The 56,333-nt window shown below is 70.6% G+C and carries 56 protein-coding genes (2 of these 56 only partly in view); 39 read left to right on the top strand and 17 right to left on the bottom strand.

Annotated elements, in window-relative coordinates:
- The 3 genes from ABD732_RS01075 to ABD732_RS01065 form a co-directional block, all read left to right on the top strand.
- A protein-coding gene (locus ABD732_RS01075) for a hypothetical protein (protein ID WP_344779699.1) crosses the window boundary here: on the top strand, positions 1–538 show its 3' portion. 8 nt of this gene lie to the left of the window's left edge; 538 of the gene's 546 nt are visible here — the last part of the coding sequence; its start codon lies off the left edge, out of view; it ends in the stop codon at positions 536–538.
- A gap of 159 nt (positions 539–697) precedes the next feature.
- Positions 698–1,183, top strand: coding sequence for a ribonuclease E activity regulator RraA (gene rraA / locus ABD732_RS01070; RefSeq protein WP_344779697.1), 486 nt, complete (start codon positions 698–700; stop codon positions 1,181–1,183).
- A 13-nt stretch (positions 1,184–1,196) separates the two neighbouring features.
- Positions 1,197–2,750, top strand: a complete 1,554-nt coding sequence (locus ABD732_RS01065) for a succinic semialdehyde dehydrogenase (RefSeq protein WP_344779695.1) — start codon at positions 1,197–1,199, stop codon at positions 2,748–2,750.
- Between the two features lie 45 nt (positions 2,751–2,795).
- On the opposite strand, the gene ABD732_RS01060 is transcribed toward ABD732_RS01065, so the two are convergent.
- Positions 2,796–3,377, bottom strand: coding sequence for a hypothetical protein (locus tag ABD732_RS01060; RefSeq protein WP_344779693.1), 582 nt, complete (start codon positions 3,375–3,377; stop codon positions 2,796–2,798).
- Between the two features lie 13 nt (positions 3,378–3,390).
- Positions 3,391–4,104 (bottom strand): DUF6474 family protein, encoded by a 714-nt coding sequence (locus ABD732_RS01055; RefSeq protein WP_344779691.1) that lies wholly within the window; start codon positions 4,102–4,104, stop codon positions 3,391–3,393.
- A gap of 126 nt (positions 4,105–4,230) precedes the next feature.
- Between ABD732_RS01055 and ABD732_RS01050 the strand changes: the two genes are divergently transcribed.
- Positions 4,231–5,874, top strand: coding sequence for a TM0106 family RecB-like putative nuclease (locus tag ABD732_RS01050; protein WP_344779689.1), 1,644 nt, complete (start codon positions 4,231–4,233; stop codon positions 5,872–5,874).
- Between the two features lie 19 nt (positions 5,875–5,893).
- On the opposite strand, the gene ABD732_RS01045 is transcribed toward ABD732_RS01050, so the two are convergent.
- On the bottom strand, positions 5,894–6,616 hold the full coding sequence (locus ABD732_RS01045; protein ID WP_344779687.1) for a TMEM165/GDT1 family protein: 723 nt from the start codon (positions 6,614–6,616) through the stop codon (positions 5,894–5,896).
- Between the two features lie 160 nt (positions 6,617–6,776).
- On the opposite strand from ABD732_RS01045, the gene ABD732_RS01040 reads away from it, so the two are divergent.
- From ABD732_RS01040 to ABD732_RS01020, 5 genes are all read left to right on the top strand, one after another.
- On the top strand, positions 6,777–8,822 hold the full coding sequence (locus ABD732_RS01040; protein ID WP_344779685.1) for an ABC transporter ATP-binding protein: 2,046 nt from the start codon (positions 6,777–6,779) through the stop codon (positions 8,820–8,822).
- A complete protein-coding gene (locus ABD732_RS01035; protein ID WP_344779683.1) occupies positions 8,819–9,571 on the top strand; it encodes a CbiQ family ECF transporter T component in 753 nt (250 codons plus the stop codon). Before ABD732_RS01040 ends, ABD732_RS01035 begins: the two co-directional genes overlap by 4 nt.
- A gap of 72 nt (positions 9,572–9,643) precedes the next feature.
- Complete coding sequence (locus ABD732_RS01030; RefSeq protein WP_344779681.1) at positions 9,644–10,576, top strand: metal ABC transporter substrate-binding protein; 933 nt, start codon at positions 9,644–9,646, stop codon at positions 10,574–10,576.
- Complete coding sequence (locus ABD732_RS01025) at positions 10,573–11,334, top strand: metal ABC transporter ATP-binding protein (RefSeq protein WP_344779679.1); 762 nt, start codon at positions 10,573–10,575, stop codon at positions 11,332–11,334. The genes ABD732_RS01030 and ABD732_RS01025 overlap by 4 nt, the downstream gene beginning before the upstream one ends.
- Positions 11,335–11,380: 46 nt before the next feature.
- Entirely contained in the window at positions 11,381–12,259 is an 879-nt protein-coding gene (locus tag ABD732_RS01020; protein ID WP_344780334.1) for a metal ABC transporter permease, read from the top strand.
- On the opposite strand, the gene ABD732_RS01015 is transcribed toward ABD732_RS01020, so the two are convergent.
- Both ABD732_RS01015 and ABD732_RS01010 read right to left on the bottom strand, forming a co-directional pair.
- A complete protein-coding gene (locus ABD732_RS01015) occupies positions 12,229–12,858 on the bottom strand; it encodes a superoxide dismutase (RefSeq protein WP_344779677.1) in 630 nt (209 codons plus the stop codon). The genes ABD732_RS01020 and ABD732_RS01015 overlap by 31 nt on opposite strands.
- 115 nt (positions 12,859–12,973) lie before the next feature.
- Entirely contained in the window at positions 12,974–13,126 is a 153-nt protein-coding gene (locus ABD732_RS01010) for a hypothetical protein (protein WP_344779675.1), read from the bottom strand.
- A 159-nt stretch (positions 13,127–13,285) separates the two neighbouring features.
- Between ABD732_RS01010 and msrA the strand changes: the two genes are divergently transcribed.
- The 6 genes from msrA to ABD732_RS00980 all read left to right on the top strand — a co-directional run bounded on the left by msrA (position 13,286) and on the right by ABD732_RS00980 (position 18,741).
- Positions 13,286–14,005: a peptide-methionine (S)-S-oxide reductase MsrA gene (msrA, locus tag ABD732_RS01005; RefSeq protein ID WP_344779673.1), complete on the top strand. Its 720-nt coding sequence runs from the start codon at positions 13,286–13,288 to the stop codon at positions 14,003–14,005.
- 8 nt (positions 14,006–14,013) lie between these two features.
- Positions 14,014–15,096: a winged helix DNA-binding domain-containing protein gene (locus ABD732_RS01000; protein WP_344779671.1), complete on the top strand. Its 1,083-nt coding sequence runs from the start codon at positions 14,014–14,016 to the stop codon at positions 15,094–15,096.
- A 483-nt stretch (positions 15,097–15,579) separates the two neighbouring features.
- Positions 15,580–15,912: a rhodanese-like domain-containing protein gene (locus tag ABD732_RS00995; RefSeq protein WP_344780332.1), complete on the top strand. Its 333-nt coding sequence runs from the start codon at positions 15,580–15,582 to the stop codon at positions 15,910–15,912.
- Entirely contained in the window at positions 15,912–16,967 is a 1,056-nt protein-coding gene (locus tag ABD732_RS00990) for a DUF4328 domain-containing protein (protein ID WP_344779669.1), read from the top strand. The genes ABD732_RS00995 and ABD732_RS00990 overlap by 1 nt, the downstream gene beginning before the upstream one ends.
- A complete protein-coding gene (locus ABD732_RS00985; RefSeq protein WP_344779666.1) occupies positions 16,964–17,749 on the top strand; it encodes a glycerophosphodiester phosphodiesterase family protein in 786 nt (261 codons plus the stop codon). The genes ABD732_RS00990 and ABD732_RS00985 overlap by 4 nt, the downstream gene beginning before the upstream one ends.
- 26 nt (positions 17,750–17,775) lie before the next feature.
- Complete coding sequence (locus tag ABD732_RS00980) at positions 17,776–18,741, top strand: DUF5926 family protein (RefSeq protein ID WP_344779664.1); 966 nt, start codon at positions 17,776–17,778, stop codon at positions 18,739–18,741.
- A gap of 33 nt (positions 18,742–18,774) precedes the next feature.
- Here the strand turns inward: ABD732_RS00980 and ABD732_RS00975 are convergent, their stop codons facing one another.
- Both ABD732_RS00975 and serS read right to left on the bottom strand, forming a co-directional pair.
- Positions 18,775–19,707: an LCP family protein gene (locus ABD732_RS00975; protein ID WP_344779662.1), complete on the bottom strand. Its 933-nt coding sequence runs from the start codon at positions 19,705–19,707 to the stop codon at positions 18,775–18,777.
- Between the two features lie 640 nt (positions 19,708–20,347).
- Positions 20,348–21,604 carry a serine--tRNA ligase gene (serS, locus tag ABD732_RS00970; RefSeq protein WP_344779660.1) on the bottom strand — a complete coding sequence of 419 codons (1,257 nt, stop codon included), beginning with the start codon at positions 21,602–21,604 and terminating at the stop codon, positions 20,348–20,350.
- 56 nt (positions 21,605–21,660) lie between these two features.
- Here serS and ABD732_RS00965 point away from each other — a divergent pair, with 56 nt between their 5' ends.
- Together ABD732_RS00965 and ABD732_RS00960 are read left to right on the top strand one after the other, a co-directional pair.
- Positions 21,661–22,770: a septum formation family protein gene (locus ABD732_RS00965; protein WP_344779658.1), complete on the top strand. Its 1,110-nt coding sequence runs from the start codon at positions 21,661–21,663 to the stop codon at positions 22,768–22,770.
- A 2-nt stretch (positions 22,771–22,772) separates the two neighbouring features.
- Positions 22,773–23,123: a metallopeptidase family protein gene (locus ABD732_RS00960; protein ID WP_344779656.1), complete on the top strand. Its 351-nt coding sequence runs from the start codon at positions 22,773–22,775 to the stop codon at positions 23,121–23,123.
- A gap of 79 nt (positions 23,124–23,202) precedes the next feature.
- On the opposite strand, the gene ABD732_RS00955 is transcribed toward ABD732_RS00960, so the two are convergent.
- Complete coding sequence (locus tag ABD732_RS00955; RefSeq protein ID WP_344779654.1) at positions 23,203–23,847, bottom strand: histidine phosphatase family protein; 645 nt, start codon at positions 23,845–23,847, stop codon at positions 23,203–23,205.
- A gap of 1 nt (position 23,848) precedes the next feature.
- Positions 23,849–24,781 (bottom strand): prephenate dehydratase, encoded by a 933-nt coding sequence (gene pheA / locus ABD732_RS00950; protein WP_344779652.1) that lies wholly within the window; start codon positions 24,779–24,781, stop codon positions 23,849–23,851.
- A gap of 113 nt (positions 24,782–24,894) precedes the next feature.
- Between pheA and ABD732_RS00945 the strand changes: the two genes are divergently transcribed.
- From ABD732_RS00945 to ABD732_RS00930, 4 genes are all read left to right on the top strand, one after another.
- Positions 24,895–25,638 (top strand): DUF2470 domain-containing protein, encoded by a 744-nt coding sequence (locus ABD732_RS00945; RefSeq protein ID WP_344779650.1) that lies wholly within the window; start codon positions 24,895–24,897, stop codon positions 25,636–25,638.
- Positions 25,639–25,640: 2 nt separating this feature from the next.
- Positions 25,641–26,318, top strand: coding sequence for a class I SAM-dependent methyltransferase (locus tag ABD732_RS00940; protein WP_344779647.1), 678 nt, complete (start codon positions 25,641–25,643; stop codon positions 26,316–26,318).
- Between the two features lie 46 nt (positions 26,319–26,364).
- Positions 26,365–27,168 carry a CPBP family intramembrane glutamic endopeptidase gene (locus ABD732_RS00935; RefSeq protein WP_344779645.1) on the top strand — a complete coding sequence of 268 codons (804 nt, stop codon included), beginning with the start codon at positions 26,365–26,367 and terminating at the stop codon, positions 27,166–27,168.
- 117 nt (positions 27,169–27,285) lie between these two features.
- Entirely contained in the window at positions 27,286–28,134 is an 849-nt protein-coding gene (locus tag ABD732_RS00930; protein WP_344779643.1) for a formate/nitrite transporter family protein, read from the top strand.
- On the opposite strand, the gene ABD732_RS00925 is transcribed toward ABD732_RS00930, so the two are convergent.
- The 4 genes from ABD732_RS00925 to ABD732_RS00910 are packed head-to-tail and all read right to left on the bottom strand — an operon-like array spanning position 28,128 to position 32,174.
- Complete coding sequence (locus tag ABD732_RS00925; protein WP_344779641.1) at positions 28,128–29,114, bottom strand: ABC transporter substrate-binding protein; 987 nt, start codon at positions 29,112–29,114, stop codon at positions 28,128–28,130. The genes ABD732_RS00930 and ABD732_RS00925 overlap by 7 nt on opposite strands.
- 29 nt (positions 29,115–29,143) lie before the next feature.
- Entirely contained in the window at positions 29,144–30,031 is an 888-nt protein-coding gene (locus tag ABD732_RS00920) for an ABC transporter ATP-binding protein (RefSeq protein ID WP_344779639.1), read from the bottom strand.
- The gene (locus ABD732_RS00915; RefSeq protein WP_344779637.1) at positions 30,028–31,125 is read right to left on the bottom strand and encodes a FecCD family ABC transporter permease; all 1,098 of its coding nucleotides are present in this window, start codon (positions 31,123–31,125) and stop codon (positions 30,028–30,030) included. Before ABD732_RS00915 ends, ABD732_RS00920 begins: the two co-directional genes overlap by 4 nt.
- The gene (locus ABD732_RS00910; protein ID WP_344779635.1) at positions 31,122–32,174 is read right to left on the bottom strand and encodes a FecCD family ABC transporter permease; all 1,053 of its coding nucleotides are present in this window, start codon (positions 32,172–32,174) and stop codon (positions 31,122–31,124) included. Before ABD732_RS00910 ends, ABD732_RS00915 begins: the two co-directional genes overlap by 4 nt.
- A gap of 148 nt (positions 32,175–32,322) precedes the next feature.
- On the opposite strand from ABD732_RS00910, the gene ABD732_RS00905 reads away from it, so the two are divergent.
- Positions 32,323–33,147 carry an MBL fold metallo-hydrolase gene (locus ABD732_RS00905; RefSeq protein ID WP_344779633.1) on the top strand — a complete coding sequence of 275 codons (825 nt, stop codon included), beginning with the start codon at positions 32,323–32,325 and terminating at the stop codon, positions 33,145–33,147.
- A gap of 48 nt (positions 33,148–33,195) precedes the next feature.
- Here the strand turns inward: ABD732_RS00905 and ABD732_RS00900 are convergent, their stop codons facing one another.
- From ABD732_RS00900 to ABD732_RS00890, 3 genes are all read right to left on the bottom strand, one after another.
- The gene (locus ABD732_RS00900) at positions 33,196–34,359 is read right to left on the bottom strand and encodes a glycoside hydrolase family 1 protein (protein WP_344779631.1); all 1,164 of its coding nucleotides are present in this window, start codon (positions 34,357–34,359) and stop codon (positions 33,196–33,198) included.
- Positions 34,360–34,453: 94 nt separating this feature from the next.
- A complete protein-coding gene (locus ABD732_RS00895; RefSeq protein ID WP_344779629.1) occupies positions 34,454–35,668 on the bottom strand; it encodes a CaiB/BaiF CoA transferase family protein in 1,215 nt (404 codons plus the stop codon).
- Positions 35,665–37,269, bottom strand: coding sequence for a Rieske 2Fe-2S domain-containing protein (locus ABD732_RS00890; RefSeq protein ID WP_344780330.1), 1,605 nt, complete (start codon positions 37,267–37,269; stop codon positions 35,665–35,667). The genes ABD732_RS00895 and ABD732_RS00890 overlap by 4 nt, the downstream gene beginning before the upstream one ends.
- 190 nt (positions 37,270–37,459) lie before the next feature.
- Between ABD732_RS00890 and ABD732_RS00885 the strand changes: the two genes are divergently transcribed.
- From ABD732_RS00885 to ABD732_RS00875, 3 genes are all read left to right on the top strand, one after another.
- Positions 37,460–38,410: an SDR family NAD(P)-dependent oxidoreductase gene (locus ABD732_RS00885; RefSeq protein ID WP_344779627.1), complete on the top strand. Its 951-nt coding sequence runs from the start codon at positions 37,460–37,462 to the stop codon at positions 38,408–38,410.
- A gap of 144 nt (positions 38,411–38,554) precedes the next feature.
- Complete coding sequence (locus ABD732_RS00880; protein WP_344779625.1) at positions 38,555–39,250, top strand: fasciclin domain-containing protein; 696 nt, start codon at positions 38,555–38,557, stop codon at positions 39,248–39,250.
- Between the two features lie 108 nt (positions 39,251–39,358).
- Positions 39,359–39,973 carry a lipocalin family protein gene (locus tag ABD732_RS00875; protein WP_344779623.1) on the top strand — a complete coding sequence of 205 codons (615 nt, stop codon included), beginning with the start codon at positions 39,359–39,361 and terminating at the stop codon, positions 39,971–39,973.
- 8 nt (positions 39,974–39,981) lie between these two features.
- On the opposite strand, the gene ABD732_RS00870 is transcribed toward ABD732_RS00875, so the two are convergent.
- On the bottom strand, positions 39,982–41,328 hold the full coding sequence (locus ABD732_RS00870; RefSeq protein ID WP_344779621.1) for a TIGR01777 family oxidoreductase: 1,347 nt from the start codon (positions 41,326–41,328) through the stop codon (positions 39,982–39,984).
- A 126-nt stretch (positions 41,329–41,454) separates the two neighbouring features.
- Here ABD732_RS00870 and ABD732_RS00865 point away from each other — a divergent pair, with 126 nt between their 5' ends.
- The 14 genes from ABD732_RS00865 to ABD732_RS00800 all read left to right on the top strand — a co-directional run.
- Complete coding sequence (locus tag ABD732_RS00865; protein ID WP_344780328.1) at positions 41,455–42,789, top strand: NAD(P)/FAD-dependent oxidoreductase; 1,335 nt, start codon at positions 41,455–41,457, stop codon at positions 42,787–42,789.
- The gene (locus ABD732_RS00860; protein ID WP_344779619.1) at positions 42,786–43,505 is read left to right on the top strand and encodes a DUF1365 domain-containing protein; all 720 of its coding nucleotides are present in this window, start codon (positions 42,786–42,788) and stop codon (positions 43,503–43,505) included. Before ABD732_RS00865 ends, ABD732_RS00860 begins: the two co-directional genes overlap by 4 nt.
- Positions 43,502–44,809, top strand: a complete 1,308-nt coding sequence (locus ABD732_RS00855) for a class I SAM-dependent methyltransferase (protein ID WP_344779617.1) — start codon at positions 43,502–43,504, stop codon at positions 44,807–44,809. The genes ABD732_RS00860 and ABD732_RS00855 overlap by 4 nt, the downstream gene beginning before the upstream one ends.
- A gap of 2 nt (positions 44,810–44,811) precedes the next feature.
- Complete coding sequence (gene sigK, locus ABD732_RS00850; RefSeq protein ID WP_344779615.1) at positions 44,812–45,456, top strand: ECF RNA polymerase sigma factor SigK; 645 nt, start codon at positions 44,812–44,814, stop codon at positions 45,454–45,456.
- Positions 45,446–46,168, top strand: coding sequence for an anti-sigma factor (locus ABD732_RS00845; protein ID WP_344779613.1), 723 nt, complete (start codon positions 45,446–45,448; stop codon positions 46,166–46,168). The genes sigK and ABD732_RS00845 overlap by 11 nt, the downstream gene beginning before the upstream one ends.
- Before the next feature lie 21 nt (positions 46,169–46,189).
- Positions 46,190–46,981 (top strand): lysophospholipid acyltransferase family protein, encoded by a 792-nt coding sequence (locus ABD732_RS00840; RefSeq protein ID WP_344779611.1) that lies wholly within the window; start codon positions 46,190–46,192, stop codon positions 46,979–46,981.
- Position 46,982: 1 nt separating this feature from the next.
- Positions 46,983–47,768: a lysophospholipid acyltransferase family protein gene (locus ABD732_RS00835; protein WP_344779609.1), complete on the top strand. Its 786-nt coding sequence runs from the start codon at positions 46,983–46,985 to the stop codon at positions 47,766–47,768.
- Positions 47,765–48,616 carry an HAD family hydrolase gene (locus ABD732_RS00830; RefSeq protein ID WP_344779607.1) on the top strand — a complete coding sequence of 284 codons (852 nt, stop codon included), beginning with the start codon at positions 47,765–47,767 and terminating at the stop codon, positions 48,614–48,616. Before ABD732_RS00835 ends, ABD732_RS00830 begins: the two co-directional genes overlap by 4 nt.
- A 284-nt stretch (positions 48,617–48,900) precedes the next feature.
- The gene (locus ABD732_RS00825) at positions 48,901–50,607 is read left to right on the top strand and encodes a SpoIID/LytB domain-containing protein (RefSeq protein ID WP_344779605.1); all 1,707 of its coding nucleotides are present in this window, start codon (positions 48,901–48,903) and stop codon (positions 50,605–50,607) included.
- Positions 50,608–50,734: 127 nt separating this feature from the next.
- The gene (gene glf / locus ABD732_RS00820; protein ID WP_344779603.1) at positions 50,735–51,940 is read left to right on the top strand and encodes a UDP-galactopyranose mutase; all 1,206 of its coding nucleotides are present in this window, start codon (positions 50,735–50,737) and stop codon (positions 51,938–51,940) included.
- 14 nt (positions 51,941–51,954) lie between these two features.
- Complete coding sequence (locus ABD732_RS00815) at positions 51,955–53,868, top strand: glycosyltransferase (RefSeq protein ID WP_344779601.1); 1,914 nt, start codon at positions 51,955–51,957, stop codon at positions 53,866–53,868.
- Positions 53,849–54,472: a phosphatase PAP2 family protein gene (locus ABD732_RS00810; protein ID WP_344779599.1), complete on the top strand. Its 624-nt coding sequence runs from the start codon at positions 53,849–53,851 to the stop codon at positions 54,470–54,472. Before ABD732_RS00815 ends, ABD732_RS00810 begins: the two co-directional genes overlap by 20 nt.
- A gap of 10 nt (positions 54,473–54,482) precedes the next feature.
- Entirely contained in the window at positions 54,483–55,391 is a 909-nt protein-coding gene (locus ABD732_RS00805) for a decaprenyl-phosphate phosphoribosyltransferase (protein ID WP_344779597.1), read from the top strand.
- Positions 55,384–56,333 carry the 5' end (the start) of an arabinofuranosyltransferase AftB family protein gene (locus ABD732_RS00800; protein WP_344779595.1) on the top strand. Its footprint extends 1,075 nt past the window's final position, so the window shows 950 of its 2,025 coding nt (coding positions 1–950); it begins with the start codon at positions 55,384–55,386; its stop codon lies beyond the right edge, outside the window. The genes ABD732_RS00805 and ABD732_RS00800 overlap by 8 nt, the downstream gene beginning before the upstream one ends.

Genomic DNA, 56,333 nt, shown 5'->3' with positions numbered 1-56,333 from the left:
CAACGGCTTGGTCATGCTCGTCGATCTTCTGGACGAGGCGGCGACCGATCGCTTCCGGACTCGGTTCACCAGCGCGCAGCGCGAGCACTTCGCGGATGAACTCACCGCCGCGTTGTCCCGGGTCGTCGATCGGCCCGGCGGTGTTCGGCTCGAGATCAACGCCCAGGACATGGTCGCGTCGGGTGCCGAGGAACGGATCTTCCGAGGCGCTTCGCGGGGGCGCGCGGTGGTCTGCGAAGACGCCGACCAGTACGGGATCCTGTTCCAGGTGTGGAAGCTGGACCCGGTCGCGGACAGCACCTGTGTGTACTGCGCCTACGTGCCCTATCCCGGCAATCAACCGGAGTCCCGATCGGCGTCCCGAGTGCTGGACGGGCCCGCCGCGGCGGCTGCGGCCGCGGAGCTGTACGGCGTCGATCCGGAGGCGATGACGGCGGTCGATGACGACCGGACCGCGGTCAGTGCGACGATCGGCGTCGTCGGGACGCCGTTCACGCCCTGGCTCGAGGCTCTCGGCGTGACGTGGCCGGATCCGTGAGTCGGACGTGAACAGGACGCGTCTGACTCGCCCCGAGGCCGCGACCCCGTCGTCTGCCGCCGTCAAGGCAGTCGGACGCACCGGTCAGCCGAGGGCGTCCGGTGAGCCTCGTTACGCGGCGTCACAGTAATAATCGAGGCGGGACTAGACTCGGCACCTATGACCGCGCTCGAATTCACACCGACTGCTGACCTCGTCGACCAGATCGGCCCCGACGTCCGCAGCTGCGACACCCAGTTCATTCAGTTCGGCGGCCACCGTGAGTTCGCCGGTGTGGTGACCACGGTGCGCTGCTTCCAGGACAACGCCCTGCTGAAGTCGATCCTGTCCGAGCCCAACCCGGGCGGCGTTCTGGTGATCGACGGTGCGGGCTCGCTGCACACCGCGCTGGTCGGCGACCTCATCGCCGAACTCGGTCGCGGCAACGGTTGGGCCGGGATCGTCGCCAACGGCGCCATCCGCGACGCCAAGCCCATCGGCGGCATGGCGATCGGCGTCAAAGCGCTCGGCACCAATCCGCGCAAGTCCAGCAAGACCGGCGACGGTGAGCGGGACGTGACCGTCGAACTGGGCGGCATCGCCTTCCATCCCGGTGACCACCTGTTTTCCGACGACGACGGCATCGTCGTCGTGACCCCCGCCTGAATCGAGGACGACCATGGCTAAGCCCACCCCCGCCTACTTCAAACGACTCGCCGCGCTGGCCGCGCTGGACGATTCGGCCGACCGCCCGACCAAGCCGGTGCTCGAGGCTTTCAGCGCCGCCGAGATGGCCACCATTCCGGTCGCCACGGCGCAGGATCTGGAGCTGGCCGTCCAGCGCGCTCGCGCCGCCCAGCCCGACTGGGCCGCCCGCACACCCAGCGACCGCGCCGCGGTGATCAATCGTTTCGCCGAACTGGTGCACAGCCACGCCGACGAGCTGATGGACATCGCGCAGGCCGAGACGGGCAAGGCCCGGATCTACGCCCAGGAGGAAGTCCTCGACGTCGCCCTGACCGCCCGCTACTACGCGACGCACGGACCGAAGATGCTGGCCGACCGCAAGGTGGCCGGCATGATCCCCGGCGCCACCGACGTGCGGGTGCGTTACCAGCCCAAGGGCGTGGTGGGCGTCATCAGTCCGTGGAACTATCCGCTGACGCTGGCCGTGTCCGACGCGGTGGCCGCGCTGGTGGCCGGCAACGCCGTGGTGATCAAGCCCGACAGCAACACCCCGTACTGCGCCCTGGCGCTGGCCGACCTGCTGTATCAGGCGGGGCTGCCGCGCGAGCTGTACGCCGTGGTGCCGGGCCCCGGCTCGGTGGTGGGCCAGGCCATCGTCGAGCACACCGATTACCTGATGTTCACCGGGTCCTCCGCGACCGGTTCGACCCTGGCGCAGCAGGCCGGTAAGCGGCTGATCGGATTCTCCGCCGAACTGGGTGGCAAGAACCCGCTGATCATCACCGCCGACGCGGACGTCGATCGCGCCGTGGAAGGCGCCGCCCGTGCCTGTTTCTCCAACTCCGGGCAGCTCTGCATCTCGATCGAACGCATCTACGTGGATTCGGCGATCGCCGACGAGTTCAGCCGCAGGTTCGCCGAATACGTCGACGACATGAAACTGTCGGCCACCTACGACCTGTCGGCGGACATGGGATCGCTGGCCTCGGCCGACCAGGTGACGACGATGGAGGAGCACGTCGAGGACGCGGTCGCCAAGGGGGCGACGGTTCTGGCCGGCGGCCGCAAGCGCGCCGACCTGGGTCCGTTCTTCTACGCCCCGACGGTGATCACCGGCGTCACCGAAGACATGCTGTGCTGCCGAAACGAGACCTTCGGTCCGCTGGTGACGATCTACCCGGTCGATTCCACCGCCGAGGCGATCGAGCGTGCCAACGACACCGAGTACGGGCTCAACGCCAGCGTCTTCGCCGGCAGCAGCGCCGAAGCCCAGAAGATCGCCGAGCAGCTCCGCGCGGGCACCGTCAACATCAACGAGGGCTACGCCGCCGCGTGGGGATCGACCGCCGCGCCGATGGGCGGCATGGGCCTGTCCGGAGTCGGGCGCCGCCACGGCGAGGAGGGGCTGCTCAAGTACACCGAGCCGCAGACCATCGCGGCGCAGCGCTTCATCGGCCTCGACGGAATGGCGGGCGTTCCGCGCGATGTGTTCCTCAAGCTCACACCGCTGGCGATCCGCACCCTGAAGTACCTGCCCGGACGCTGACCGGACGCGGCGTGCCCGGGGGCTCACGGCCTCCGGGCGCGCCGGTCAGGCGCGGCGGCGCCGGCGACGCAGGAACAGCACCAGAAGAGCGACCGCCGCGGCCGCCGCAGCGACCATGCCGGGGGTGACCCGGTCGCCGGGCAGCGGTGTCGGCGTGGTGCGGGCCAGCTGGGCGAACCTCTCGCGGGCGGCATCGGCCTGCGCGACCCGATCCTGGTGCGGGGCCGGTGCGGAATCGGCCGGTGCAGGAGTGGGAGTGGCCGGTGCCGGGGCAGCCGGCTTCGCGGCGGCCGGAGCAGTCTTCTCCGCGGGGACTGTCTTCGCTGCCGGAACGGCCGGTTCGGCCGCCGGGGCCTTCTCAACGGGAGCCGTCTTCGCGTCGGGCGCAGCCTTTTCGACGGGAGCCGTCTTCTTGGCGGCCGGTGCCGCCTTCTTCGCCGCCGCCTTCTTCGCGGGTGCCTTCTTCGCCGCCGTCTTCTTGGCGGGTGCCTTCTTCGCCGCCGCCTTCTTGGCCGGAGTCTTCTTCGCGGGGGTCTTGTCCGCGGGTCCGGTCTTCTCGGCGGCAGCCGCCTGGCTCGGCTGTGCGGGCTGGTCGCCCGGCGGCGGAGTGGGGTCGGTGTCGGCCATCGGGGGCATCTCCTTAGGGATGAACGTTCAGGCGGGCGAGCAGGTCGTTGTCGATGGCGGTCAGCTCGTTGCCGATGGTGCGCTGGGCGGCACGGCGCTGTGCCGGGGGCATGGCGTCGGCGGCGTCGGTGGCCACCATCAGATTGCCCAGCCGCGCCTGCATCGCGTCCACGAACTCCTTGCCCTCGGCAGACTGCTCCTGCTCGCTCACCTTGTGAGCGGAAGTCTGAGCGGACGCGATCCGGGCGCGCAGCGCGGCGCTCGGGCCCCCGAACTGGGTGAGCATCGCGGCCGGCACCCCGGCGCGGCGGGCCTGCACAGCGGTGACCTGCGAGCGTGCGGCGACGGCGCCGCGGTAGGCGATCGGTACGACGATCGGGGCCACCAGGCGCGCGACCGTCAGGTAGCGGCGCACCTTGGCGGGACCGAACACCGCCTTGTTCTCGGCGGCCTTCGCCTGCGCCTCAATGGTTTTCACCTCGGCGGCCGCGGCCTTCTGCTGGCTCTTGCCGGTGGTCTTGGCGGTCTTGCGCTCGGCCTTGTGTGCCTTCTTCAGGTACTTGTGCTCGTCGCGCAGTTCCTTCTTGTGCCGCTTCCGCTCCTCGTGCGAGCTGACCTTGGCTTCCAGTCTGACGCGGGTCTTGAATGCCTTCTTCTCCGCCTTGCGGATCTTGGCTTCGGCTTTGCGCTCGAGGCGCCGGGCCGTGCGAGACGACAAGAATCCCATGCTGTCCTTTCCGCCGGACGACCGGCTTGGCCGTGACTGTAACCAGTTTTGCATAGTGTCAGTGGGGGATGAGACCGTGGCGCAGCGTCGCCGCACGGTGACACCGGGACTTCAGGGAGGCGGCAGGTGAGTTCAGCGGTACTGGGCGCACGCGACCTGACCGGTTGCGAGCACCGCCTGGCGCTGAACACGGCGGCCCGCGAGAGCGGCGGCGAGGTGCAGCGGCCGGAGTCTCCCGACGCCGCGCGCCGGATCGAGGCGGCCCAGGCCCACCGCCGGCAGGTGCTCGACACCCTGCGCGCACTCCAGGCGCCGCAGCCGAGGACGACGACGGTCTGGGTGGATCCGGACCTGCCCCACGCCGAGCGCGCCGCGCAGACCCTGCAGGCCTGTGTGGACGGGGCCGACTGGATCTTCTCGGCGGCGCTGCCGACCGACCGCGGCCATGGCCGACGCGGCCATGCCGAAGCGCTGATCCGGCACGGCGAGGGCTATCTGCCCCTCATCATCGTCAACCACCGTGTCACCAACGCGGCCAAGGGCGACCGCGACCCGGAGGAGCCGGTGACGCTGCGGACCAGTCCGCTGGAGTCCTGGCGCCCGGCACCGGATCCGACACGGACCGCGCGCAGCAACCGGCGCGACACGCTGCGGCTGGCCCAGCTCGCGGAGATGCTGTCCGACTTGGGTCATGCGCCGTCGTCCGATCGTGCCGGGTGGGTCGGCGGGGTGATCGGTGTGGATGCCGACGTCATCCTGGTGGTGCCGCTGGGATCGGTGATGACCGACTACGACGAGATCTTCGCCCGGCGCCGCGCCGTCGCCGACGGGCGGATTCCCACCCGGCCGCGGCGGATCAACGAATGCCGCAGCTGCGACTGGTGGCCGCAGTGCGAGGCGCAGCTGGAGGAGATCGACGATGTGAGCCTGGTGGTCGGCGGTGCGGGCACGCTCGCGCTGGCCGAAGCCGGGATCACCACCGCGGCGCAGCTGGCGTCCTACCGCGGTGATCCGCCCGAGAACTGGCCCGGCAACGTCGCCTTCCTGGATGCGGTGGTCGCGGCGAACTGCCGGCGTGCCGGGGTGCCGCTGGTGCGCCGCCTGGCCCGTCCCACCGTTCAGCGCGCCGACGTCGAGGTGGACGTGGACATGGAGAGCTACGGCGAGCGCGGCGCCTACCTCTGGGGCACTCTGCTGACCGACAACCGGGCCCCGCACGAGCCGGTGCTCTACCGGCCCTTCGGCACCTGGGATCCGCTGCCGTCCACCGAGGAGGGGCTGGCCTTCGGGCGCTTCTGGTCGTGGCTGATGGAGCGCCGCGCGATGGCGCACGAGGCCGGCCGCAGCTTCGCCGCCTACTGCTACTCCGAACAGGCCGAGAACCGGTGGCTGCGCGCCAGCGCCGACCGGTTCGCCGGGATGCCCGGCGTCCCGCTGCGCGACGACATCGAAGCGTTCATCGCCTCCGACGAATGGGTCGACATCTACCAGGCGGTGAACACCAACTTCATCTGCCCGAACGGCAAGGGGCTCAAGCGGATCGCACCGGTCGCCGGCTTCGGCTGGCAGGACGCCGAGGCCGGCGGGGAGGCCTCGATGGAGTGGTACGCCGCCGCGGTGGGACTGGACGGCGGGCCGCTGGATGCCGGTCAGCGGGATCGGTTGCTGCGGTACAACGAAGACGACGTGCAGGCCACCAAGGTGCTTCGCGAATGGCTGAGCTCGGAGCAGATCCTCCGCCTCCCGACGGTCGACGACCTGCTCCGCTGACCGGGCTCCGCCCGGCCGGTCATTCGGCGACGACGACGGGTTCCTCGGATGCCCGAGCGTGCTCGAGCGCCTCGCGGGCCCGGCGGCCCCAGGTCCGGACGATCACGACGGTGCCGATCGCGAGCAGCACGGCCACTGCGGTGAGAGTGCCGAGGAGCAGCGGGAGGCTCGCACCCAGCAGACCGTCCACCAGGAGCCAGACGGCGAAGCCGAAGAACAGGGCCGCGGCGAACAGGGCCACGGTGCGCTCGGGCAGGTGCTTGCCCAGCAGCCGGCCCACGGCGATCGCCACGGCGTCGGCGGCGACCATGCCGAGCGTGGAACCGATCCAGACGCCCACCCAGTCGTTGTCGGCGGCCAGGGTGATGGTGGCGAACATCGTCTTGTCGCCCAGTTCGGCGAGCATGAACGCGCTCATCACGGCCAGGAAGACCGAGCCGCCGACCCGGGCGGCGCGGGCGGTCTCGTCGTCGGACAGCTCATCGCCGCGCAGGGTCCACAGGGCGAAGGCCAGCATGGCCAGGCCGGCCGCCACCGACATCAGATGCGTGGGGATCGACATGCCCAGGAAGTGCCCGAAGAACACCGAGACCGCGTGCACCGCCGTGGTGGCCACCAGGATGGCGCCGAGGACCACCCACCAGCGGTAACGCAGCGCGTAGGTGAGTGCCATCAGCTGCGACTTGTCGCCGAGTTCGGCGACGAAGATGACGCCGAAGCCGAGAAGGAATGCCGCAACCATGCCGCTAGGTTAGGTGGGCCTATTAGGGTCCGCAACAGCTGGATGACCCGCATTTTCGCAGGTAGGAGCCCCACAAGAAGATGTTCGGCGACCCGTCCTCACGGTGCCCGGTGCCCCGGTGCTTTGCGGTCCGGCCGAGGGCACCAGGCACAATGGCTACGTGACGCCCCAAGCCCTCGATACGCGTGCGCGCCCGATCACCGGTCCGCTGCGCCCGCTGGAGATCGCGATCGTCGCCATCCTGTCCGGTCTGACGGTGGTCGCCGTGGTGGTGGCGGCCGTCATCCCGATGGCCACGGCCGCGGGTCTGCTCGCGCCGGTGCCGATCGCGCTGGTGGCGGCCCGGACCAGGATGCGCGCGGTGGTCGCCGCGTCGGTGACCTCCACCGCGGTGACCTTCGCCGTCGCCGGGCTCGGCGCGGCGCTGTCGGTGCTGGCCGCCGCCGTGGTCGGTGGCGCGGTCGGCGAGGTGAAGCGCCGCGGCGGGGGCCTGGCCACGCTGGTCGCGGCCGCGGTGATCATCGCCCCGCTCGTCGCCTCGGTGTCGGTGCTGGCCCTGTGGATCCTGGTGCCGTTGCGGAACCTGGCCCTGGAAGTGCTCAAGAACCTGATCGACGGCATCGGCAAGGCCGTGGTCTGGGTGGGCGACCGCTTCGGCGGCGACCTGCAGGGCACCGGCGACTGGTTCAGCGGGCTCGGCACCAACATCGTCGACCACTGGTGGATCTGGATGTGGGCGTCGGGCACCTTCGGCACCTTCGTCTCGCTGCTGGTGGCCTGGTGGATCCTGACCGGGGTGGTCGACCGGCTCGCACACATCCGCATGCAGGACACCCTCGAGGCGAACCGCGACCTGCGGATCGAAGAAGCGGTGGAGCCGCTGCCGCTGCGGATGGCCGGGGTGGGTTTCCGCTATCCGGGCACCGACGTGGACGTGCTCACCGGTATCGAGATGTCGCTGATCCAGGGCGAGTTCGTTGCCGTCGTCGGGGCCAACGGATCGGGCAAGTCGACGCTGGCCAAACTTCTCGCCGGCACGCCCGCGACCATCGGGATCGTCGACCGCCCGGGCGCGCCGGGGCTGGGCCGCCGGGGCGGCATCGCGATGGTGCTGCAACGCCCCGAGGCGCAGATGCTGGGCTCCCGCGTCGCCGACGACCTGGTCTGGGGGCTGCCGCCCGACCAGGAAGTGGACGTCGACGCCCTGCTCGCCGAGGTCGGTCTGGCCGGGCTGGGGGAGCGCGAGACCTCTGATCTGTCCGGTGGGCAGCAGCAGCGCCTGGCCGTGGCCGCCGCTCTGGCGCGCGACCCGAAGCTGGTGATCGCCGACGAGGTGACTTCGATGGTCGACCCGCAGGGCCGGCGTGAACTGATCGAGATCCTCGCCGAGCTGCCGCGCCGCCGTGGGATCACCGTCGTGCTCATCACGCACCGGGATTCCGAGGCTCGGGCCGCCGACCGGGTGATCCACCTGGAGCGCGGCGCCGTCGTCGAACACCACCCCGAGTGGATGGCGCCGGAAGCGCACACGCCGGTTCTGCCGGCCGTGCACGACTACGGCGACCCGCTGCTGGTGGTCGAAGACGTCTCGCACACCTACCTGGCCGGCTCGCCCTGGGAGGTGACGGCGCTGCACCACGTCGACCTGCAGGTCAACCGTGGAGACGGCGTCCTGATCGTCGGCGGCAACGGCTCGGGCAAGACCACCCTGGCGTGGATCGTCGCCGGGCTGATCGAACCGAGCGGCGGCCGGGTGTTGCTCGACGGCGAGCCGATGACCAGCCGGATCGGCAGCGTGGGCCTGGGCTTCCAGCACGCCCGCCTGCAGCTGCAGAAGACCACGGTGAGCGACGAGATCATGGCGGTGGGCGGCGAATCGGTCGGCACCACCGAGGTGGCCCGGGTGCTCGACCTGGTGGCGCTGCCCCGGGAGATCGCCGCGCGCCGCGTCGACTCGCTGTCCGGCGGGCAGATGCGCCGCGTGGTCCTGGCGTCGCTGGCCGCATCCGAGCCGGAGGTGCTGGTGCTCGACGAGCCGCTCGCCGGACTCGACCCGGCGGCGCGCGAGGAGGTGCTCGACGTCCTGGCCGGTCTGCGGCACAAGGGCATCACGATCATCATCATCTCGCACGACCTGGAAGCACTCGACCGCGTCTGCAACCGGCGCGTGGAACTGGTCGACGGGGTTCTGGAGGCACGACGATGACCATGCGAACCCCGCCGCTGCGGCAGTTGCCCGGCGACTCGGTGATCCACCGGCTGTGGGCCGGGACCAAACTGATCATCGTGCTGGCCCTGGGCGCGATGACCTGGGTGCTGCCGACCTGGCCGAGCCTCGGATTCGTCGCCCTGTTCGTCGTGGTCTTCGCGCTGCTGGCGGGTATCCCGCTGGGCGCCATCCCGCGTCCGCCGTGGTGGTTCTGGGCGCTGATCCTGGTCGGTATGGGCATCACCGCGCTCTCGTCGGGAGGCTCCGGTGTACTGGTCTTCCTGCGCGGCACGGCGCTGGGGCTGATCGTGCTGGCGATGTCGATCATGGTGGTCTGGACCACGCCGATGGCCGAGATCGCGCCGGCCATCGCGCGCCTGATGGCGCCGCTGCGGCTGCTGCGCCTCCCGGTGGACGAATGGGCCGTCTGCATCGCGCTGTCGCTGCGCGGGCTGCCGCTGCTGATGGAGGAGATGCGCATGCTGCGCGCCTCGCACCGGCTGCGCCCGTCGTCGCGGGCCAAGTCCGGGCATCCGTCGGCGGAGATGTCGATCATCGACATGATCGTCGCCGCGATGAGTTCGGCGATGCGCCGGGCCGCGGAGATGGGGGAGGCGATCACCGCCCGCGGCGGCACCGGCCGCCTCACCGCCTATCCCTCGCGGCCGGGCGGCAGCGACGCCGTCGCCCTGACCCTCACCGCGCTGGCCTGTGCGGCCGCCATCACGCTCACCGTCCTGCTCTGAGCGCAGGCCCGTGACCGGCGAATACGGCCAGCCGCTTGCGTAAGTTCGGTATCCCGAACTATTAATGGTGGCATGGCTAAGAGACGTGGTGTCCGCGGCGGCGCGGTCCTGGCGGGTGTCGTCGCCGCGGCACTGGCGATGGGCGGCTGCTCGGCGCTGCCCGCCGACGACGATCAGCGCCCGAAGGTGTTCACCACCTTCACGGTGCTGGCCGACATCGCCCAGAACGTGGCCGGCGACCGCCTGAACGTGGAATCGCTGACCAAACCGGGCGCCGAGATCCACGGCTACGAGCCCACCCCGGCCGATATCCGGCGGGCCGCGAAAGCGGACCTGATCGTGAACAACGGGCTGGGCCTGGAGAACTGGTTCGCGCAGTTCGTCGACCACGTCGACGCCCCGCACGTGGAGGTCAGCGACGGGGTGGAGCCGATCGACATCGCCGCCGACGCCTACGCCGGCAAGCCGAACCCGCACGCGTGGATGAGCCCGGGCAACGCGGTGATCTACGTCGACAATCTGGTGGCCGCTTTCAGCGACCTCGATCCCGACGGCGCCGAGCAGTACCGCGCCCACGGCGACGCGTACGCCGATCGGCTGCGCGGCCTGCACGACGAACTGGTGACGGCGCTGGAGGGCCTCCCGCCGGAGCAGCGGGCCCTGGTCACCTGCGAGGGCGCCTTCTCGTACCTCGCCCGCGACACCGGGCTCACCGAGCGGTACATCTGGCCGGTCAACGCCGAGCAGCAGGCGACGCCGCAGCAGGTGGCGGCCACGATCGACTTCGTCGGCGACAACCGGGTGCCCGCGGTGTTCTGCGAATCCACCGTCTCGGACAAGGCGATGCAGCAGGTGGTCTCGGCCACGGGGGCGCAGTTCGGCGGGGTGCTCTACGTGGACTCGCTCTCGGAGGCCGGCGGTCCGGTGCCCACCTACCTGGACCTGATCCGCCACGACATCGCCACCATCGTCGGCGGCCTCACCGGATCCGGCGGCCGCCCGTGAGCGCCCCGGCACCGGGACGGCCGGTGATCGAGGTGGACGACGTGACCGTCAGTTACGGGGACGTCCGCGCCCTGGACGGGGTCTCGATGCGGCTGGACGCCGGCGCGGTTTACGGGCTGGTCGGCATGAACGGCTCGGGCAAGTCGACGCTGTTCAAGACGATCATGGGCCTGCTGACTCCCGACTCCGGGCGGGTCGCGGTCGGCGGCCAGACGCCGACGCGGGCCCGGCGAGCGGGGACCATCGGCTACGTGCCGCAGTCCGAGGCGATCGACTGGGCGTTCCCGATCTCGGTCCGCGAGGTGGTGATGACCGGGCGCTACGGGCGGCTCGGGGTGACCCGCCGGCCGCGGCGCGCCGACCGGGAGGCCGTGGCCGCCGCCCTCGAGCGGGTGGAGCTGACGGAGTATCAGGACCGGCAGATCGGGAGTCTGTCCGGCGGCCAGCGCAAGCGTGCCTTCGTGGCCCGCGGGCTGGCGCAGGAGGCGCGGATCCTGCTCCTCGACGAGCCATTCGCCGGCGTCGACAAGCGCACCGAAGCCAAGATCAGCGAGCTGCTGCGCGAGTGCGCCGGTGACGGCGGGACGGTCCTGGTCTCCACGCACGACCTGCAGGCGCTTCCGCGCCTGGCCGACCGCGCCATCCTGCTGATGCGGCGCGTGGTGGCGCAGGGACCGCCGGAGCAGGTGCTCACCGCCGAGAACCTGATCAAGGCCTTCGGGCTGGACCCGATCGAGCACGAACGATCGGCCGGGTGACGCCGTGATCGCCGAAGTGCTCCTCGACCCCTTCCAATACGAGTTCATGACCCGCGCGCTGGCGGCCACCGTCATCGCCTCGTTCGTGTGCGCGCTGCTGTCGTGCTGGCTGGTGCTGATCGGCTGGTCGCTGATGGGCGACGCGGTGGCGCACGCGGTGCTGCCCGGCGTGGTCCTGGCCTACCTGCTCGAGCTGCCGTTCGCGCTCGGTGCGGTGGTCTTCGGGCTGCTGGCCGTCACCCTCATCGGGGCGGTCCGCGAGGGCGGCCGCATCAAAGAGGACGCCGCGATCGGCATCGTCTTCACCACGCTCTTCGCGCTCGGCCTGGTGCTGATCTCGGTGACGCCGAGTCACACCGACCTCAACCACATCGTGTTCGGGAATCTGCTCGGGGTCTCGCGCGCCGATCTGATCCAGATCGCCGTGCTGGGCGCGGTGGTGACGGTGGTGGCACTGCTCAAACGCCGGGATCTGACCCTGTACGCGTTCGATCCCACGCACGCCTGGGCGATCGGGCTCAACCCGAGACTGCTCGGCGCCCTGCTCCTGGGACTGCTCGCCTTCACCGCGGTGACCGCCCTGCAGGTGGTCGGCATCGTGCTGGTGGTCGCCATGCTGATCACCCCCGGCGCCACCGCCTACCTGCTGACCGACCGGTTCTCGACGATGCTGGTCCTGGCCCCGACCGTGTCCGTCCTCAGCGGCGTCACCGGTCTGTATGTCTCGTACTACTGGGACACCTCGCCGGGCGGGATGATCGTGCTGGTGCAGGGCGCCGTCTTCGCGGCGGTCTATCTCTTCGGTCCGCGCCGCGGCATCGTGACCAGGCTGTTCCGGAACGGCGAACGGGGGGGCACCACGAGGGTGCGCCGCCGCTCGGCGATGTCGACAGATCAGGCGGGGACCACGAGGCCGTTGCCCTGACTGACGGCGCGCTCGTAGCGCTGGGCGGCATCCTCCCAGTTCACGACGTTCCACCAGGCCTTGACGTAGTCGGGCTTGACGTTCTGGTAGTCGAGGTAGAAGGCGTGCTCCCACATGTCGAGCATGACCACCGGGATCAGAGCCGCGGAAATGTTGCCGCTCTGGTCGGTCAGCTGCTGGATCACCAGGCGCTTGCCGATGGTGTCGTAGCCGAGGATGGCCCAGCCGCTGCCCTGCAGGGTGGTGGCGGCCGCGGTGAAGTGCGCCTTGAACTTGTCGAAGCCGCCGAAGTCGTTGCCGATGGCCTCGGCCAGAGCACCGGTCGCCTCGCCGCCGCCGTTGGGCGACAGGTTCTTCCAGAAGATCGAGTGGTTGGTGTGACCACCCAGGTGGAACGACAGGTTCGCCGAGAGGCCGTACACCTTGTCGGCGATGGTGCCGTCTTCGCGAGCGGCCTCCAGCTTCTCCAGCGCGGTGTTCGCGCCCTTCACGTAGGTGGCGTGGTGCTTGTCGTGGTGCAGCTCCATGATCTTGCCGGAGATGTGCGGCTCCAGGGCGCCATAGTCGTAATCAAGGTCGGGCAGGGTGTAGACAGCCACGATCGTCCTCTCGTCGGTTTGTGCTTTCTCGTACTCGATCCAATTTCTACCCTTCCCCACACCTCGTGGGTCCGCAAGGGTTACCCGCAGTGCGGCACGGGGCGCGCGCGGGAGGTCACAGAAGCACGATCAGAACGATCGCGATCAGAATGGCGACGATAGTGAAGGCGGTGGCGGCGCATTGTGCACGGACGTTGTAGACGGGCCACGACTCCGAGCGTCGGGTGACGCTGCCCGCGCGGGTCACGGTCGGACGACCGGTTGTCATACAGGCCCCCTTCTTCTCTGTCTTCGCCCGACTCCGGTGGTGATGAAGTTCACATCCGGGTCGGTGTGACACACCCTACAGAGTCCGTTCCATTGGTCCAAACGGTGCACGGGCGCCACGCACGGGCGCAGGTCGTGTCGTCGTCGTACGCTGGACGGCATGAGCCTCTTCGACCGGATCCTGGCCGCCGCCGACGTCAAGCGCGTGATGGTGGACCCCGCCGATGCGCTCCCCGGGCGCGCCGAGGCGCCGGCGCCCCCGGCCGCGCACGCGGTGCTGGGCCGCCCGCTGCGTGGGCGCCCGAGCGCCGACGGCACCTATGCCGACGGCGGCATCGGTGAGTGGGATGCCCCCCTGCACGCCGTGGTGCTGGCGGGCGGCTGCTTCTGGGGAGTCGAGGAGATCTTCTGGCAGGTGCCGGGCGTCTACACGACGGCGGTGGGCTATGCCGGCGGTTACACCCCGAACGCCACCTACGAGGAGGTGTGCACCGCTCGGACCGGTCACACCGAGGCGGTGCTGGTGGTCTTCGATCCGGAGCAGGTGAGCCTGGAGGAACTGCTGGCGCTGTTCTTCACCTCGCACGACCCGACGCAGGAGATGCGTCAGGGCAACGACGTCGGCACCCAGTACCGATCGGCGGTCTACACCTTCTCCCCGGACGACACCGAGGCCGCCGCAGCTGCGGCCGCCAGGTTCGCGCCGGTGCTCGCCGAGGCCGGGTACGGACCGGTCACCACCGAGATCAGTGCGCTGCGCGACGCCGGCAGCGGGATGTTCGTCTACGCCGAGCCGGTCCACCAGCAGTACCTGCACAAGAATCCCAACGGCTACCGCTGCCACGCGGCCACCGGTCTGACCTTCCCGGCCGCCGGCTGAGCCCGCGAGTGCCGGAGACCATCACCGCGGCGCAGTGGAACCGCACTCTGTTGCAGCGTCAGCATCTGCTCGACCGGGTGGACGAGGACGCGGTGGAGGTGATCGATCGCTGCGTGGGATTGCAGGCCCAGGATCCGCAGGCGCCGTTCTTCGCGCTCTGGTCGCGGATCGCGGATTTCGATCCGGCCGAAGTCGACGATCTGCTGACCGATCGCGAACTGGTGCGGATGCCGCTGCAGCGCGGCACCGTCTTCTTGATGGACGCGTTGGACGCGCGATGGATCCGCCGGGCGGTTCAGCCGGTGCACGACACGGCGCTGGCCCGCACGCATCTGCCGCAGCTGGGCGGGATCGACGCCGACCAGGTGCTGGCCCACGCGGCGGCGCTGTTCGCGGGCAGTGACGGTGAGGCGGCGGGTGTGCCGGGGGCGCGGCTGCGCACGACCCTGGCACAGACCTGGCCGGACGTGCCGGCCGAGGCCCTGACCGCCGTCGCCCGCGCCCGCCTGCCCCTGGTGCAGACACCCCCGCGCGGGCTGTGGGGCCGCGGTGGCGCCCCTGTCCTGCAGATACTCGACCGCTGGATCGGGCCGGGCGACCCGGCCGTCGTCGGCGACGAGGCCTGCCGCGACCTGATCCGCATGTACCTGCGCGGCTACGGTCCGGCTTCGGCGGCCGCGATCGCGACCTGGAGCGGGCTGACCGGACTCGGACCGCTGCTGGCGGCGATGGAGGCCGACTGGGAGCTGGTGAAACTCGCCGCCCCGGACGGGCGTGAACTGTTCGACCTGGACGGCCTGGAGATCGCCTCCGGGCGCGAGCCGGCGCCGGTGCGCCTGATCGCCCCGTACGACGGCGTGCTGGTGGCCAACGCGGACCGCGACCGGGTGGCCGATCGGGAGGTCTACCGCGCCACCGTCACACCCAACGGACGGTCCCCCGGTTTCATCCTGGTCGACGGGTACCTGGCCGGGACGTGGCGGCTCGCCGGAGGCGAGGTGGAGTTGACCGAACTGACCGATCTGACCCCGGCACAGCGCACCGGCGTCGAGCGCGAAGCGGCCCGGCTCGCGGCCTTCGCCGCACGCTGAATCCGTGACGCCCGAGCCCTCGAGCGCCGACGCCGATTTCGGCGTCCCACGCAACTCCTAAGTAGAACTTGAGAGTGTCGGCAAGCGTGTTGTCCACACCCTGTCCACAGGTCGGGGCGGGGAAACGCGGGATGTCGGGCGGTAAACCGAGAGGAGACGGGTATGTGTCGTAGGTCTCAATTAGCGTGCAAAACATGAAGTAATCCTCAGATTCGAGGGCGCGACCTCGAATTAGTCCACAAATCCACAGGGTTGTACACAGGATCCGGGGAAGCGTGTGGAGCCTGTGGACAGGCGTCGTTCACGAGGGCTGTGGAAATCTTTCCGGCGCCGATGCGCCGGATCTTCTGGACGTCCCCGGGGGGCCGTGTGGTAGCGAGATCCGTGTCACGCAGCGTGTCGCACGATCGTCCGACGCCGGGGCCGGGACGGGTATCCGCGGGTGCGGGCAGCTGAGTTTGTGGGATCATGGAACCCGTGAGCATGGACATCGAGCAGGTCGACGTGACCGGACTGCCGGACGACTTCACCGACGTCGCTGATCGCGTGCTGCTGGATGTTCGCGAAGACGACGAATGGGATGCCGGACACGTACGGGGGGCGGTGCACATCCCGCTGGACGACGTGCCCGCCCGCTTCGACGAGCTCGACCTCGATGCCGACCTGCTGGTGGTCTGCCGGACCAGCGGCCGCTCCATCCGCCTGCTCCAGTACCTCGCCATGCGCGGCGTGGACGGTGCCTGCGTCCGCGGCGGCATGGTGGCCTGGGAGGCGGCGGGCAAGCCGATCGAGACGGGCCGGGGACAGCCGACTTGATGCTCGACGTCTGTCTCCGGTGCCGGATCCAGGCCGATCACCAGCCCGGCCGCACCACCTGCCCGCGTTGCGGGGGTCCGCTGACCGTGCTCGACGCGGCGACCCGCCGGCCCGTCACCCCGCCCGACGCCGATCCGCGACCCGAGCCCGCGCCGCCCCGGGCGCCCGGACCCCAGATGCGCGGACCCCGGGAGCAGCCCACCGTCGCCGCTCAGCGGCCCGCCGCGCGACCTCCGGCCCGTCCGGCCCGTCCCGCATTGCGGTGGACGGCGCACCGCCCGTGGAACACGCTGCCGGCCCCGCGCCCGGCGGCACCCGCGCCCCGCGCCGGCACGCCGCGGTATCCGCAGATCCCGGGATGGGGCCTGTTCGACGACGTGGCCCCGGCCGCCGCCGAGACCGCGGCTCAGGCCCCCGACAGTCGGCTGCGCCGGTGTCTGCAGATGGTCTGGCCGATCCTGGCGGTGGCCGCCGCGCTGCAGCTCGTGCGGTACGTGGTGCTGATGGTGAACCGCAGTCGCCCGATCCCGTACTGGATCGACATCGCCAGCCTGTGGCTGGTCCTCCTCTCGGGCGCGGCTGCCGTCGCGGCCGCCGTCGTCGCCGTCTACGTCTTCGTGCGCTGGATGGTCGCGGTCCGGGAGCGGTCGTATGCGCTCGCCGGTTACGCCGCGCCGCGCCGCCGCTGGGAGGTGATCGCCCTGACCGTGATCCCGTTCGTCAACGTCGTGGGCGCCCCGCTGCTGCTTCTGGAGGCCGCCGAAGCGGTCGGCGGAGCGCAGGCGGCGCGGGCCCGCCGCCTGATCACGCGCGTCGCGGTCGCCTGGGCGCTGGTGAGCGCCATCGGCCTGATCGCTCTGGTGTACCGGATCGTCGCCTGGTCCGGCGACACGGTCCAGGTCGGGGCGGACGCCATGGTGTGGGCCACCCTCAGCCTGGCCGTCTCGGCGGTCTTCGTCGCCTGGTTCGAGTCCCGCGTGTCCCGGGTGGTCGTCACCGACACCGACGCCGACGCCGGCGAACCGGCGCCGCGCCGGCTGGTGGTGGCCGCGTGACCGCCGGCGAGGTCTCCCGCTCGGGGAAGCCGGCCGTCGTCGCCCACCGGGGTGCGTCGGTCGATCACCCCGAGCACACGCTGGCCGCCTACGAGGCCGCGCTCCGCGAGGGCGCCGACGGCCTGGAATGCGACATCCGGCTAACCGCGGACCACCAGTTGGTGTGTGTGCACGACAGAACCATCGACCGCACCTCGGACGGCGAGGGCGCGGTCAGCGAGATGACCCTGGCGCAGCTGCGCCAGTACGACTTCGGGTCCTGGCACAGCGGCACCCCGGCTGCGGTGCTCACCCTCCCCGAACTGCTGGAGCTGACGCTGGACTGGCGGCGCCCGGTGCGGCTGTTCATCGAGACCAAGCATCCGGTGCGTTACGGGAGCCTGGTGGAACAGCGCCTCCTGGAGACCCTGCGTGAGTTCCGGGTCGGCTCGCCGCCGTCGGCCGATCACAGCCGGGCCGTGGTGATCTCGTTCTCGGCCGCGGGGATCTGGCGTATCCGGCGGTCCGCGCCGATGCTGCCCACCATTCTGCTGGGCGAGACCGTGCGGGGCGTGAGCGCCGGGGCGGCGACGGCGGTGGGCGCCACCGGGATCGGCCCCTCGGTGCAGGCCCTGCGCACCCATCCGGACCTGGTGGACAAGGCCGCGGCGGGCGGCCGGGTGACGTACGCCTGGACCGTCGATCAGCGTGAAGACGTCCAGCTGTGCGCCGACCTCGGTGTGCGCTGGATCGCGACCAACCGTCCGGCGCAGGTGCGCGATTGGCTGGTCACCGTCGAGTGATCTGCCGGGAATGAGAAGCTGGAGCAATGGCGAAGAAGAACAAGCGCAACCGCGGACCCAAGCCGGGCAGTAACCGCGCCGAACGAGTGGCCGCCCGCAAGGCCCGGCAGGAAGCGGCCCTCGCCGGGCCGTACCGCCCGTTCGAGGCCCTGCCGGCTGCCGAATGCGATCTGGTGGCGCTGCGTGCCTTCATCGCCTCGGCGACGGCCCGGGTGCCCTTCGCCGACGGCTACGCCGCCGCCGGCGAGGCCGACTTCACCACCATCCTGCCCGGCGCCGTCCCCGGCATCGCGCGTTCGCGCGACGCCGCCAAGTGGGGCGAGCGGGGCGCCGCGACCGGGGTGGACGGCAAGGTGACGCAGGCCCTGGTGGCCCTGCAGACCGATCCCGAGCCGGCCGATCTGACCGGTTCGCTGGCCGCGGCACTGGAGTGGGCCGCCCAGGCCGCGCCCGGCAGCGAATACCGCGGCGGTACCAGCGAGACGGGCCTGGCCGACATCGTCGACCCGCAGGCGCCCCTGGACGTGGTGGTGTACCAGGACTTCTCGTGGTGGTTCAGCGACGGTGCCGAGCCGACCCCGCAGGTCCAGGCGATGCTGGAACGTGCCAACGAGACCATCATGCCGACCGCCCGGCTGACCCCCAAGAGCGGCATCGGCGCCCCGTGGTGGGTCGACGCCGGCGACCGGGCCCACCTGCGCTGGGTGCGCCCGGAGGACGAGGACGTCCTGATGAAGGCGATGGCGCGACTGCACGCCGCCGGACGCTTGACGATGGGGGAGGGCTCGCGTTTCGCCGGTTCGTTCCGCACCCACGGTCTGGTGGTGCCGGTCTTCGATCTGGACAACGAGATGCACCACGAAGAGTGGTACGCCGGCCTCGATCAGCTCGACGCCTGGTTCGTCGAGGCGCTCGGCGAAGACGCGGAACTGACTGCCGCCGAACGCAGTTCGCGCGCCGGGATCATCGGACGCCAGGTCACCCTGCGCTGATTCGCGACCCGCGGACCCGGCACCGGGGCCGCGTCAGGAGACGGCGCCGCCGTCGCCGCTGAGCAACTCGTCGGGGACCGCCCGGCCGTTGCGCAGAGCGTCGAAGAAGTCCGCGGTCGACTGGTCGGTGGCCAGCGAGTCGCCGTCGTCGGTGTACGCCGATCCTCCGGTCGGGACGGTGGTGGTGATCGAGTCGCCGCGCAGTTTGAACGCCAGCCACGCCAGGTTCCACAGGTGATCGCCGTCGGCGACGGTCAGCGAGTCCACCGCCCCGTTGAGGAGCGGGAACAGCCGGAACGGGTTCAGCAGCACCGCCGGGCTGGATGCGCGGGACATCAGCGCGGTGAGGAACTTGCGCTGATTCACCACCCGTTCCAGGTCGGCGTTGGGGAAGGCGCGCGTGCGGACCAGGCCGAGGGCCTGCGCCCCGTCGAGTTTCTGACAGCCGGCGTTCAGGCGCAGACCGGCCATCGGGTCGCGGAGCGGCTGATCCAGGCACATCTCGACGCCGCCCACCGAGTCGACGAGGCGGTCGAAACCGCCGAAGCCGATCTCCGCGTAGTGGTCGATTCGCAGTCCGGACAAGCCCTCGACGGTCTGCACCAGCAATTGCGGGCCGCCCTCGTTGAAGGCGGCGTTGATCTTGTGGTTCCCCATGCCCGGGATCGGCACGTACAGGTCGCGCGGGACCGAGATCAGCATCGGCTTACCGCTGCGCGGCAGATGCGCCAGCATGATGGTGTCGGTGCGGGCGCCGTCGCTGTCGCCGGTGGCGAGCCGGTCCTTCTGGTCCTGGCTCAGATCGGCGCGTGAGTCGGTGCCGACGATCAGCCAGGTGGTGCCCGACGACGCCGCGGGCCGTCCCGAATACGCGGCCAGCGCGTTCACCCGGTGCAGCTTGCCGTCGTAGTAGAAGAGCAGGCCGATCGGGATGATGATCAGCACCAGCAGGATCACCAGCAGCACGGGGAGGACACGTCGTTTGCGGCGCTTCTTGGTGCGTTTGGCCTTCGGTGCGGCCGGTGGTGGGCGGTGCCTGGACCCGTCGCTCTCGGACCGGCGGGGTCGGCGACCGGGCGCTGCCGCCGGGCGGGGTTCGCGCGCGCCGGCCGGCGCCGGGCGGGGTGCGCGTCGTTCCGCCGGGGGAAGGGGTTGCGGGTCCTGTCGCGGGGCGTAGCCGCCGGGCGCGGCCGGTGCGCGCGGATCCGGCGGCCCAGCGGCCGGCGGAACCGGCGCGGGCCGGCGGCCGGGGGCCGGCCTCGGCGGCGCCGGGCGGGCCGGCGGTTCCTGAGACCAGGCGCGCGGGGGCGGTGCGGGCGCCGGGCCGGGAGCGTAGGCGGTGTGCGGATCGGGTGGGATCGGGCGCCCGGGCGCCGGCCGGCCGGCGCGGTGCTGCGGCGGCACCTTCCGGGTGCGCTCGTCCGGTGGCGGAGGCGGAGCCTGGGCTGGGGGCGGCTGGGCTGGGGGCGGCTGGGCTGGGGGCGGCTGGGCTGGGGGCGGCTGGGCACCGGGCCGGGCCTCCGCCGGGCGGCCGGGGCCGCCGGAGGGCCGCCGCGGGGGCGGCTGCGGAGGCTGGTTCATCCTCGCCAGGGTACCGGCGGCGGGGTCAGCGGGGCTCGAGGACCTCGAAGCCGGTGAAGCGGGCCAGTTCCTCGGGGATGCGCACCGAGCCGTCGGGCTGCTGATGGTTCTCCAGGATCGCGACCAGCCAGCGGGTGGTCGCCAGCGTGCCGTTGAGCGTCGCGGCGATCTGCGGTTTCCCGTTGTCGTCGCGGTAGCGGGTCGCCAAGCGGCGGGCTTGGAAGGTGGTGCAGTTCGAGGTGGACGTCAGCTCGCGATAGGTGTTCTGCGAGGGCACCCAGGCTTCGCAGTCGAACTTGCGGGAGGCCGAACTGCCCAGGTCGCCGGCGGCCACGTCGATCACCCGGTAGGGGACGTCGATGGCGGCGAGCATCTGCTTCTCGAAGTCGAGCAGCCGGCGGTGCTCGGCCTCGGCGTCCTCGGGCCTGCAGTAGACGAAGCCCTCCACCTTGTCGAACTGGTGGACGCGGATGATGCCGCGGGTGTCCTTCCCGTACGAGCCGGCCTCGCGGCGGAAGCACGTGGACCAGCCCGCATAGCGCTTGGGGCCGTCGGACAGATCCAGGATCTCGTCGGAGTGGTAGCCGGCCAGGGGCACCTCGGAGGTGCCGACCAGATACAGGTCGTCCTCTTCCAGGTGGTAGACCTCGTCGGCGTGCGCACCGAGGAAACCGGTGCCGCCCATCACCTCCGGCCGCACCAGGACCGGCGGGATCATCATGGTGAAACCGGCGGCGGTCGCCTTGGCGGCCGCCATGTTCAACAGACCCAGCTGCAGCATCGCGCCCGGGCCGGTGAGGAAGTAGAAGCGCGATCCGGAGACCTTGGCGCCGCGGCCCATGTCGATCAGGCCCAGCGCCTCGCTCAGCTCCAGGTGATCCTTGGGCTCGGCGATCTGGGCGGGGGTGCCGACGTGTTCGAGGACCACGTAGTCGTCCTCGCCGCCGGGCGGGGTCTCCGGTGCGATCACATTGGAGATCGCGCGGTGCGCGTGACCGAAGGCCTGCTCGGCGTCGTTCTGCCGGGCGACGGCCGCCTTCACCTGCTCGGCGAGCTGCTTGCCGCGCTCGAGCAGGGCGGTCCGCTCGTCGCCTTGCGCCTTGCCGACCTGCTTGCCGAGGGTCTTCTGCTCGGCCCGCAGAGCGTCGGCTTCGACGATCGCACTGCGGCGCGCGGTGTCGGCTTCGAGCAGCATCTCCACCAGGGCAGGGTCCTCGCCACGAGCGCGCTGGGAGTCGCGGACCAGATCGGGATCATCCCGCACAATCTTCAGGTCAATCACGACTCAAACCCTACTCGGAGCACGTCGCCGCCGATCGCCAGGCATGATGGACGGCGATGAGTTCTCCCGAGGTTGAAACACAGGACCCCGACGACGCCGCGCCCCGGCGTCGTCCGTCGGCGACACGGCTGGTGGCCGTGCTGGTGGCCGTGCTGGTCGGGGCCGCGGCGGCCGGCGGTGTCATCGCCTGGCGCGGAGGTTTCTCCGAGGCGGGCGGACTGGGGACGTCCGTGATCGGCGAAGGCAGTTCGTACACCGAGACCGACTTCACCCGGTCGCAAGCCGGGGACTGTCTCACCTGGGCCGACGATGCGGCCGGCACACCCACCGCGGTGAGCTGCGTCGAGGCGCACCGGTTCGAGGTGGCCGGCACCATCGACACCTCGCAGTTCCCGGGATCGGAGTTCGGTGACACCGCCCCGTGGCCGGCGCCCGAGCGCTTCGCCGCGATCCGCGACGAGCAGTGCGAGGTGATCGTCGACCGCTACCTCGGCGGTGGCCTGGATCCGCAGGGCCGCCTGGCCGTGGGGCTGATGTACCCGTCGAAGGCTCAGTGGGAGCACGGTGCGCGGGTGCTGCGCTGCGGCATCGAGACGCCCGGCCCCGACGGGGTCCAGCTGGAGTCCACCGGCCGCGCCGCCGACACCGACCAGTCGTTCGCCTGGCCCGAGGGCACGTGCATCGGCTTTGACGACGCCACCCGCAAGCCCACCACGCAGCCGGTGGACTGCTCGGAGCCGCACGCCTTCCAGACCACCGGGGTGGTGGACCTGTCGCAGCGTTTCGGTGCGCGCAACTCCGGTAAGCCGTGGCCGGGTGTCGCCGCGCAGAACGATTATCTCAAGACCATCTGCCCCAACCAGACCAACCGGTTCTTCGGCGGGGAGAAGAAGTTCGAGAACACCACTTTGAACGTGCAGTGGTCGGTGATCTCGGAGGTGAGCTGGCTCAACGGCAGCCGCCGGGTGGTCTGCTACGTCGCGCAGCCCGATCGGGGCGGCTTCGCCAAACTGGTCGGCGACGCCCGTCAGCAGGTCCTGATCAACGGCAAGATCCCGGCGCCGGCCCCCGAGGGACCGCCCGGCCGGGCGCTGCCGACCCCGGTGCCGATGCCGGACGGCTACTCGGCCAGTGACCAAGAAGTGCCCGCGCCGGCAGGAGGCTGATCGTGGCCGTCAAGATGTCCGACGAGAAGTTCGAGATCCTCGTCGGGGAAGCCCTGGATCTGCTCCCGGAGGAGCTCATGCGCGCCATGGACAACGTGGTGATCATGATCGAGCCGTTCAACCCGGAGAACCGGAATCTGCTGGGGCTGTACACCGGGGTGGCGCTGACGCGGCGCACGCACGACTACGCGGGCTTCCTGCCCGACACCATCGAGATCTACCGGGACATCATCCTGTCGATCTGCCACACCGCCGACGAGGTGCGCGACCAGGTGGCCGTCACCGTGCTGCACGAGATCGGCCACCACTTCGGCATCGACGACGACTGGCTCGACGCCCACGGCTGGGGCTGACCCACTCTCTGGGGGTCGTTCGCCGCGTCCTCGCCCAGCGGCTCGTCCGGCTCAACGAACGAGAACGGGGATCGGCGTGTCAGCCGAGGGGTTCCACCTCGGCTGAGGGGAAGTCGGCACGCTCGCCCCAGCGGATCAGCCGCCAGCCGTCTGCGGTGAGCTCGAGCTCCACCGAGTCGGTGTTGCGCAGGTGGTTGCGCATCGCGAACTCCGGGTCGACGCCGGCCAGGTGGGCGGCGACCAGCCGGATCGCCGCGCCGTGGGAGACCACGTACACGTCGCGGGGCTGCTCGCTGCGCAGATTCTGCTCGGCGAGGTCGTCGATCACCGGGACGTAGCGGTCACGCAGCATCTCCAGGGACTCGCCCCCGGGCAGCCGGGTGTCCAGGTCGCCCCGATGCCAGGCGTGCACCACGTCGCGGAACTGCTCGTGCGCCTCCCGGTCGCTGCGGCCCTCGAGGTCGCCGACCTGGACTTCGTGTACCCCGTCGATCGGTGCGGTGTCCACGTCCCAGGCGGATGCGATGAGCTCGGCGGTCTGCCTGGCGCGGTTGGCCTGCGAGCTGAGCAGTACGGCGGGGGCGGCAAGCGGATTGGTCAGCCCGAATCGGATCCCTTGGCGCGCACCGAAGTCGGTGAGGTGCGCGCCGGGAAGCGCGGTGTCGAGCTGCTGCAGCACATTGGCTGTGGTCTCGCCGTGGCGGACCAGGAACAGCCGGGCCATGTCAGTCGCCTCCTTCTTCGAGTGCGGTGAACCAGCGCAGGCTCTCCGCGTGGTCGGTGGGCGGCGTCGCGCCGCCGTTGCGGTCGACCGGCCACGACCCCAGGAAGACCACGCGCTCGGTGGTGCGGTGCAGCGCGCGCAGTGCTTCGCCGACGGCCGCGTCGTCGAGGTGGCCGGCGGCGTCCAGGAAGAAGCGGTACTGACCGGGTGCGCCCTGCCGCCGTGGGCGGGACTCGATGCGGGTCAGATCGACTCCGCGCGAGGCGAACTCGGTCATCGCCGCCACCAGGCTGCCGGGTTCGTTGGTCAGGTCCAGGACCACGCCGGTGCGGTCCGAGCCGGTGCGCACCGGCGGCCGCCCGGGGCGGCCGATCAGCAGGAACCGGGTGTGCGCGTCGGCGGAGTCGGCGACGCCCTCGGCCAGCGGGACCAGGCCGTGCAACTGCGCGGCGATGGCCGTGGTCACCGCTGCGTCTGCACGTCCTTCCGAGACGTCCTGGGCGGCACCGGAATTGGAGGAGGCCAGCACGAACCCGGCGTTCGGGAAGAGCTCGGCGACGCGCTCGCGCACCTGTGCGGAGGCCACGGGATAGGCGGCGATGGTGCGCACCGCCGCGGCCGGGATCGCCTCGCGCGCGGCGATGGTGAAGGCGATGTCGAGGGTCACCTCGGCGTAGGCCTGCACCCGATGCTCGCCGTCCCCGGGCGCGAGGGCGTCCATGGTGGCCGGCACCGATCCCTCCAGGGAGCTCTCGATCGGCACGCAGGCGTAGTCGGCCTCGCGATTGCGGACCATCGCGATGGCGGCGGCGGGGGAGTCCGCGGCGACGGTCTCGGCGGGACCGTCGACGTCGACCGGGCCGCGATCGAGGAGACGGTTCAGCGCCATCTCGGTGAAGGTTCCGGCGGGACCGAAGTAAGCGAAGACGGGCACGCCTTCAGGGTAGTCGGTCGTGGATCTGCGGAAAGTTGTTGACGCCACCGGCGCCCCGCTCTAAGTTAGGTAACCATAAGTAAGGCTCACCTAATCGACCAGCAGGAGGTCCCATGCAGGGAACCGAATCCGCCGCGATGCCCGTCCCCTGCGATGCGGAGCGGATCCAGACCGCCTGCCGCCGGGCACACGAGGGCACGCTGTCGGTGGACGGCTGCGTGCCGGCTGCGGTCGGCATGGTGCACCTGTTCGAGTCCGAGGCGTTCATGGTGGTGCCCGACGAGGGTGCGGTCCGCGAGCTGGCCGCCGGCGCCCCGGACGGCATCCCGGCCATGCTGGAGCTGGCCGACTGCGCGCCCATCAGCCTGCGCGAACGCGTCCGCTCGCTGATCTGGCTCTCCGGCGGGGTCCATTCGGTGCCCGCCGAACTGGAACGCGACCTGGCCATCGAGATCGCCGGCGACCACCCCGACGGCCGCCTCCTGGACATCGGCCATGGCCACTGCCTGCTGCGGCTGCACGTGGACAACGCGGTGATCGCGACCTCGTCCGGTGCCTCCTCGGTGGACGCCGGAACCCTCTCCTCGGCCGAGCCCGATCCGTTCTGGGAGTACGAAGGCCAGTGGCTCTCGCACCTGGACGCCGACCACCAGGACCTGGTCTACCGGCTGGCCGCTCTGTTCCCCGAGCATCTGAAGCGCGGCCGCGTGCGGCCACTGGGGCTGGACCGCTTCGGCATCACCTTCCGGGTGGAGACGCCGACCTCCGACGACGACGTCCGGCTGCCGTTCGACCGGCCCTGCGCCGGCGTCGGGGACCTGTCGGCCGCCCTGCACGACCTCGTCGGGCAGGAGTGACGGTGACCAGCACCGTCGGGCGGCGCTTCGCCGCCCAGAACGCCCTCGGGTACGACGCCCGCATAGTGAACCTGGTTCCGGGATACGCCGAGCTGCACGAGATCAGCGCGGCCGTTCTCGCCGCCCGGCTGCCAGAACGCGCTCGCGTTCTGGTGGTCGGCGCCGGGACCGGCACCGAGACGCTCGCGCTGGCCCAGGCCAATCCCGGCTGGGACCTGGTGGGCGTCGACCCGTCCGAAGACATGCTGGCCGTCGCCCGGCGCCGGGCCGACGCGGCCTCGCTGGACGTCGCCTTCCATCAGGGCTACGTCGCCGACCTGGACGACGGCGAATCCTTCGACGCCGCCGTCAGCCTGCTGGTGATGCACTTCGTCGCCGGCGACGACGCCAAGGGCGACTACCTGCGGGCCATCGCCGCCCGCCTGCGTTCCGGCGCGCCGCTGCTCCTCTGCGATCTGATGGAGCACGATGAAGACGATCTCGACGTGATCGCCGAGTACGCCGCCGCCCGGGGCGTGCAGGCCGAGGCCCTCGCCGGCATCCGGCAGCGGTTGGCGACCGACTTCCATCCGCTGGCCGACGACGGTCTGCGGGCGCTGGGGGCGGCGACCGGGTTCGGCCCGCCGCGACCCTACTTCCGCGGCGTGTCCTTCGTCGCCAACGAGTTGCGCCGCGCCTGAGTCCGGCCCCGGGCCCGTTCCGCCGCCGCGCGGATAGGCTGGCCGGGTGACTCTGTGGGCCCGGCTTTCCAGCGCGCCGGAACCGGCGGTGGCGGTGGTCGGCGACCGCCGCGAACGGCGGGCCCTGATCATCGAGCTGGTGATCGTCGGGATCCTCACCTTCGGCTTCTCGGCGCTGTCGGCGATCATCTCGCTGATCGACGCGCAGCTGACCGGCGGCATCGGCGCCACCACCGTCGCCCTCAACCCCGCCCAGTCCGACGTCGGCGTCCTCGACCTGATCGCGCAGCTGATGCGGGCGGCGCGGCTGTTGGCGATCGGCGGCCTCGGCGTCTACCTGCTGTGGCGCAGCGGTCTCCGCCTGCCGAAGATCGGTCTCGGGCGGCCCCGGCGCCGGGACGTCCCGCCCGGGCTGGTGCTGGCCGCGCTCATCGGCCTGCCCGGCCTGGGTCTGGTGGTGCTCGCACGGCTGCTGGGCATCAACGCCCAGGTGGTCGCCAGTCCCGACGGCGGACCGTGGTGGCAGTACGGGACGCTGGTGCTGATCGCGATCGGCAACGCAGTGGCCGAAGAGGTGATCGTCGTCGCCTACTTCCTGGTGCGGCTGCGCCAGCTCGGCGTAGGCCGCAACGGCGCGCTCGCCTGCTCGGCGCTGCTGCGCGGCGCCTACCACCTGTACCAGGGGTTCGGTGCGGGCCTGGGCAACGTGGTGATGGGCGTGATCTTCGCGCGCTGGTATCAGGCGACCGCGCGGCTGTGGCCGCTGATCATCGCGCACGCGGTGATCGACGTGGTGGCCTTCGTCGGCTACGCGATCGCCGCGGAGCACCTGAGCTGGCTCACCGGCTGACCTCACCGCCGCCCGGACCCGGATGTGCGTGCCTGGTGACATCGGGCGCCCTCGCCGGTAACCGGCCGGGAATCGGAGTCTTCTTGGATCGGATCATCAGATCCTGAGGAGAAGACCTTGTCGTATGTGAAACCGGCCGAATTCGTCCGCTCGATGGTCGACGCGGGCGAGGCCAAATCGTTCCTGTCCACGCGGGACACCTTGCTGCGGGCGTACATGGCCGGCGCCATTCTGGCGCTGGGCGCCGCCTTCGCGGTCACCGTCACGGTGCGCACCGGGGAGCCGCTGCTGGGCGCACTTCTGTTCCCGGGCGCTTTCTGCATCCTGTATCTGCTCGGCTTCGACCTGCTGACCGGCGTCTTCACCCTGGTGCCGCTGGCCCTGCTGGACCGCCGCCGCGGCATGACGGTGAGGCGGGTGCTGCGCAACTGGGGGCTGGTGTTCGTCGGGAACCTGCTGGGTGCGCTGACGGTGGCGGCGGCGATGGCCGTCGTGGTGACTTACGGCTTCTCGGTGGCGCCCGACGAGGTCGGGCGTCAGCTCGCCGAGATCGGTCACGCGCGGACCGCGGGCTACGCCGAGCACGGCGCGGCGGGCATGCTGACGCTGCTGGTGCGCGGCATCCTGTGCAACTGGATGGTGTCCACCGGGGTGGTCGCGGCGATGATGTCGACGTCGGTGTCGGGCAAGGTGATCGCGATGTGGATCCCGATCTCCCTGTTCTTCTACATGGGTTTCGAGCATTCGGTGGTCAACATGTTCCTGTTCCCGTCCGGACTGATGCTCGGCGGCGACTTCTCCCTGGCCGACTACATCGTGTGGAACGAGATCCCGACGGTGCTGGGGAACCTGATCGGCGGCCTGACCTTCGTGGGCCTGGTGCTGTACATCACGCACGCGAAGACCCGGCCGGACACCCGGCCGGGTCTTCGCGCTCAGGAGGAGCCTGCGGAACGGTCCTACTGAACCCGGGCCGCCGCGGCGGTCAGCTGCGGGGTCACCTTCTCCAGCGCGAAGTTCAGCGAGACCGGGGTCCCGGCCGACAGGGCCTGGACCGACGGATCGTCCTCCGCCAGGCGGACGGCGCGGTCGTCGCGGACCACCGACAGCGAGTTCAGGCGGGCGTCGTTCTCCAGATCGGCGAACGGCAGCCCGATGGTGGAGAAGATCGCGACCTGCGAGTTGAGGTCGTTGACGCGCTCCACCGGGACCTGGGCGAAGAAGCCCGAGCTCTGCAGCTGGGTGACCGGCGGGTTCTGCACGAAGCCGAGGCCGGCGAAGACGTCGAAGCGGGCGTCGCCGGCCAGGTAGGCGCCGTAGGCGGTGCCGTACTTGACCGCGTTGACGAAGGTCTTGCCGGCGAAGGCGGGGTTCTCGTTCTTCAGGCGCTCACTGGTGGCGTCGGTGGCGGCGATCAGCTCGGTGGCGGCGTCGCCCTTGCCCAGGGCCTTGCCGATCAGCTCGGTCTGCGTCTTCCAGTTGACCGCGAAGTCGCCGCTGCCGGACGGTGCGCTGACGACGGGCGCGATCTTGGCCAGGCGATCGGTCACCTTGCTGTCGTCGGCGGCACGGACGTTCAGGATCAGGTCCGGCTCCAGCTCCTCGATCTGCTGGTAGTTGAAGTCGCCCTGGCTCTGTGCGGACAGCAGCTCCGGGGTGTCGTCGCCGAACTTGGCGGCATCCCACTCACCGACGCCCTTGGTGGCCTCACCGAAGCCCAGCCAGTCGTAGATGGCGACCGGCTTGGTGCCCAGCTCGAGGGCGATGGCGCCGTCGGACCAGCCCAGGGCCACCACGCGGGGGTTGTCGCCGACCGAGAAGCCGGGGTCGGCGCCCGGATCGTTGTAGACGCCGTTCTCACCGTCGTCGGAGTTCACGCAGGCGGTGAGTACCAGCAGGAGTGTCGCCACGAGGGCGAAGAACACTCCGATACGCCGTTTCGACATGATCGGGACCTTTCGTTGGGGTTGAGTGGTCAGTTGTCGTGTGCCGCTTGAAGATCGGCGGTGTCGCCGGGCACGATCCGGAAGTCCACGGGGTTCTCGGCCAGCGGCACCACCATCGGGGTGCCCGATTCCGGATCGGGGATCACCTGCGAACGCACCCCGAAAACCTTCTCCACCAGTTCGGCGGTGAGCATCTCCGCCGGTGGTCCGGTGGCGATGATCTCGCCCGAACGCATGGCGATCAGGTGGGTGGAGAACCGCGCGGCCTGGTTGAGGTCGTGCAGGACCGCCACCAGTGTCTTGCCTTGGGCGTTCAGTTCGGTGCACAGCTGCAGCACCTCGAGCTGATGCGCCAGATCCAGGTACGTGGTCGGCTCGTCGAGCAGCAGAATCGGTGTCTCCTGCGCGAGGGCCATCGCGATCCACACCCGCTGCCGCTGGCCGCCGGAGAGCGCCTCCACCCGCCGCGTGGCCAGCTCGGTCAGCCGGGTGGCGTGCAGGGCTCGGTCGACGGCTTGCTGATCGTCGTCGGTCCACTGCTGGAACATCTTCTGGTACGGGAAACGTCCGCGGGAGACCAGGTCGATCACCGTGATGCCTTCGGGAGCGATGGACTGCTGCGGGAGCAGCCCGACCAGCCGTGCGAACTCCTTGCCGCGGTAGGAGTCCACTTCGCGGCCGTCCAGCAGCACCGTTCCGTGCTGCGGCGGCAGCAGCCGCGACAGGGCGCGCAGCAGCGTCGACTTGCCGCACGCGTTCGGGCCGACGATCACCGTGAACGAGCCGTCCGGGATCTCCACGTCCAGGTCGGAGATGATGGTGCGGTCGCCGTAGCCGATGCGCAGCCCCGTCCCGGCCAGGCGGGTGGATGCCGCCGCGGGCGGAGTGGGGGCGGGCGGAGTCGGGGTGGTGGTCATAGTCGGGCCTTTCGTGCCTGGGCCATCAGCAGGAACAACAGGTAGATGCCGCCGAGCGAGGTGGTCACCACGCCGACCGGCAGCGAGGTGGTGGGCGCCAGGACGGTGCGCGCGATCGCATCGCTGGAGACCAGGAGGGCGGCGCCGACGGCGGCCGAGGTGACCAGCGGGATGCCGGCGGTCGGCGTGATCCGGGCGGCCACCTGTGGGGCCACCAGCGCCACGAAGGCGATGGGGCCGGCGACGGAGGTGGTGGCCGCGGCGAAACCGACGCCCACCACGAGCAGCAGGAGTTCGGTGCGGCCGGTGTCGACGCCCTTGCTCTGCGCGGAGTCCGAGCCGAGCTCGAACATCCGCATGCGGGGGGTGACGAACACGAGTACGGGCAGCAGGACCGCCAGCACCACGAAGACCGGGATGGTGTCGGCCATCGTCAGGTTGCGGAGGTTGCCCATGCCCCAGGCGGCGGCCGAGCCGGCGTTCTGCACGTTCGCGGTGGCCACCAGATAGCCGTTGAACGAGATGAGCATGGCCGAGATGCCGATGCCGACCACGATGAACCGGTAGTTGCCGGTGCCGCCGCGCATGCCGAGGAGGTAGACGGCGACGCCGGTGGCCAGACAGCCCACGAGTGCGCCGACCGTGGTGCCGGCACTGCCGAAGCCGAACACCAGCATGGCGATCAGCGCGCCGGTGTAGGCGCCGGTGGTGAAGCCGATGATGTCCGGGCTGCCGAGGGGGTTGCGGGTGACGGTCTGGAAGATCGCGCCGGACAGGGCCAGTGAGATGCCGCCCAGCACGGCCACGATCACCGCCGGGATGGCCGAGGAGACGCGCGTGGCCGCCGAGCCGCTGAGCTGTCCGGTGAGGACCCGGTAGATCTCCCCGGGGCTCAGGCTGGGCGAGTCGGTGGTGGAGATGCCCAGCGACCAGAGCGCGATGGCGGCGGTGACGAGCACCAGGAACACGGTCACCGCGGTGGCGAGCAGATCCAGACGCAGGCTGACCGGGCCGACTCGCACGAACCTGATCCGGCGCGGCCAGCGGGCCGGCGGGACCGGGGTGGCCGACTCCCGCTGGTCGACGGCGGTCACAGCTGCGGTCCCGACTCGCGGCGGGCCAGCCAGATCAGCAGCGGCGCGCCCAGGAAGGCGGTCACCATGCCCACCGGCAGTTCGCTCGAGGTGATCACGCGGGCGATCAGGTCCGAGGCGACCATCACGATCGGCCCGACGATCATCGACAGCGGGATCACCCAGCGGTTGTCGGGCCCCACCACCATGCGCACCGCGTGCGGAACCATCAGGCCGACGAAAGTGATCGGCCCCACCGCGGCGGTGGCCGCGCCGCACAACAGGGTGACGGCGATGAAGCCGACGGCGCGCACGGTGGTCACCGGAACGCCGAGCGCGGAGGCGCGGTCGTCGCCCAGCGCCAGGGCGTTGAGGTAGCCGACCAGGGCCACCGAGGCGGCCAGCCCGATCAGCACCGGGATCCAGGCCGCCGACAGCTGGCTCCACCCGCGTCCGTCGAGGGTGCCGATCAGCAGTCCGCGGATCGCATCGAAGGTCTTGGGATGGATCATCGTCAGGGCGAACGCCAGGCCGCTCAGCATGGCGGCCACAGCGACACCGGTCAGCACCAGTTTGGCGGGGGTGGCACCGCCCGCACCGCGGGAGCCGACGAAGTACACCAGCACCGAGGCGCCCAGCGCGCCGAGCATGGCCCACCACGTGTAGTCGGCGGTGGTGGCCCCGAAGACCACCGAGCCCAGGACCATCGCGAAGTAGGCGCCGGCGTTGACGCCCAGGATGCCGGGGTCGGCGAGCGGGTTGCGGGTGAGGCCCTGCATCACCGCGCCCGCGACGCCGAGGGCGGCGCCCACCACAGCGCACAGCAGGGTCCGCGGGATGCGGTCGTCGCGGATGATCGTCAGCGTGGTCGGATCGCCCACACCCCAGAGCGCATCCCAGGCCTGTGCGCCGCTGAAGTCGCCACTGCCGACGAACAGCCCGCCCAGCAGCAGGACCACCAGCAGGCCGGTGAGGCCCACGACCGTCGTGGACCGCGTGAAAGCCCCGCGGGTACCGGGATTCGCGCCCGGTGGCGCCGGTGGCGGCGCGGCGGCGGAGGCCTGTTTCACGAGACGTCCCTTACGGTCGAGGACGGTGGTCCGGTTATCGCTCAGGTAAGCGTAGCCTTGTCTATTAGAGCTGACCATGCGGCGCGGGAAAATGCCTGGGCCCCGGCCGGTTCCGGCGGGCTCGGGGACGGGCCGATAGGGTCGCAGGATGGACCACGTGCAGCTCAGCGACCATGTGGTGCTGCTGCGGGGCACCGACGGCGGCGCCTACCCGTACGGCAACCCGATTCGCGTCCACGGCGGACAGACCACCGTGCAGATCGACGCCTCCCTCGACCAGACCGACTGTGCCGCCGACCTGGTGCTGCTCAGTCACTATCACGAAGACCACGTGGTGGGGCTCGGCGAGATCGCGGCGCCGGTGATGGCGCATCGTCGCGACCTCGCCGCGACGGCGTCGTGGGACGAGTTCCGCCGCGCCATGAACGTGCCGGAGGGGGCGATCGGCGAGGAGCTGCGCCGGGAGTTCCGTTGGTCCGAGCGGCCCGACGCCACCGCCTTCGACGACGACACGGTGATCGACGTCGGCGGGGGAGTGCGCATCCACGTGGTGCCGTTGCCCGGTCACACCGCCGGGCACAGCGGCTTCTTCGTCGAACCCGACGGAGTCTTCTTCACCGCCGACGTCGACCTGTCGTCGTTCGGTCCGGTCTACGCCGACCTGGGGTCGACGCTGCCGGACGTGCGCACGTCCCTGGCCCGCTGCGCGCAGATCGAGGCGGCGGTCTACACCACCTTCCACCACAAGGGGCCGTACACCGATCGCGAGCGCTACCTCGCCGACCTCGCCGTGCACGAGGCCGCGCTCGACCGCCGCGAGCAGCGAATTCGCGAACTGCTGGACCACCACGCGCCCGTCGCGAAGGAGTTGGTCGGCCGCGGCGTGGTCTTCCGCGTCGGCGGCCGCCGGCCCTGGTACGCCGATGCGATGGAAGAGGCCACGATCGCCGCGCACCTCGAGGAGATTCTCTAGCGAGCAGAGCGGGCGGCGCGGCGGCCGGCGCCGCAGCGAGTGCCCCGGTCAGCCCCGAGCCAGCTCGCCCAGATGTGCCAGGCTCGGTTTGGGGGTGCGCTGAAAGGTCTTCCGGTCGACGGCCACCAGGCCGAACGTGGGGAAGTACGATCCCCACTCGTAGTTGTCCAGCAACGTCCAGTGCAGATATCCGAGAACGGGCACGCCCGCGCCGATCGCGGCGTTCATGCCGGCGACCGCCTGGTCCATGTACTCGATGCGTTCAGCGTCGTCGTCGGTGGCGATCCCGTTCTCGGTCACCAGCACGGGTGCGCCCGATACGCGATGGGCCAGTTCGGCGCCGTCGTGGAGGGCCTGCGGGTAGAAGGGCCATCCGTTCTTGGTCAGGCGAGTGCCCTCGGGTGGGCTCGCGACGCCGTCGGCCGTGGCCCGCACATAGGTGTACGCCTGGACGCCGACGAAGTCGTCGCCGCGCGCGACCTCGAGGAAGTCCTCGACGAACACTCGCGAGAGGTGCTCGGCGGCCTTCGCGGCCGCGTCGTCTCCGGGCTCGGGATGGAACAGTCGCGTGTTGATCGACCAGCCGGCCCGCAGGCCGGCGTCACGCAGGACTCCCACGGCCCGCTTGTGCGCCCCGGCCAGCGCATCCCGCAGGGCCGGATCGGGTTCGGGCATGTTGGTCGGAGCGACCAGTTCGTGGAGGTTCATGACGCTGCCCACCGACGCGAGAGTATTGGGCTCGTTGATGGTGACGACGAACCGCACGTCCGGCGACAGGATCGGAACGACCGCCTCGACATAGGCGGCGAAGCGATCGACGGCGTCGGGGTGCGCCCAGGCGCCCATCTCCGCGAACCAACGCGGGTGGGTGAAGTGGTGAAGGGTGATCACCGGTTCGACCCCCGAGGCGACACAGTGATCGATCATGCGGCGATAGTGCGCGAGCTCGGCAGCGGAGAACCGGCCTGGAGCGGGTTCTATCCGCGCCCACTCGATGGAGAACCGGTAAGCGGTCAGGCCCGCCGAGGCCAGGAGCGCGATGTCCTCCTCGTAGCGGTGGTAGCTGTCGTCGGCATCGCCCGAGCGGTCCGGGAAGAAGGCGCCTTCCCGGTTCTCGGCGTACCACCAGTCGGAGTTGAGGTTGTTGCCCTCGGTCTGGTGGGCCGCGGTGGACGCACCCCAGAGGAACGCGGGAACGGTGGGAGTCGCCATCGGTCAGGCCCTTCGTCGGGAAGCAGTGCGATGAAGGTTAACAGATGTTAGATAGTGGTTCGGCGGTATCGGTCGATCCGGAGCCGAAGCGCCGTCAACCGTCGCCTGCCGGCGGACCCGAGAGATCGGTGATGTCGCCGGACTCCAGTCCCAGCTCGGCCAGGATGGCGCGGGTGTGCTGGCCGAGCGCGGGGACGTCGCCCATCGGCGCCTCGTGGTCGGCGAAGGTGGCCGGTGGCAGCAGCGCCTCGACGACGGCGTGCTCGGTGCCGATCCGGCGCCAGCGATCCCGGGCGCGCAGTTGCCGGTGCCCGGCCGCGGCGCCCACGTCGTTGATCGCGGCGGCGGGCACCCCCGCCGCGGCCAGCCGGCCGCTGAGCGCCTCGGACGTCCACTGCGCGCTCAGCTCCGCGACCACCCCGTCGCACTCGGCGCGATGGGCGACCCGGTCGACGTTGGTGGCGAACCGGGGATCGTCGACCAGGTCGGGGCGGTCGAAGACATCGGTGACCAGAGCACGCCAGCCGTTGTCGCTCTGCACTCCGATCAGGATCTCGCCGTCGGCCGTCGGATACGAGTCGTACGGCGCGATGGAGACGTGGCCGACGCCCATCCGCGGCGGCTCGGCGCCCGTGTGCAGGCGGCTGTACATCGGGTAGCCCATCCACTCGAAGGTGGCCTCGAGCATCGAGATCTCGATCTGCGCGCCCGTCCCGGTGCGGGCCCGGCGCAGCAGCGCGGCGAGAACCGCTTGGGCGCAGTACATTCCGGCCGCGATGTCGGCGGTGGGGATCCCCGTCTTCGCCGCCGACTCCGGTGTTCCGGTGATGGAGATCAGGCCGGCCTCGGCCTGGACCAGCATGTCGTAGGCCTTGCGCTGCGCGTACGGGCCGCCGGAGCCGTAGCCGGAGATGTCGGCGGTGACGAGTCCGGGGCGGCTCTCGCGCAGCTCGGCGGCGCCCAGCCCGAGGCGCTCGGCGGCGCCGGGCGCCAGGTTCTGGACGAAGACGTCGGCGCCGTCGATCAGCCGCTGCACGACGGCGCGGCCCCGCGGGGACGACAGGTCCACCGCGAGTGACTCCTTACCGCGGTTGAGCCAGACGAAGTGCGCACCGGTGCCGGCGACGAAGTGGTCGTATCCGCGGGCCAGGTCACCGCCGCCGGGCCGCTCCACCTTGATCACCCGCGCCCCGAGGTCGGCGAGCTGGCGGGTGGCCAGCGGAGCCGCCACCGCCTGTTCGACGGAGACCACGGTGAAACCGTCGAGCGGACGGCTCAGCGGTCCCCCGGGGGCGCTGCCGGCGGTCACGACCCGGCGGGGGCTTTGCCGGCGTCGTCGGCGGCCTTCTCGGCGCGGAGCTCGTGGCCCTTGGAGGTGAGACAGCGGCCCGACGGGAGGTCCCACTGCCAGCCGTGCAGATTGCAGGTCAGTTTGTCGCCGTCGACTACGCCGAACTTGCTCAGATCGGCCTTCAGGTGCGGGCAGCGGCGCTGGACCACCCAGCCGTCGAGCTCGACGGAGGCGTCGTCGTCGTGCGCCTCGGAGAACCAGCCGTCGGCGTAGGCGATGCGCTCGTCGGTGAGGCATTTGAAGAACGTGTACAGGTACTCGTTGTAGCCGCCGATCCGCCAGGTGGTGAACCGCGTCGACAGGAAGATGGTGTTGACCCAGTCGGGTTCGCCGTCGCGCAGCACGGTGCGGACCAGTTCCGGGGCGATCCGGAAGCCGTAGCGGTACTTGCCGTCTCCGTCCTCGCGCAGGCGCACCGTCCGCTGCGGGAAGTCCAGGACGATCGTCTCGTCGCCGATCACCAGGCCCACCGGGTAGCCGATGCCGTCGCAGATCAGATCGGACTGCGCCATGATCGGCTCGAACAGCTCCTTGAGCTGCGGCAGCAGCGGTTCACCGTCGGCGGGGGCCCAGGTGGCCTTGTCGGCGGCGATGATCGGCGCGAACTTGGCCTTCATCTGCTCCAGGTAGCCGGCCTTGTTCTCGCCGAAGACCTGCTCCGGCGGATACGGGTGCTCGATCTCCAGCAGTTCCGGGCCGCGGAAGTCGGCCGAGGATCCGGAAACCATCATCAGCCCGCGATGGTGCTCGCCGTCGTCGGTGCCGTGGACCTTCATCTGCTCCAGGAACTCGGCCTGATCGGGGAAGATACTGGCCTGGTCGGATTCGCTGCCGGTGTTGAAGTCGTTGAGCGCGAACAGGTCGTCGTCGAGGAACATCGGCGGACCGGCCGACGGAACCACCCAGGTGGCGCCGACCTGCTCGATGTAGCTGCGGGCCCGGTCCATGCCGCGCTGGCGCTTCTGCTTGGCGAAGTTGGCCTTCGACTTGCGGGGGATGTCGTAGACCATCGGGTACCAGATGGCGCCCGAGTACTGCAGCAGGTGCACGTCGACGTGGCCGAACTCGTCCTTGACCACGTCCAGGTCGACCGGGCGGGCGTCGTTCATGTTGAAGACGGTGGTCTCGCCGTCGTCGATCAGGATGCCCGAGTCGCCGATCGGGCCGTCGGCCGGTGCGCGCAGGGCGATGATCATCACGTCCAGGTCGCCCTTCGGCCCGGACACGCGGTGCTTCACCGAATCGGTGGTCTCGACGAACTTGTGGAAACCGAGCCGCTGCAGGTCGCGCTGCAGGTCCGGCACCGGATAGTCCGGGAGCAGCACCGTCGCGTCCTTGTTGACGTTCGCGATCAGGTTCGCCTCGTCGTAGTGGTCGCGGTGCAGGTGGGAAACGTACAGGTAGTCGCAGTCGCCCAGGGCCTTCCAGTCCAGCTCGGTGTTGTCCGGGAACGGTATCCACGAGGCGAAGTAGGCGGGGTTGACCCACGGGTCGCAGAGGATGGAGCCGGCGGCGGTCTCGATGTGGAAACCGGCGTGGCCGATGCTGGTGATCTGCACGGTGGGAAGACCTTTCGGGTAGTGCAAGGCTGTGTCCTCAGCCTATCCGGGCCCGGCGACGCCGCGCCCGGGACCAAGGTCCACGGGTCGCGGACGGCCCTGTGATTCCGCCCGCATCCGCGGTGGCCGTGTCGGCCGCTCGACGGTAAGGATGGAGGGGACCGGCGACCTCGAGGGAAACGGACACCGAATGCACGTGTGGGACACCTTGCTCGATCGCTCCGTGATCGCGGGCTATTCGCGGCTCGGCTACGCGCTGCGCGCGGCCGGCCGCTCCGACGACGATCCCCGCCCCGGCGCGCTCGCGGGGCGCACCGTGGCGGTCACCGGCGCCACCTCGGGGATCGGGGCGGCCATCGCCGAGGGCGTGGCCGCGCTCGGCGCGCACGTGATCGTCGTGGGCCGGGACGGCGAGCGTGCCCAGCGGGTGACCGCCGGGATCGTCGAGCGGTGCCCGCAGGCGCGGGTGAGTGTGGAGCTGGGCGACGTCTCCGACGCCGAGCAGGTGCGCGATCTGGCCGCGCGCCTGAACCGCCGCGACGTGGACGCGCTGGTGCACAACGCCGGCGTGATGCCGCCCGAGCGCACCGACTCCCCCGACGGCCACGAACTGTCGTTGGCCACGCATGTCCTGGGGCCGATCGCGCTGACCGAACTGCTGCTGCCCGCGCTGCGGCGCAGCCCGGATGCGCGCGTGGTCTTCATGTCGTCGGGCGGCATGTACACCGCGCCGCTGCCCGTCGATGACCTCGACTACCGGGACGGGCAGTACTGGGGTGCGCGCGCCTACGCCGGCTCCAAACGGATCCAGACGGCCCTGGTGCCGCTGCTGGCCGACCGCTGGGCAGCGGCCGGGGTGATGGTCGCCGGCATGCATCCGGGCTGGGTGGACACCCCCGGTGTCAGCGGATCCCTCCCGCGGTTCGCCACCCTCGCCGGGCCGCTGCTGCGCGGCCCCGCCGCGGGCGCCGACACCGCAGTCTGGCTGCTGGGCACCGAGCCCGCGCCGCCGACCGGCGGTTTCTGGCACGACCGCCGTCGGCGCCCCGAGCACTACCTGCGGCGCACGCGGTTCAGCGAGGCCGAACGTCGAGCGGTGGGGGAGCGGGTCGCTCGCATCGTCGACGACGAGTACCGCTGAGCTCTCGCACGAGCCGCGCGGCACGGCGGCCGACGAGAAAACTCCGATCCGCACCCATCCGCTTGTCCCACCGGTCCGAATGACCCATGTCACTGCTGACGGCGCCGACACCTCGCCGGCGCCACTCACAAGGGAGTTCGAACCATGGGTACTCGCACGACGACCACCGCCAAGACCGGAGCCCTGACCAAGATCGCCGTGGTGGGCTGTTCGCTCGCCGTCGCCGCGGCGATGACCGCCTGCTCCAGCGATGACTCGACCACCAGCTCGCCGAGCACCACCATGTCCACCGGGATGATGACCGACATGACCTCGGCCGACGGCTCCACCGCCGCCCCGGCCGGGCTGATCGGCGCCGGCTGTGCCGATTACGCCGCGCAGGTGCCCACCGGGCCCGGCTCGCTCGACCAGATGGCCACCGAGAAGCTCGGTGTCGCCGTCGCGAACAACCCCATGCTGACCACGCTCGCCGCGGCCGTCTCCGGCAAGCTCAACCCCGACGTCAACCTCGTCGACACGCTCAACAGCGGCGAGTTCACCGTCTTCGCCCCGGTGGACTCGGCCTTCGCGCAGGTTCCCGCCAGCACCCTGGACGCCCTCAAGACCGACACCGAGGGCCTCACCGCGCTGCTGACCTACCACGTGGTTGCCGGCCAGGCCGGCCCGGACAAGGTGACCGGTGAGCACAAGACGGTGGAGGGCAGCATGCTTACCGTGACCGGCAGCGGCGACGACACCAAGGTGAACGGTGCGGGCGTCATCTGCGGCGGCGTGAAGACGGCCAACGCCACCGTCTACTTGATCGACCAGGTCCTGATGCCGCCGGCCGATCAGAACTGACCGCCCCGACCTCGATCAAGCGCTCGTCGACGACGGTGCCCGACCCTCGCGTCGTGCACCGTCGTCGACGGGCATCCGCACGGACACCGACAACGCGAAGGAAAAACCATGACACGCAGAGCTCATCGAACCTGGGCCGCCGCGATGTGCGCGCTGGCGTTGGCCACGGGTGCCGGTGCGGGCGCGGCGGTCGCCGCCCCGTCGGGCGGCGGACCGGCACCGGTGCCCCGGGTGGAACTGGACCGCTATCTGGGCACCTGGCATCAGCTGGCGGCGGTACCCGCGCCGTTCAATCTCGTGTGCGCGCGGGACACCACGGCGCGGTACTCGGCGACCGACGACGGCGAGGTGAGCGTGCGCAACTCGTGCACCACCTGGGCCGGCACCCCCAACACCATCACCGGGCGGGCGACGGTGCTGGACCGGGAGACCGGCGCGCAGCTGCGCGTCCGCTTCCCGGGCGTCCCGAACTGGGATCAGTCCGAGAAGGTGCCCAACTACATCGTGGTGGGCCTGGATCCGGACTACGCGTGGGCGGTGGTGACCGATCCCAGCCGCCGGTCGGGTTTCGTGCTCGCGCGCACCCCGGCACTCGAGCGCGCCGACTGGACGGCGGTGCGCGCGGCCATCGCGGCCGCCGGCCAGTCGGACTGCACCTATTTCACCTCCCCGGCCACCGGCGGGCTCAGCGGCATCGCGCCGCTGTGCACGACGCCGCGGTAGGGACCGCTTCAGGCCCTGCCCAGCTGGTGGTCGAGGCATTCGGTGAGGTTCGGTCGCCGGAACCGGTGGCCGTGGGCGGTGAGCACCTCCGGGAACACGGCCTGATCGGCGAGCGCCAACTCGCGGGCACCCTGACGACCGAGCAGCAGCCGCGGGCCCCACTCGGGGACCGGCAGCAGCGCGGGACGATGCAGAACCTGCGCCAGGGTGTCCGCGTACTCGTTGGCGCTCGCCGGTTGCGGTGCGACGGCGTTCACCGGTCCGCGCAGCCGGTCGTCGTACAGGGCGCGGTGGTAGACGTCGATCAGGTCGTCCAGATCGATCCAGCTCAACACCTGGCGGCCGTTGCCCAGCCGTCCGCCGAGTCCGGCGGCGAAGATCGGCCGCTGCAACTGCAGAGTGCCGCCCAGCGGGCTCTGCACGATGCCGGTGCGCACCTGCACCGTCCGCAGCCCGGCGTCGGTGGCCGGTGCGGTCGCCGCCTCCCACTCGCGTACCACTCCGGCCAGGAAGTCATGGCCTGCTCGTGCCTGTTCGTCGAGTTGCGCACCGGGGCGGTCGTGCCCGTAGTAGCCGATCGCCGAGGCGCTGACGAAGGTGAGGCCGCCCTCGGCCGCGGCCCGCTCGGCCAGCCGCCGCGTCGGACCCACCCGACTCTCCCGGATCTGCGCCCGGTGCCGGTCGGTGAAGCGGCCTGCGATCGGGGCGCCGGCCAGATGGATCACGGCGTCGACGCCGCGGAGCAGATCCACGGCCGGGGCCTCCGGATCCCAAGTCCGCTCGTCCGGGCCGTCGGCGGGCCGGCGGACGAGACGGATGACGCGGTGGCCGCCGGTGGTGAGGAAGGCGCAGAGCTGGGTGCCCACCATGCCGGAGGCGCCGGTGACCGCGATGGTTTGCGCCTCGAACCCGGCCGTGAAGGCCGCCGCGTGCCGGGCCAGATCGTCGGCCACTTGACGATGCCGGAAGCGGAATGTCGAACGCAGGGCGGCGGCCGGCACCGCGGTGGTGACGCGATCGGTCATCCGCGTGCGTCCGGGCTTTTCCGGCGTGAACTCGTGTTCGTGGCGCCAGGTGCCCGACAGGGCGGCAGGGGCGGTGCGTGCGTCGACGGTGATCCGTTCGTCCGCGAAACGATACGGGGGCCGGTAGTCGTCGATCCGATGTTGCGCGCACCAGCGCAGACCGCCCGGCAGTCCCAACAGTGCCCGACCGTCGGCCAGGGACGAGGCCTCGCGCAGCGCGCGCATCGGCTGCCACGGCGGCAACAGCCGGAGCAGGGCGCCCGGGCGCGCATGCCAGGCGAAGACCTCCTCGCACGGCGCGTCGACGGTACTCGAGTAGCTGATGCTCATGGTGGGACATCCTTTCCGTACGACCACGGTGACAGGTCGGCTCGTCCAGTTATTCGGAACGGCCGCGCACCCGGATGGCGCACGCGGACCCATCCGGGGACGCCGCGGCTCCGAATGCCGGTCGTGATGAATCAACGACTGGCATCGGGATCCGGACGCGTCGCGGTGATCGGCAGCGGCATGAGCGGTCTGACCTCGGCGTTCCTGCTAGCGCAGCAGCACGAAGTGACCTTGTTCGAGGCCGACGACCGGCTCGGCGGGCACGCGCACACGCATCTCGTCGACACCCCGGACGGCGCGCGGGTGGCCGTCGACACGGCCTTCCTGGTGCACAATGATCGGACCTACCCCACCCTGCTGCGCCTGTTCGGTCACCTCGGCATCGCCACCGCGGACACCGACATGTCGATGTCGGTGCGGTCCGAACGGACCGGGCTGGAGTACGCCGGAGCGCGGGGTGCGGCCGGACTGTTCCCGTCGTGGCGCAACCTCACCAGCGGTCGTTACCTGCGGATGCTCGTGGAGGTGAAGCGCTTCCACGGCCTCGCGCAGGCGGTGCTCGACGATCCGGCCGACGACGAGCCGCTCGGCGCCTTCGTCGAGCGCACCGGCCTGTCGACCTACTTCCGCGAGAACTTCCTGCTGCCCCTCGTGGCCGCGGTGTGGTCGTGTGACGCCGACGACGCGGAGCGGTACCCGGCGCGATATCTGTTCGAGTTCCTCGACCACCACGGGATGCTCTCGGTCTTCGGGTCGCCGCAGTGGCGGACAATCACGGGCGGCTCGGCGGTGTACGTGGACGCGGTGGCCGCGTACGTCGAGGACCACGGCGGGCGAGTCGTGCGCGGAGCCCCGGTGAGCGACCTGCGCGAGACCGGCGACGGCGTCGAGCTGACCGCGGGCGGTGCGCGCCAGCGGTACGACGGCGCCGTCGTCGCGACCCACTCCGGTCAGGCCCTGGCCCTGCTCGGCGCGCCGTCGGCACTCCAGCGCGCCGTCCTCGGCGACCTGCGGTACGCGGCCAAGCCCGCCGTACTGCACACCGACGAAAGCCTGCTGCCCAGGGCGCGCGCGGCGCGGGCCTCGTGGAACTACCAGATTCGCGACGACGGCACGCAGGTGGCGGTGACATACGACCTGACCCGACTCATGCGCCTGCCGCACGGGCCGGAGGTTCCGGGGCGCCCGCGGCACCTGCTCACCATGGGGCGCACCGACCTGGTGGATTTGGGCACGGTGCTGGCGTCGATGACCTACGAGCACCCGATCTACGACCTGGCGTCGGTGGCGGCGCAGCGGCGCCTGCCGGAGATCGACACCCCCGCGATCGTCTTCGCCGGCGCCTACCATGGGTGGGGCTTTCACGAGGACGGCGCCGCCTCCGGGCTCCGCGCCGCCCGGCGCTTCGGCGGCGTGTGGCCCGACGAGCGGGCCGACCGGCCGGCGGCGGTGCCGCGATGACCGCCCCGGTGCCGTCCCTGGTGTTCACGCGCATCCATCACGCCCGCCGCGCGCCGGTGGAGCACGCCTTCGCCTACCGGAGCCTGAGCTGGCTAGTGGACGTCGACGACCTCCCGGTGCTGCCGCGCGGCCTGCGGTGGGCGGCCCGCTTCCGCGCCGACGACCACTTTCCGGAGCAGAGCTGGCCGGGGCAGACCCTGCGGGGTCGGCTCGACGCCCATCTGGCCGACGTCGGCGCGCCGGCGATCGACGGCCGGGTCACCGCGCTGCTGTCGCCGCGGGTGGCCGGCTACGTGTTCAATCCGCTGTCGGTGTTCTGGTGCCACGACCGGGTCGGACGGCTGCGCTGCGTGATCGCCGAGGTGCACAACACCTACGGCGGCCGGCACTGCTACCTGGTGCATCCGGACGCGCGCGGTCGCGCCGAGGTGGACAAGCAGTTCTACGTCTCCCCGTTCAACGACGTCTCCGGCCGCTACCGGCTGGCCGTCCCCGAACCGGATTCCGCCGGACGGGTGCGCGTGGCCATCGCTTTGGATCGCCCGGGACAGCCGCCGTTCACCGCGACGCTGCGCGCGCAACTGCGGGCGCCGTTGGCCACGTGGCTCGTAGCGCTGCGCATCCGCGTTCACGGCATCCGGCTGTGGGCGCGCGGCCTGCACATTCACCCCAGACCCCGACCGTCGGTACCGACGAGGAAAGGACATGTTCGATGATTGTCACCGACTGCTGCGATCACACCGAGGTGTGCGTCGATGCCACCGCCTGGCCGGATGTGGCGCTGCCGCGCGGCGGCAAGCTGCGCGCCGCGGCGGCCGGCCGGCTGTTCGCGGTGGCGACCCGGCGTCTGCCGCTCTCGATCGAATACCCGTCCCGGGCTCGCGGGGCCCGTCGCGACACTCGGCGAGCTGCCGGAGAAGTGTTGCCGCGCATGATTATTCGCGATCCGGATGCGCTCTTCCGGCGGGTAGGCGCCGACGGCCTGATCGGCTTCGGGGAGGCCTTCATGGCCGGCGACTGGACCACCGACGACTTGGTCGGGGTGCTCACGCCCTTCGCCGAACGGGTCGCCGAGCTGGTGCCCGCCCCGTTGCAGCGCCTGCGCACGCTGGTGCTGCCCGGGCATCCCGACGACGAACAGAACACCGTCGCTAACACCCGGTCGAACATCTCGCGGCACTACGACCTGTCCAACGACCTGTTCGCGGCGTTCCTGGACGAGACCCTGAGCTACTCCAGCGCCTACTTCGGCACCGACGAGGCCGCCGAGACGGCGGGCTGGGACGATCTGGCTGCGGCACAGCGGGCCAAGATCGACCGCCTGCTCGATCAGGCGGGGGTGGGACCGGGTACTCGGCTGCTGGAGATCGGCACCGGCTGGGGCGAGCTCTGTCTGCGGGCCGCCGAACGCGGAGCGCAGGTGCGGTCGCTGACTCTGTCGAGCGAGCAGCGAGAGCTGGCGCTGACCCGGATAGCCGAGGCCGGCCACGCCGAGCGGGTTCGCGTGGACCTGCTCGACTATCGCCTGGTCGACGGCGAATACGACGCCGTGGTGTCGGTGGAGATGCTCGAGGCGGTGGGCCGCGAGTACTGGCCGGAGTACTTCCGCACCGTCCAGCGGGTACTCGCTCCCGGCGGCCGGGCGGCGATCCAGGTGATCACCATGCCGCACGAGCGCATGCTCGTCTCCGGATCGACGTACACCTGGGTGCACAAGTACATCTTCCCGGGCGGCTGCCTGCCGTCGATCGAGGCCTTGCGGGAGGTGGTGGCCACCGCGACGGATCTGACGGTGACCGACGAACTGGCGCTGGGCCGCCACTACGCGCGCACGCTGCGGCTGTGGCGCGAGCGGTTCCGTGCGCAGTCCGCACTGATCGGCCGTCTCGGCTTCGACGCGGTCTTCGAACGGATGTGGACCTTCTATCTGGCGTACTCCGAGGCGGGTTTTCGCGCGGGCTACCTTGACGTCTATCAGCTGCGTCTGGACAAGCCCGCCGTCGCCGCGCTGCCGGACTAGTGATGATTGCGGTGCTCGGGGCGGCTAGGCTGTCGGTCGATGACGACGCCCGCAGCCCGGAGAATGGGCCCCCGGAGAGAGAGTCGGACGTGACCGCCGACGTCGCCGACCTCGAGGACTTGCTGTCCCGGGTGGCCGACGGAGACCGCGGGGCGTTCGCGGAGCTGTACGACCGGACCAGCGCCCGCGTCTACGGGATGGTGATGCGGGTTCTCCGCGACCGCGGCTACAGCGAAGAGGTCACCCAAGAGGTATACCTGCAAGTGTGGCGGGAGGCGGGCAGCTTCCGCGCCGAGCGTGGCAGCCCGCTGTCATGGCTGCTCACCATCGGGCACCGTCGTGCCGTGGATCGGGTGCGCGCCGAGTCGTCTGCGTCGGATCGGGAATCGCGGTACGGACGCGCCGCGTACGTGGCAGAGACCGACGGCGTGGAGTACGAGGTACTCACGCGGGAGGAGGCGCGGCGCGCCCGGGACTGCTTCGAGACACTGACCGACCTGCAGGTCGAGGCGGTCAGCCTGGCCTACTACGACGGGCTGACCTACCGCGAGGTCGCCGACCGGCTCACGGTGGCCCTGCCCACGGTGAAGAGCCGGATTCGTGACGGACTCAAGAGGTTGAGGGGGTGTTTGGGCGGTGATCGATGACTCCGACCTTCACGAACTCGCCGCTGTGTTCGCGCTCGATGCGCTCGACGACGTCGAACGTGCGCGGCTGCTGCGATCCCTCCGCGAGGCCTCGGACGCCGAGCGTGCCGACTTCGACGCCGAGGTCGCCGCGATCCGCGAGGCGATGGCCGACCTCAGCGCGACGACGGCCTTGGCCCCGCCGCCCGCCCTGCGGGCGCGGGTGCTCGACGGAGTCGACGCCCTGCCCGCGCGGACCGAGACGCCCGGCCCGCCCGACCGGAATCGGCTGCGGTTGTTCGCCGCGGCCGCGGCCGCGGCGGTGCTGCTCGGGGCCGGCGGCGTGGTGCTGGGCTACACGCTCGGCGGCGACGCGGAACCGGTGAATCAGACGACGGCCGAGCAGGTCTTCGCCGCACCGGATGTGCGCACCACCAGCGGCGAGGTGGCCGGCGGTCGGGCGACCATCACGTACTCGCCAGAGGCCGGGGAAGGCATTCTGGTGATGAATCAGGTTCCGCAGCCCGCCCCGGGCACCATTTATCAGATGTGGCTGGACGGCCCGGGCGGTCCCCGACTGGCCGGCACCATGTCCGACGCCGATGTCGCGCCGTCGACCACCGCGACCCTGCACGACATGGGCGGCGCCACCGCGGTCAGCTTCACCGTCGGCGATGCCGCCACGCCGGACGAGATGATCGGCGAGCCCGTCGCCCGGCTCCCGCTGTCGTGACGCCCGGCTAGGCTGACGAGTATGGAACCCGTATACGACACGGTGATCGGCGCGGCACGCACGCTGTGGCTGGCCCAGGGCCTCAAGTTCAAGATCTCCGGCGTCGAGAACGTGCCGGTGAGCGGGCCGGGCGTGGTGGCGATCAACCACACCGGCTACCTCGACTTCACCCTCGCCGGCATCCCCGCGCACCTGCAGGGGCGGCGCAAGGTTCGCTTCATGGCGAAGAAGGAAGTCTTCGACAACGCGATCGGCGGCCCCATCATGCGGGCCCTGCGGCACATTCCGGTGGACCGCGGCAACGGTGCCGAGAGCTACCAGATGGCCGTCGACTATCTGCGCAGCGGCGAACTGGTGGGCGTCTATCCCGAGGCGACGATCAGCCGGAGTTTCGAGATCAAGGCGTTCAAGTCCGGCGCGGCGCGCATGGCCCTCGATTCCGGGGCTCCGATCATCCCGTCGGTGATCTGGGGTGCCCAGCGCATCTGGACCAAGGGACACCCGAAGGCGCTGGGCCGGAACAACTTCAAGATCGCCATCGGCGTCGCCGAGCCGATCCTGCCCAACGGCTCCGCCGAGGAGATCACCGCTCAGTTGCACGCCTCGATGTCGGCCAAGTTGCTGGAGCTGCAGGACATGTATGCGCAGTGGAATGGTCCGTACCCGGCCGGGGAGTTCTGGGTGCCGGCCCGCCTCGGCGGCGGCGCACCGACCCTGGACGAGGCGAATGCCATGGATGCCGCCGATGCCGCCGAGAAGGCCGCGAAGCGGGCCGCCCGCGAGCAGCCGGGCGAGGGCTCCGACGAGGCCTGACGTGGAACCGGTCTTTCGTGCGCTGGAGATCACGGCCGGCGCCCTGGTCCGGGCGCAAGGCATGCGCCGCAGCTTCTTCGGGGTGGAGAACATCCCGGTCACCGGCGGCTTCGTCCTGGCGCTGAACCACACGGCGTACACCGACTTCCTGCCGCCCGCTCTGGGGCTGTACCGGGCGGGCCGCCGCGCGCGTTTCATGATCAAGTCCGAGGTGATGGACATCGCGATCATGCGGTTCCTGGTCACCCGCACGCGTGCGGTGCCGGTGGACCGGTCGGCCGGCGCCCAGGCCTACCGCGCCGCCGTCGACTCGCTGCGCGGCGGGGACGTCGTGGTGGTCTACCCGGAGACCACGATCAGCCGCAGCTTCGAGCTCAAGGAGTTCAAGACCGGGGCGGTCCGGATGGCCGCCGAGGCCGGCGTGCCGGTGGTGCCCGCGGTGTGCTGGGGCGCCCAGCGCCAGTGGAGCAAGGGCACCGCGCGGCGCATGGGCTTCGCGCGGATCCCGGTGGACGTCCGGTTCGGCGCCCCGATCGACTATCCGCCCGACGTGGACGTCGAGGAGGCGACCCGGCAGTTGCACGCGGTGATGGAACAGCTGTTGCACCAGGTCCAGGACGAATATCCGGAGGCTCCGGCCGGGGCCGACTGGCTGCCGGCCCGCCTGGGCGGGAGCGCGCCGACACCGGAGGAAGCCCTGGTGATCGAGAACGCCGAGGCGGAACAGAAGGCGCGACGACGCGCCGAGAAGGCTGCAGACAACAAGAACGGGGACGAACACCGATGAGCGCACCGGCCTGGGGGCCGCCGAGTCTGATCGCTTCGGACGTCGACGGCACACTGCTCGACGACCACGATCGCGTGACGCCGCGGACCCGGCGGGCACTCGAGCGCGCCCGCGCCGACGGGGTGGAACTGGTACTCGCCACCGGCCGGCCGCCGCGCTGGATTCCGCAGATCACCGATCAACTGGCTGATTCCCCGGCGGCGGTGCGGTACGCGGTCTGCGCGAACGGCGCCATGGTCTACGATGTCGTCGCCGACGAGATCTTGCACGTCGATGCCCTGGCGGTCGATGTCCTGCACCGGGTCGCCGAGGTGGTCGCCGAGCGGCTGCCGGGCGCGGGACTGGCCGCCGAGCGTGCGAGCACCGTCGCGGGTAACGGCGACGGCGACGCCGCCACCGCGCCGTTCGTGGCCACGGCGGGTTACGAGCACGCCTGGCTCAATCCCGACCACGTGCAGGTGAGCGACGAGCACATCTTCGCGATGCCCGCGGTGAAGCTCCTGGCGCGGGTACCCGGGATGGCGTCGCGGGACATGGCGCACCGGGTGCGTCCGGCGCTCGACGGCCTGGCCGAGGTGACCTATTCGACCGGCAGCGGTCTGATCGAGTTGTCGGTGCCGCGGGTACACAAGGCCAGCGGGTTGTCGTGGCTGGTGGCCAACAGCGACGTCGCAGGCGGGAGGCCGATCGCTTTCGGCGACATGCCCAACGACATCGAGATGCTGCGCTGGGCGGGTCTCGGCGTGGCGATGGGGCACGGCGACCCGGCCGCGATCGGCGCCGCCGACGAGGTGGCCCCACCCAACTACGAAGACGGCCTAGCCCAAGTCCTCGAGCGCTGGTTCTAACCACCGAGGCCCCTGGTCGTCCCGCGCGTGTCGCGCCCCTCTCGTGATCTCGCGCCCGCAGCCGCACGCGCGACATGCCACCAGGGGCGCGACACGCCAACTGGGAGCCGGGGCGGGCCGGGGCAGCCCCGCCTGCGCTGTTCGATTCGTGTTCGACAAGCGTGACCTGCTTGTGACCGCGCTGGGTTGTGGAGCATGCCGCAGAGTCACTACTGTCACATAAGTCCCATTAATCACACGGGCCACAGGCTGCAGCTGAGGTCCCGCGCGAATGAGGTAGTGCAGTGCCCCAGATCAGACCAGGCCGAGCCAAGAAGCGGAAGTTCACCTTCGCCGCCCTCGGGCTCGCTCCCGTGCTGCTGGCCGGCGGTCTCGTCGCCGGCGGCGGTCAGTGGATCGACTCCACGGGCATCTCACTTCGTGCGGACTCGCCCCTGACTCTTCAGGGTCACGGCCACGGTCACGGCCGCGGTCTGGGGCAGTGGGGCGCGTACGGCTACGCCAAACAGGGCTGGAATGCCGACAAGATCCTGCGCCACTACTACGGCAACACGACCGCGGGGAAGGTGGACAACCCCGACATCACCGTCTCGCTCAGCGAGAAGAAGTCGGTGAGTGTCCGCGCGGACGCCGGTGCCAAGGTGGCTGGCCAGACGGTGGCTCCCGGACAGGCGGTCAGCCTGTCCGGGGGTAACGCCACCATCACCGACGGCTGCGGCGGCGCCGTGGTCAAGACCGTGCCCGCCCAGTGGGTGGACCCGGTCAACCCGGGCTCGGGCCGCCCGGCGAACGAACTGCTCACTTTCTGCAGCGGCGGCGACAAGTACCGCGGCTCGCTCGGCCTCGGCGCCGACGGGGTAGCCAACAAGCTCAAGGTGGACGATTACGTCAAGGGCGTGATCCCCAAGGAGTCGATGCCCGCATGGGCCGACTCCGGCGGGTTCGAGGCGCTCAAGGCGCAGGCGGTCGCGGCACGCTCGTACGTGCTCGCGGGCCTGGCGGCGGGACGCAAGATGAACAACACGCAGCAGTCGCAGGTGTACCACGGCGCCGCCGGTGAGGATCCGCGCACCAACCGTGCCGCCGATGCCACCGCAGGCCAGGTGCGCATGCGGGCCGGCAAGCCCGCGCTCACCGAGTTCTCCGCGTCGACCGGCGGTTACACCGCGGGCGGAGACTTCCCGGCCGTGGTCGACGCCGGCGACAAGATCTCCCCGAACCACACCTGGACCGCCACCGTCAGCCCGGCGAGCATCGCCTCGGCCTTCGGCGTCGGCGCCCTCCGCAGCTTCGAGGTGATCGAGGCCAACGGGCTCGGCGGCGGCAGCGGTCGCGTCGGCAAAGTCAAGGTGGTCGGCAGCAGCCGCACCGTCGAGGCCACCGGCGACGAGGTCCGCCAGAAGCTGCAACTCAAGTCCGACTGGTTCACGGTCCAGGGGCAGAAGAGCATGCCGAAGATCGTGCGCCCTCCGCAGGGCCCGACCGATCCGGGTGGCGCCGGCCTGGGCGGACTCCTGGATCTGAGCCCGCTGACCAATCTGCTCTCCGGCGGCTCGCCGGATCTGTCGGCGCTGGGCCTGAGTGATCTGAGCGCGGTGACCGGCCAGCTGACTCCGATCATCGAGCAGATGATCGCCACCGGGACCGGCATGCTGGCGGCCAAGCAGGTCGACCTGGCGCGCAGCGACAACGCCAACGGCTCCACCGGCGTGGTGAGCAAGGACCGCAGCGACAACGCCAACGGCTCCACCGGCGTGGTGAGCAAGGACGAGTCCGACAACTCGCAGGGTTCCACCGGCACCGTCGCCAAACCGGAACTGGTGACCGACGGCAAGGGGATCCACGGGCTGCTGCAGGTCCTGGAGAACGGTGTCATCTACTACAGCCCGGCCACCGGCGCGCACGCGCTGTTCGGGCAGGCGCTGACCGACTTCCTGAACGGCGGCGGCCTGGCGGTCCTGGGTTTCCCGACCGCCGACGGCCTGCGCTGACGACCGACGAGCACCAGATCACTCCTCCGCCCGGGCGACCGGCGGGGGAGTGATCTGTCTCTACGCGGGGCGAACGGCCGTCGTGCCTTGCCAAACACTCAGGTTCGGTCCGATAGCCTGATCTGTTGTGACGGATAACAGTGCCTACGACCTGATCGTGGTCGGTTCCGGCTTTTTCGGCCTGACCGTGGCTGAGCGGGCGGCGACCCAGCTCGGGAAGCGGGTCCTGGTGGTCGAACGCCGCGACCACCTGGGCGGTAACGCCTACTCCGAGGCCGAACCGACCACCGGCATCGAGGTCCACAAGTACGGTGCCCACCTGTTCCACACCTCCAATCAGCGGGTGTGGGACTACGTCAACCAGTTCACCGACTTCACCGGCTACCAGCACCGCGTCTTCTGTATGCATGACGGCCAGGCCTATCAGTTCCCGATGGGGCTGGGGCTGGTCTCCCAGTTCTTCGGCCGCTACTTCACCCCGGACGAGGCACGTGCGCTGATCGCCGAGCAGGCGTCGGAGGTGGACACCCAGAGCGCGGCGAACTTCGAGGAGAAGGCGATCAGCCTGATCGGCCGCCCGCTCTACGAGGCCTTCATCAAGCACTACACGGCCAAGCAGTGGGAGACCGATCCGAAGAACCTGCCGGCGGGCAACATCACCCGGCTGCCGGTGCGCTACAACTTCGACAACCGCTACTTCAGCGACACGTACGAGGGACTGCCGGTCGACGGTTACACGGCGTGGCTGGAGAACATGGCCGCCGACGAGCGCATCGACGTGCGGTTGAACACCGACTGGTTCGAGGTGGCCGACGAACTGCGCGCGGCCAGCCCGGACGCGCCGGTGGTCTACACCGGTCCGCTCGACCGCTACTTCGGGTACTCGGCGGGCCGGCTGGGCTGGCGCACCCTCGACTTCGAGCTCGAGGTGCTGCCGACCGGTGACTTCCAGGGCACCCCGGTGATGAACTACAACGACGCCGACGTCCCCTACACGCGGATCCACGAGTTCCGGCACTTCCACCCCGAGCGCACCGAGTACCCGTCGGACAAGACGGTCATCATGCGCGAGTTCGGCCGGTTCGCCAACGACGACGACGAGCCGTACTACCCGATCAACACCCCGGACGACCGCGACATGCTCGCGGCCTACCGGGACCTCGCCAAGACCGAGACCGCCGAGCGCAAGGTCCTCTTCGGCGGCCGCCTGGGCACCTACCAGTACCTCGACATGCACATGGCCATCGCCAGTGCGCTGACCCTGTTCGACAACACGCTGGCCCCGCACCTGCGTGACGGTGCGCCGCTGGCGAGCCGGACCGACGCGGACTGACGGAGCGGGAGTAGATGAGTTCTTCTGACAGCAAGGCGGTGTCGCTGCTGCAGCGCGTGATCTTCCCGCGCCCGGGCGAGCCTCTGGACGTGCGGTCGCTCTACCTGGTGGAGGCTGAGCGCAACGAGTCCCGGGCGCACGCGCACCATCGCACCGGCGCGCGCTTCGGCGGCGAATCGGAGTTCAGCTTCGCCACCTACTTCAACGCCTTCGCCGCGTCGTACTGGCGCCGCTGGACCGTGCTGAAGTCGGTGGTGCTCCGGATCGAGCTGACCGGCACGGCCCGCGTGGACCTGTACCGCTCCAAGATCGACGGCTCGCGCATCGCCATCGGCGGCGGCCTGGTGGACCTCGGCGGCGACGACGGGCGCGACGGGATCCGCGTCTTCGAGTTCGAAACCGACCTGGGCCCGTTCGAAGACGGCGGCTGGATCTGGTTCGACATCACCACCGAGACCGAGACCGAGATCGTCTCGGCCGGCTGGTACGCCCCGGTGGCGCCGCCGGAGACGGCCGGCTCGCCCAACGTCACGGTGGGTATCCCCACCTTCAACCGGCCCGCCGACGCGGTGGCCGCCCTCGCGGCGCTCACCTCCGACCCGATGGTCGACGCCGTCGTCGACGCGGTGATCATGCCCGACCAGGGCACCCGCAAGGTGGTCGACGAGCCCGGCTACACCGAGGCCGCCGAGGCGCTCGGCGACCGGCTGCACATCTTCGACCAGGGCAACCTGGGCGGTTCCGGCGGCTACTCGCGCATCATGTTCGAGGCGCTGCGGCTCACCGACAGCCCGTACATCCTGTACATGGACGACGACATCATGATCGAGCCCGACTCGATCCTGCGCGCGCTCGCGATGTCCCGGTACGCCAAGACCCCGATGCTGGTCGGCGGGCAGATGCTCAACCTCCAGGACCGCAGCCACCTGCACTGCATGGGCGAGGTGATCGACCGCGGCAAGTTCATGTGGACCGCGGCGCCGTTCGTCGAGTACGACCACGACTTCGCGAAGTACCCGCTCAGCGACCGCGACAACTCCAAGAACCTGCATCGGCGCATCGACGTCGAAGGCAACGGCTGGTGGATGTGCATGATCCCGCGCGTCTGCGCCGAGGAGATCGGTCTCCCGATGCCGCTGTTCATCAAGTGGGACGACTGGGAGTTCGCGTTGCGCGCCGGCCGCGCCGGCTACCCGACGGCGACCGTGCCGGGCATCGCCATCTGGCACATGGCCTGGTCGGACAAGGACGACGCCATCGACTGGCAGGCCTACTTCCATCTGCGGAACCGCCTGGTGGTGGCCTCGCTGTACACCGACGGCCCCATCACCGGGATCCTGCGCTCGCACGCCAAGGCGACCGCCAAGCACCTGCTGTGCCTGGAGTACTCCACCGTAGCCATCCAGAACGAGGCGATCCGCGACTTCCTGGCGGGCCCGATGCACATCCGGGAGATCCTGCCGACGGCGCTGGGCAAGGTGGCCGAGATCCGTCGCGGCTACCCCGACGCCGTGGTGCTGCCCTCGGCGGAGGAACTCCCGCGCACCACCGGCGAAGCGACCCACCTGGGGGTCAACGAGCCCGCGGGTCCGGTGTCCAAGGTCAAGGCGCTCCTCGGCGCCGTGGTGAACAACGCCCGCCCGGCCGATCCCCGCCACCACGAGGTGCCGCAGGCCAACTACCCGCCGATCGAGGCCCGCTGGTACTCGCTCGGACGCGTCGACGGCGTCACCGTGACGACGGCCGACGGCCGCGGGGTGGTGTACCGCCAGCGCGACCGCGGCAAGATGATCGAGCTGGCCCGCGAGTCGGCCCGCCTGCAGCAGGAGTTGCGCGAGCGGTTCGACGAGATGCGCGGCCAGTACCGCGCGGCCCACGAAGAACTGGTGAGCAAGGAGAGCTGGGCGCATGTCTACGGAATCGACTGACCGCACGTCCCTCGCCCCGCCGCGCGGTGAGGAGGCGATCCTGGTGCAGATCCAGTCGGCGTTCGCCGACCGCCCCGTGGTGCTGCCGGCCGCCCGCGGCCTGTCGCACCTGGGTGAGCACGCCCTCGGCTGGATGGGCCTGGCCGCCGCCGGAGCCGTGCTGGCCGCCCGCGAGGGCGACGATCGACGGCGGCGCGACTACGTCGCCGCCGGGGTGGGCGCGTTCGGGGCGCACGCCGCGTCGGTGGTGATCAAGCGGATCGTGCGGCGCAAGCGGCCGCATCACGGGCAGATCGCCGTCGGCGTCTCGACGCCCAGTAAGCTGAGTTTCCCCTCCAGCCACGCCACCTCGACCACCGCCGCGGCGATCCTGCTGGGCCGCGCTGTGGCCTCCGGGGAGCCCGCGGGCTGGCGCCGCCTGGCCCCGGTGCTGATTCCCGCGGCGATCGTTCCGCCTATGCTGGCGTCCCGCCTGGTACTGGGTGTCCATTACCCTTCCGATGTAGCAGCGGGCGCGCTCATCGGCGCGGCCTCCGCCGGCGCCGTCATCGCGGCCGACAAGCTTTACACCGACCGGTTCACGCCGTCGGCCACGACCAAGTGAGGAACAGCTGATGAGTGAGGAGCCGACGAGCACGGTCGCCGGACCGCCGAAGAACCTGGCCACCGGGCTGATCAAGGCCATGCGCCCGCGGCAGTGGGTGAAGAACGTCCTGGTGCTGGCCGCCCCGCTGGCCGCCGGCACCGATGCGCTGACCAACGCCGACAAGATGGGCAACGTCGGCATCGCCTTCGTCGCCTTCTGCCTGGCCGCTTCGTCGATCTACCTCATCAACGACGCGCTCGACGTCGAAGCCGACCGCGCCCACCCGACCAAGCGTTTCCGGCCCATCGCCGCCGGCGTGGTGCCGCGCAACCTGGCCTTCGGGCTCGCGATCGTGCTGATGGCCGGATCCATCGCGGTCGGGTTCGTCGCGAACTGGCAGACCGCGGTCGCCATCGCGGTGTACGTGGGTATCCAGCTGGGCTACTGCTTCGGCCTCAAACACCAGGCCGTGGTGGACATCTGCATCGTCTCCTCGGGCTTCTTGCTGCGCGCGATCGCCGGTGGTGTGGCCGCCGACATCGAGCTGTCGAGCTGGTTCCTGCTGGTGATGGCCTTCGGTTCGCTGTTCATGGCGGCCGGCAAGCGCTACGCGGAACTGCAGCTGGCCGAACGCACCGGCGCCAAGATCCGCAAGTCGCTGGAGTACTACACCACCACGTACCTGCGTTTCGTCTGGACGCTCTCGGCCACCGCCGTGGTGCTCTGCTACGGACTGTGGGCCTTCGACGGCCAGCACGGCCAGAACGTCTGGTACGCGATCTCGATGGTGCCGTTCACCGTGGCGATCCTGCGCTACGCGGTCGACGTCGACGGCGGTTCGGCCGGGGAGCCGGAGGAGATCGCGCTCGGCGACCGCGTCCTGCAGTTCCTGGCCGTGGCGTGGGTCGTGTTCGTGGCGGTCGCCGTCTATGTCTAGACCCGGCGTCGACCTCGGCGAGAAGACCACCGCGGGTTCACGCCTGCGGCGGCTCGGCGAACGACGCCTGCTGGTGCCGGGCCTGAGCTGGCTCATCGGCACCGTCCTGGTCACCGTCTTCTTCGCGATCGGCGCCTGGCAGCGGCGGTGGATCGCCGACGACGGCCTGATCGTCCTGCGCACCATCCGCAACCTGTACGCCGGCAACGGCCCGGTCTTCAACGCCGGTGAGCGGGTGGAGGCCAACACCTCCACCGCCTGGACCTATCTCCTGGCCTTCTGGGGCTGGGTGACCGGCGCGCAACTGGAGTACGTGGCCCTGTGGACCGCCCTGGTGCTGTCCGTGGCGGCGATCCCGATCGCCATGTACGGCGCCGCGCGGCTGTACGGCAAGCGGTTCCTGGGCGCCTCGGCGTCCACCGCCGGCTTCACGCTGCTGCTCCCGCTGGGTTCGGTGATCTACATCGCCGTCCCGCCGGCCCGCGACTTCGCCACGAGTGGCCTGGAGAACGGTCTGGTGATCTTCTGGATCGCCTGCCTGTGGTGTCTGTTCCTGGCCTGGTCCCGCCGCGATCCCGGGCGGACCGATGCCCGGGCCACTGCGGCCTTCCTCTTCCTCTCCTTCTTCGCGGGCCTGGCGCCGCTGATCCGCCCGGAGATCACCGTCCTGGGCGGCCTGGTGCTGCTGGTGCTCTTCTGCGCGCCCATCGGCTGGCGGCTGCGCGTGTCGATGGTGGTGGTCGCGGCGGTGGTTCCGGTGGGCTATCAGATCTTCCGGATGGGTTACTACGCCATCCTGGTGCCCAATCCGGCCATCGCCAAGGACGCCAGCGGCTCCAAGTGGAGTCAGGGCTTCACCTACCTGGGCAACCTGTTCACCCCGTACACGCTGCTGCTGCCGGTGATTCTGGCGATCCTGGTGGCCGTCGTGGTCGTGGCGAC

This window comes from Gordonia caeni (assembly GCF_039537105.1).
Lineage (GTDB): Bacteria > Actinomycetota > Actinomycetes > Mycobacteriales > Mycobacteriaceae > Gordonia > Gordonia caeni.
This window is presented reverse-complemented; position numbering and strand designations above follow the sequence as displayed.

Coding starts and splice junctions, on each gene's coding strand:
- rraA (WP_344779697.1), top strand. CDS start 698: ATGACCGCGCTCGAATTCACACCGACTGCTGACCTCGTCGACCAGATC.
- ABD732_RS01065 (WP_344779695.1), top strand. CDS start 1,197: ATGGCTAAGCCCACCCCCGCCTACTTCAAACGACTCGCCGCGCTGGCC.
- ABD732_RS01060 (WP_344779693.1), bottom strand. CDS start 3,377: ATGGCCGACACCGACCCCACTCCGCCGCCGGGCGACCAGCCCGCACAG.
- ABD732_RS01055 (WP_344779691.1), bottom strand. CDS start 4,104: ATGGGATTCTTGTCGTCTCGCACGGCCCGGCGCCTCGAGCGCAAAGCC.
- ABD732_RS01045 (WP_344779687.1), bottom strand. CDS start 6,616: ATGGTTGCGGCATTCCTTCTCGGCTTCGGCGTCATCTTCGTCGCCGAA.
- ABD732_RS01035 (WP_344779683.1), top strand. CDS start 8,819: ATGACCATGCGAACCCCGCCGCTGCGGCAGTTGCCCGGCGACTCGGTG.
- ABD732_RS01030 (WP_344779681.1), top strand. CDS start 9,644: ATGGCTAAGAGACGTGGTGTCCGCGGCGGCGCGGTCCTGGCGGGTGTC.
- ABD732_RS01020 (WP_344780334.1), top strand. CDS start 11,381: ATGACCCGCGCGCTGGCGGCCACCGTCATCGCCTCGTTCGTGTGCGCG.
- ABD732_RS01010 (WP_344779675.1), bottom strand. CDS start 13,126: ATGACAACCGGTCGTCCGACCGTGACCCGCGCGGGCAGCGTCACCCGA.
- msrA (WP_344779673.1), top strand. CDS start 13,286: ATGAGCCTCTTCGACCGGATCCTGGCCGCCGCCGACGTCAAGCGCGTG.
- ABD732_RS00995 (WP_344780332.1), top strand. CDS start 15,580: ATGGACATCGAGCAGGTCGACGTGACCGGACTGCCGGACGACTTCACC.
- ABD732_RS00990 (WP_344779669.1), top strand. CDS start 15,912: ATGCTCGACGTCTGTCTCCGGTGCCGGATCCAGGCCGATCACCAGCCC.
- ABD732_RS00980 (WP_344779664.1), top strand. CDS start 17,776: ATGGCGAAGAAGAACAAGCGCAACCGCGGACCCAAGCCGGGCAGTAAC.
- ABD732_RS00965 (WP_344779658.1), top strand. CDS start 21,661: ATGAGTTCTCCCGAGGTTGAAACACAGGACCCCGACGACGCCGCGCCC.
- ABD732_RS00955 (WP_344779654.1), bottom strand. CDS start 23,847: ATGGCCCGGCTGTTCCTGGTCCGCCACGGCGAGACCACAGCCAATGTG.
- ABD732_RS00945 (WP_344779650.1), top strand. CDS start 24,895: ATGCAGGGAACCGAATCCGCCGCGATGCCCGTCCCCTGCGATGCGGAG.
- ABD732_RS00925 (WP_344779641.1), bottom strand. CDS start 29,114: ATGTCGAAACGGCGTATCGGAGTGTTCTTCGCCCTCGTGGCGACACTC.
- ABD732_RS00920 (WP_344779639.1), bottom strand. CDS start 30,031: ATGACCACCACCCCGACTCCGCCCGCCCCCACTCCGCCCGCGGCGGCA.
- ABD732_RS00905 (WP_344779633.1), top strand. CDS start 32,323: ATGGACCACGTGCAGCTCAGCGACCATGTGGTGCTGCTGCGGGGCACC.
- ABD732_RS00900 (WP_344779631.1), bottom strand. CDS start 34,359: ATGGCGACTCCCACCGTTCCCGCGTTCCTCTGGGGTGCGTCCACCGCG.
- ABD732_RS00885 (WP_344779627.1), top strand. CDS start 37,460: ATGCACGTGTGGGACACCTTGCTCGATCGCTCCGTGATCGCGGGCTAT.
- ABD732_RS00880 (WP_344779625.1), top strand. CDS start 38,555: ATGGGTACTCGCACGACGACCACCGCCAAGACCGGAGCCCTGACCAAG.
- ABD732_RS00875 (WP_344779623.1), top strand. CDS start 39,359: ATGACACGCAGAGCTCATCGAACCTGGGCCGCCGCGATGTGCGCGCTG.
- ABD732_RS00870 (WP_344779621.1), bottom strand. CDS start 41,328: ATGAGCATCAGCTACTCGAGTACCGTCGACGCGCCGTGCGAGGAGGTC.
- ABD732_RS00865 (WP_344780328.1), top strand. CDS start 41,455: ATGAATCAACGACTGGCATCGGGATCCGGACGCGTCGCGGTGATCGGC.
- ABD732_RS00860 (WP_344779619.1), top strand. CDS start 42,786: ATGACCGCCCCGGTGCCGTCCCTGGTGTTCACGCGCATCCATCACGCC.
- ABD732_RS00855 (WP_344779617.1), top strand. CDS start 43,502: ATGATTGTCACCGACTGCTGCGATCACACCGAGGTGTGCGTCGATGCC.
- sigK (WP_344779615.1), top strand. CDS start 44,812: ATGATTGCGGTGCTCGGGGCGGCTAGGCTGTCGGTCGATGACGACGCC.
- ABD732_RS00840 (WP_344779611.1), top strand. CDS start 46,190: ATGGAACCCGTATACGACACGGTGATCGGCGCGGCACGCACGCTGTGG.
- ABD732_RS00830 (WP_344779607.1), top strand. CDS start 47,765: ATGAGCGCACCGGCCTGGGGGCCGCCGAGTCTGATCGCTTCGGACGTC.
- ABD732_RS00815 (WP_344779601.1), top strand. CDS start 51,955: ATGAGTTCTTCTGACAGCAAGGCGGTGTCGCTGCTGCAGCGCGTGATC.
- ABD732_RS00810 (WP_344779599.1), top strand. CDS start 53,849: ATGTCTACGGAATCGACTGACCGCACGTCCCTCGCCCCGCCGCGCGGT.
- ABD732_RS00805 (WP_344779597.1), top strand. CDS start 54,483: ATGAGTGAGGAGCCGACGAGCACGGTCGCCGGACCGCCGAAGAACCTG.